Annotated in this window: 59 protein-coding genes, 1 tRNA gene and 2 pseudogenes (2 of these 62 only partly in view); 26 read left to right on the forward strand and 36 right to left on the reverse strand. The window is 34.7% G+C overall.

Annotated features, from left to right (window positions below; genetic code table 11):
• From GKR88_03470 to GKR88_03485, 4 genes are all read right to left on the reverse strand, one after another.
• Positions 1 to 741, reverse strand: partial view of a radical SAM/Cys-rich domain protein gene (locus GKR88_03470; GenBank protein QMU63422.1) — the 5' portion only. It extends 312 nt beyond the left edge of the window; only the first 741 of its 1,053 coding nucleotides appear in the window; its start codon is at positions 739 to 741; its stop codon lies off the left edge, out of view.
• A 59-nt stretch (positions 742 to 800) separates the two neighbouring features.
• Entirely contained in the window at positions 801 to 1,136 is a 336-nt protein-coding gene (locus tag GKR88_03475) for a 4-carboxymuconolactone decarboxylase (GenBank protein ID QMU63423.1), read from the reverse strand.
• Between the two features lie 97 nt (positions 1,137 to 1,233).
• Entirely contained in the window at positions 1,234 to 1,941 is a 708-nt protein-coding gene (locus tag GKR88_03480) for a DUF547 domain-containing protein (protein ID QMU63424.1), read from the reverse strand.
• Between the two features lie 399 nt (positions 1,942 to 2,340).
• Positions 2,341 to 3,030: a queuosine precursor transporter gene (locus GKR88_03485; protein QMU63425.1), complete on the reverse strand. Its 690-nt coding sequence runs from the start codon at positions 3,028 to 3,030 to the stop codon at positions 2,341 to 2,343.
• Positions 3,031 to 3,131: 101 nt separating this feature from the next.
• Here GKR88_03485 and fabD point away from each other — a divergent pair, with 101 nt between their 5' ends.
• Positions 3,132 to 4,019: an ACP S-malonyltransferase gene (gene fabD, locus GKR88_03490; GenBank protein QMU63426.1), complete on the forward strand. Its 888-nt coding sequence runs from the start codon at positions 3,132 to 3,134 to the stop codon at positions 4,017 to 4,019.
• A 113-nt stretch (positions 4,020 to 4,132) separates the two neighbouring features.
• Here the strand turns inward: fabD and GKR88_03495 are convergent, their stop codons facing one another.
• The 9 genes and pseudogenes from GKR88_03495 to GKR88_03535 form a co-directional block, all read right to left on the reverse strand.
• Positions 4,133 to 5,293: an IS4 family transposase gene (locus tag GKR88_03495; protein ID QMU63427.1), complete on the reverse strand. Its 1,161-nt coding sequence runs from the start codon at positions 5,291 to 5,293 to the stop codon at positions 4,133 to 4,135.
• A gap of 129 nt (positions 5,294 to 5,422) precedes the next feature.
• The gene (locus GKR88_03500; protein QMU63428.1) at positions 5,423 to 8,164 is read right to left on the reverse strand and encodes a TonB-dependent receptor plug domain-containing protein; all 2,742 of its coding nucleotides are present in this window, start codon (positions 8,162 to 8,164) and stop codon (positions 5,423 to 5,425) included.
• 207 nt (positions 8,165 to 8,371) lie between these two features.
• Positions 8,372 to 9,943, reverse strand: a complete 1,572-nt coding sequence (locus GKR88_03505; protein QMU63429.1) for a glucose-6-phosphate isomerase — start codon at positions 9,941 to 9,943, stop codon at positions 8,372 to 8,374.
• A 6-nt stretch (positions 9,944 to 9,949) separates the two neighbouring features.
• Positions 9,950 to 11,224 carry a peptidoglycan DD-metalloendopeptidase family protein gene (locus GKR88_03510; GenBank protein QMU63430.1) on the reverse strand — a complete coding sequence of 425 codons (1,275 nt, stop codon included), beginning with the start codon at positions 11,222 to 11,224 and terminating at the stop codon, positions 9,950 to 9,952.
• A gap of 42 nt (positions 11,225 to 11,266) precedes the next feature.
• Positions 11,267 to 12,049 carry a DUF3108 domain-containing protein gene (locus tag GKR88_03515; protein QMU63431.1) on the reverse strand — a complete coding sequence of 261 codons (783 nt, stop codon included), beginning with the start codon at positions 12,047 to 12,049 and terminating at the stop codon, positions 11,267 to 11,269.
• Between the two features lie 94 nt (positions 12,050 to 12,143).
• Positions 12,144 to 13,061, reverse strand: a complete 918-nt coding sequence (locus tag GKR88_03520; GenBank protein QMU63432.1) for a tryptophan 2,3-dioxygenase — start codon at positions 13,059 to 13,061, stop codon at positions 12,144 to 12,146.
• 115 nt (positions 13,062 to 13,176) lie between these two features.
• Positions 13,177 to 14,337 (reverse strand): 4-hydroxyphenylpyruvate dioxygenase, encoded by a 1,161-nt coding sequence (hppD, locus tag GKR88_03525; GenBank protein QMU63433.1) that lies wholly within the window; start codon positions 14,335 to 14,337, stop codon positions 13,177 to 13,179.
• A 34-nt stretch (positions 14,338 to 14,371) separates the two neighbouring features.
• A pseudogene (locus GKR88_03530) lies at positions 14,372 to 14,735 on the reverse strand (four helix bundle protein).
• A 41-nt stretch (positions 14,736 to 14,776) separates the two neighbouring features.
• A complete protein-coding gene (locus GKR88_03535; protein ID QMU63434.1) occupies positions 14,777 to 15,934 on the reverse strand; it encodes a homogentisate 1,2-dioxygenase in 1,158 nt (385 codons plus the stop codon).
• A 298-nt stretch (positions 15,935 to 16,232) separates the two neighbouring features.
• On the opposite strand from GKR88_03535, the gene GKR88_03540 reads away from it, so the two are divergent.
• Both GKR88_03540 and GKR88_03545 read left to right on the forward strand, forming a co-directional pair.
• The gene (locus tag GKR88_03540; GenBank protein QMU63435.1) at positions 16,233 to 17,327 is read left to right on the forward strand and encodes an IS4 family transposase; all 1,095 of its coding nucleotides are present in this window, start codon (positions 16,233 to 16,235) and stop codon (positions 17,325 to 17,327) included.
• A 40-nt stretch (positions 17,328 to 17,367) separates the two neighbouring features.
• Positions 17,368 to 17,505 (forward strand): hypothetical protein, encoded by a 138-nt coding sequence (locus GKR88_03545; GenBank protein ID QMU63436.1) that lies wholly within the window; start codon positions 17,368 to 17,370, stop codon positions 17,503 to 17,505.
• 648 nt (positions 17,506 to 18,153) lie between these two features.
• Here the strand turns inward: GKR88_03545 and GKR88_03550 are convergent.
• The 5 genes from GKR88_03550 to GKR88_03570 all read right to left on the reverse strand — a co-directional run bounded on the left by GKR88_03550 (position 18,154) and on the right by GKR88_03570 (position 21,417).
• Positions 18,154 to 18,483 (reverse strand): 2Fe-2S iron-sulfur cluster binding domain-containing protein, encoded by a 330-nt coding sequence (locus tag GKR88_03550; GenBank protein QMU63437.1) that lies wholly within the window; start codon positions 18,481 to 18,483, stop codon positions 18,154 to 18,156.
• A complete protein-coding gene (locus GKR88_03555) occupies positions 18,484 to 18,822 on the reverse strand; it encodes a hypothetical protein (GenBank protein ID QMU63438.1) in 339 nt (112 codons plus the stop codon).
• A 34-nt stretch (positions 18,823 to 18,856) separates the two neighbouring features.
• Positions 18,857 to 19,912, reverse strand: a complete 1,056-nt coding sequence (locus tag GKR88_03560; protein QMU63439.1) for a ferredoxin--NADP(+) reductase — start codon at positions 19,910 to 19,912, stop codon at positions 18,857 to 18,859.
• A 123-nt stretch (positions 19,913 to 20,035) separates the two neighbouring features.
• The gene (locus GKR88_03565; GenBank protein QMU63440.1) at positions 20,036 to 20,272 is read right to left on the reverse strand and encodes a NifU family protein; all 237 of its coding nucleotides are present in this window, start codon (positions 20,270 to 20,272) and stop codon (positions 20,036 to 20,038) included.
• Between the two features lie 5 nt (positions 20,273 to 20,277).
• The gene (locus GKR88_03570) at positions 20,278 to 21,417 is read right to left on the reverse strand and encodes a P-loop NTPase (GenBank protein ID QMU63441.1); all 1,140 of its coding nucleotides are present in this window, start codon (positions 21,415 to 21,417) and stop codon (positions 20,278 to 20,280) included.
• A gap of 169 nt (positions 21,418 to 21,586) precedes the next feature.
• On the opposite strand from GKR88_03570, the gene GKR88_03575 reads away from it, so the two are divergent.
• Positions 21,587 to 22,770 (forward strand): IS3 family transposase gene (locus GKR88_03575; protein ID QMU63442.1). Its coding sequence is split into 2 segments (ribosomal slippage): positions 21,587 to 21,848 and positions 21,848 to 22,770, totalling 1,185 coding nucleotides; the frame shifts between segments, so codons are not numbered across the junction.
• Between the two features lie 628 nt (positions 22,771 to 23,398).
• Here GKR88_03575 and GKR88_03580 read toward each other — a convergent pair.
• The gene (locus tag GKR88_03580) at positions 23,399 to 23,578 is read right to left on the reverse strand and encodes a hypothetical protein (protein ID QMU63443.1); all 180 of its coding nucleotides are present in this window, start codon (positions 23,576 to 23,578) and stop codon (positions 23,399 to 23,401) included.
• A 160-nt stretch (positions 23,579 to 23,738) separates the two neighbouring features.
• Between GKR88_03580 and GKR88_03585 the strand changes: the two genes are divergently transcribed.
• On the forward strand, positions 23,739 to 26,570 hold the full coding sequence (locus GKR88_03585) for a TonB-dependent receptor plug domain-containing protein (protein ID QMU63444.1): 2,832 nt from the start codon (positions 23,739 to 23,741) through the stop codon (positions 26,568 to 26,570).
• Between the two features lie 12 nt (positions 26,571 to 26,582).
• A complete protein-coding gene (locus GKR88_03590; GenBank protein QMU63445.1) occupies positions 26,583 to 28,079 on the forward strand; it encodes a G-D-S-L family lipolytic protein in 1,497 nt (498 codons plus the stop codon).
• 59 nt (positions 28,080 to 28,138) lie between these two features.
• Here GKR88_03590 and GKR88_03595 read toward each other — a convergent pair whose 3' ends face one another.
• The 3 genes from GKR88_03595 to sufS form a co-directional block, all read right to left on the reverse strand.
• Entirely contained in the window at positions 28,139 to 28,324 is a 186-nt protein-coding gene (locus GKR88_03595) for a hypothetical protein (protein ID QMU63446.1), read from the reverse strand.
• A 12-nt stretch (positions 28,325 to 28,336) separates the two neighbouring features.
• On the reverse strand, positions 28,337 to 28,555 hold the full coding sequence (locus GKR88_03600) for a hypothetical protein (protein QMU63447.1): 219 nt from the start codon (positions 28,553 to 28,555) through the stop codon (positions 28,337 to 28,339).
• Between the two features lie 134 nt (positions 28,556 to 28,689).
• The gene (gene sufS, locus GKR88_03605) at positions 28,690 to 29,901 is read right to left on the reverse strand and encodes a SufS family cysteine desulfurase (protein ID QMU63448.1); all 1,212 of its coding nucleotides are present in this window, start codon (positions 29,899 to 29,901) and stop codon (positions 28,690 to 28,692) included.
• Between the two features lie 218 nt (positions 29,902 to 30,119).
• Here sufS and GKR88_03610 point away from each other — a divergent pair, with 218 nt between their 5' ends.
• A complete protein-coding gene (locus tag GKR88_03610) occupies positions 30,120 to 30,605 on the forward strand; it encodes a hypothetical protein (protein ID QMU63449.1) in 486 nt (161 codons plus the stop codon).
• On the opposite strand, the gene GKR88_03615 is transcribed toward GKR88_03610, so the two are convergent.
• The gene (locus GKR88_03615) at positions 30,531 to 31,409 is read right to left on the reverse strand and encodes an IS982 family transposase (GenBank protein QMU63450.1); all 879 of its coding nucleotides are present in this window, start codon (positions 31,407 to 31,409) and stop codon (positions 30,531 to 30,533) included. The two genes, GKR88_03610 and GKR88_03615, sit on opposite strands and share 75 nt — an antisense overlap.
• Positions 31,410 to 31,493: 84 nt before the next feature.
• Between GKR88_03615 and GKR88_03620 the strand changes: the two genes are divergently transcribed.
• Genes GKR88_03620 through mgtE form a run of 3 tightly spaced genes read left to right on the forward strand, consistent with a single transcriptional unit; the run spans position 31,494 to position 33,968 of the window.
• Positions 31,494 to 31,823, forward strand: a complete 330-nt coding sequence (locus GKR88_03620) for a DUF4286 family protein (protein QMU63451.1) — start codon at positions 31,494 to 31,496, stop codon at positions 31,821 to 31,823.
• A gap of 2 nt (positions 31,824 to 31,825) precedes the next feature.
• Complete coding sequence (rsmA, locus tag GKR88_03625; GenBank protein QMU63452.1) at positions 31,826 to 32,629, forward strand: 16S rRNA (adenine(1518)-N(6)/adenine(1519)-N(6))-dimethyltransferase RsmA; 804 nt, start codon at positions 31,826 to 31,828, stop codon at positions 32,627 to 32,629.
• Complete coding sequence (gene mgtE, locus GKR88_03630) at positions 32,619 to 33,968, forward strand: magnesium transporter (protein ID QMU63453.1); 1,350 nt, start codon at positions 32,619 to 32,621, stop codon at positions 33,966 to 33,968. The genes rsmA and mgtE overlap by 11 nt, the downstream gene beginning before the upstream one ends.
• Positions 33,969 to 34,045: 77 nt before the next feature.
• Here the strand turns inward: mgtE and GKR88_03635 are convergent, their stop codons facing one another.
• Positions 34,046 to 34,600 (reverse strand): TrmH family RNA methyltransferase, encoded by a 555-nt coding sequence (locus tag GKR88_03635; GenBank protein QMU63454.1) that lies wholly within the window; start codon positions 34,598 to 34,600, stop codon positions 34,046 to 34,048.
• A gap of 100 nt (positions 34,601 to 34,700) precedes the next feature.
• Here GKR88_03635 and mutS point away from each other — a divergent pair, with 100 nt between their 5' ends.
• A complete protein-coding gene (gene mutS / locus GKR88_03640) occupies positions 34,701 to 37,274 on the forward strand; it encodes a DNA mismatch repair protein MutS (protein QMU66632.1) in 2,574 nt (857 codons plus the stop codon).
• Positions 37,275 to 37,606: 332 nt separating this feature from the next.
• Positions 37,607 to 37,882, forward strand: a complete 276-nt coding sequence (locus GKR88_03645) for a twin-arginine translocase TatA/TatE family subunit (GenBank protein QMU66633.1) — start codon at positions 37,607 to 37,609, stop codon at positions 37,880 to 37,882.
• Between the two features lie 423 nt (positions 37,883 to 38,305).
• Here the strand turns inward: GKR88_03645 and GKR88_03650 are convergent, their stop codons facing one another.
• From GKR88_03650 to GKR88_03660, 3 genes are all read right to left on the reverse strand, one after another.
• Entirely contained in the window at positions 38,306 to 38,947 is a 642-nt protein-coding gene (locus GKR88_03650) for a methyltransferase (GenBank protein QMU63455.1), read from the reverse strand.
• 336 nt (positions 38,948 to 39,283) lie between these two features.
• A complete protein-coding gene (locus tag GKR88_03655) occupies positions 39,284 to 39,856 on the reverse strand; it encodes a sigma-70 family RNA polymerase sigma factor (protein QMU63456.1) in 573 nt (190 codons plus the stop codon).
• Positions 39,853 to 40,356 (reverse strand): nuclear transport factor 2 family protein, encoded by a 504-nt coding sequence (locus tag GKR88_03660; protein QMU63457.1) that lies wholly within the window; start codon positions 40,354 to 40,356, stop codon positions 39,853 to 39,855. The genes GKR88_03655 and GKR88_03660 overlap by 4 nt, the downstream gene beginning before the upstream one ends.
• 227 nt (positions 40,357 to 40,583) lie before the next feature.
• Here GKR88_03660 and panB point away from each other — a divergent pair, with 227 nt between their 5' ends.
• From panB to GKR88_03685, 5 genes are all read left to right on the forward strand, one after another.
• Positions 40,584 to 41,402 carry a 3-methyl-2-oxobutanoate hydroxymethyltransferase gene (panB, locus tag GKR88_03665; protein QMU63458.1) on the forward strand — a complete coding sequence of 273 codons (819 nt, stop codon included), beginning with the start codon at positions 40,584 to 40,586 and terminating at the stop codon, positions 41,400 to 41,402.
• 49 nt (positions 41,403 to 41,451) lie between these two features.
• On the forward strand, positions 41,452 to 42,390 hold the full coding sequence (locus GKR88_03670; GenBank protein QMU63459.1) for a hydroxyacid dehydrogenase: 939 nt from the start codon (positions 41,452 to 41,454) through the stop codon (positions 42,388 to 42,390).
• Positions 42,391 to 42,710: 320 nt separating this feature from the next.
• Positions 42,711 to 43,169, forward strand: a complete 459-nt coding sequence (locus tag GKR88_03675; GenBank protein QMU63460.1) for a DUF1801 domain-containing protein — start codon at positions 42,711 to 42,713, stop codon at positions 43,167 to 43,169.
• Between the two features lie 79 nt (positions 43,170 to 43,248).
• The gene (locus GKR88_03680; GenBank protein ID QMU63461.1) at positions 43,249 to 43,632 is read left to right on the forward strand and encodes a VOC family protein; all 384 of its coding nucleotides are present in this window, start codon (positions 43,249 to 43,251) and stop codon (positions 43,630 to 43,632) included.
• A gap of 23 nt (positions 43,633 to 43,655) precedes the next feature.
• On the forward strand, positions 43,656 to 43,925 hold the full coding sequence (locus GKR88_03685; protein ID QMU63462.1) for an NINE protein: 270 nt from the start codon (positions 43,656 to 43,658) through the stop codon (positions 43,923 to 43,925).
• A gap of 87 nt (positions 43,926 to 44,012) precedes the next feature.
• On the opposite strand, the gene GKR88_03690 is transcribed toward GKR88_03685, so the two are convergent.
• The 7 genes from GKR88_03690 to GKR88_03720 form a co-directional block, all read right to left on the reverse strand.
• Positions 44,013 to 44,234: a hypothetical protein gene (locus GKR88_03690; GenBank protein ID QMU63463.1), complete on the reverse strand. Its 222-nt coding sequence runs from the start codon at positions 44,232 to 44,234 to the stop codon at positions 44,013 to 44,015.
• A gap of 41 nt (positions 44,235 to 44,275) precedes the next feature.
• Positions 44,276 to 45,451 carry a hypothetical protein gene (locus tag GKR88_03695; protein QMU63464.1) on the reverse strand — a complete coding sequence of 392 codons (1,176 nt, stop codon included), beginning with the start codon at positions 45,449 to 45,451 and terminating at the stop codon, positions 44,276 to 44,278.
• A 142-nt stretch (positions 45,452 to 45,593) separates the two neighbouring features.
• Positions 45,594 to 46,889 (reverse strand): hypothetical protein, encoded by a 1,296-nt coding sequence (locus GKR88_03700; GenBank protein QMU63465.1) that lies wholly within the window; start codon positions 46,887 to 46,889, stop codon positions 45,594 to 45,596.
• A gap of 83 nt (positions 46,890 to 46,972) precedes the next feature.
• Entirely contained in the window at positions 46,973 to 47,293 is a 321-nt protein-coding gene (locus GKR88_03705) for a hypothetical protein (GenBank protein ID QMU63466.1), read from the reverse strand.
• Positions 47,211 to 47,501, reverse strand: coding sequence for a response regulator (locus GKR88_03710; protein QMU63467.1), 291 nt, complete (start codon positions 47,499 to 47,501; stop codon positions 47,211 to 47,213). Before GKR88_03710 ends, GKR88_03705 begins: the two co-directional genes overlap by 83 nt.
• A 10-nt stretch (positions 47,502 to 47,511) precedes the next feature.
• Positions 47,512 to 47,730 (reverse strand): response regulator, encoded by a 219-nt coding sequence (locus GKR88_03715; GenBank protein ID QMU63468.1) that lies wholly within the window; start codon positions 47,728 to 47,730, stop codon positions 47,512 to 47,514.
• A 99-nt stretch (positions 47,731 to 47,829) separates the two neighbouring features.
• A complete protein-coding gene (locus GKR88_03720; protein ID QMU63469.1) occupies positions 47,830 to 50,910 on the reverse strand; it encodes a DUF2723 domain-containing protein in 3,081 nt (1,026 codons plus the stop codon).
• Between the two features lie 279 nt (positions 50,911 to 51,189).
• Between GKR88_03720 and GKR88_03725 the strand changes: the two genes are divergently transcribed.
• Positions 51,190 to 51,260 (forward strand) — tRNA-Gln (locus tag GKR88_03725).
• 270 nt (positions 51,261 to 51,530) lie between these two features.
• Here the strand turns inward: GKR88_03725 and GKR88_03730 are convergent.
• Entirely contained in the window at positions 51,531 to 51,761 is a 231-nt protein-coding gene (locus GKR88_03730; protein ID QMU63470.1) for a hypothetical protein, read from the reverse strand.
• Positions 51,762 to 51,928: 167 nt separating this feature from the next.
• Between GKR88_03730 and GKR88_03735 the strand changes: the two genes are divergently transcribed.
• The 4 genes and pseudogenes from GKR88_03735 (at position 51,929) to vsr (ending at position 54,148) form a co-directional block, all read left to right on the forward strand.
• Entirely contained in the window at positions 51,929 to 52,135 is a 207-nt protein-coding gene (locus GKR88_03735) for a helix-turn-helix domain-containing protein (GenBank protein QMU63471.1), read from the forward strand.
• Positions 52,136 to 52,212: 77 nt separating this feature from the next.
• Positions 52,213 to 53,212 (forward strand): annotated as a pseudogene (gene dcm, locus GKR88_03740) (DNA (cytosine-5-)-methyltransferase).
• A 29-nt stretch (positions 53,213 to 53,241) separates the two neighbouring features.
• Positions 53,242 to 53,535: a hypothetical protein gene (locus tag GKR88_03745; protein QMU66634.1), complete on the forward strand. Its 294-nt coding sequence runs from the start codon at positions 53,242 to 53,244 to the stop codon at positions 53,533 to 53,535.
• A gap of 199 nt (positions 53,536 to 53,734) precedes the next feature.
• The gene (gene vsr / locus GKR88_03750) at positions 53,735 to 54,148 is read left to right on the forward strand and encodes a DNA mismatch endonuclease Vsr (GenBank protein QMU63472.1); all 414 of its coding nucleotides are present in this window, start codon (positions 53,735 to 53,737) and stop codon (positions 54,146 to 54,148) included.
• A gap of 79 nt (positions 54,149 to 54,227) precedes the next feature.
• Here the strand turns inward: vsr and GKR88_03755 are convergent, their stop codons facing one another.
• Positions 54,228 to 55,055 (reverse strand): universal stress protein, encoded by an 828-nt coding sequence (locus tag GKR88_03755; GenBank protein QMU63473.1) that lies wholly within the window; start codon positions 55,053 to 55,055, stop codon positions 54,228 to 54,230.
• Positions 55,056 to 55,216: 161 nt separating this feature from the next.
• Here GKR88_03755 and rimP point away from each other — a divergent pair, with 161 nt between their 5' ends.
• The 4 genes in view from rimP to infB are tightly spaced (at most 40 nt apart) and all read left to right on the forward strand, a layout consistent with a single transcriptional unit that may run on beyond the window.
• Positions 55,217 to 55,681, forward strand: a complete 465-nt coding sequence (gene rimP / locus GKR88_03760) for a ribosome assembly cofactor RimP (protein QMU63474.1) — start codon at positions 55,217 to 55,219, stop codon at positions 55,679 to 55,681.
• Positions 55,682 to 55,694: 13 nt separating this feature from the next.
• Positions 55,695 to 56,951, forward strand: a complete 1,257-nt coding sequence (nusA, locus tag GKR88_03765; protein QMU63475.1) for a transcription termination/antitermination protein NusA — start codon at positions 55,695 to 55,697, stop codon at positions 56,949 to 56,951.
• A 34-nt stretch (positions 56,952 to 56,985) separates the two neighbouring features.
• Complete coding sequence (locus tag GKR88_03770; protein QMU63476.1) at positions 56,986 to 57,129, forward strand: hypothetical protein; 144 nt, start codon at positions 56,986 to 56,988, stop codon at positions 57,127 to 57,129.
• A gap of 40 nt (positions 57,130 to 57,169) precedes the next feature.
• A protein-coding gene (gene infB / locus GKR88_03775) for a translation initiation factor IF-2 (GenBank protein ID QMU63477.1) crosses the window boundary here: on the forward strand, positions 57,170 to 57,671 show its beginning. 2,162 nt of this gene lie beyond the right edge of the window; only the first 502 of its 2,664 coding nucleotides appear in the window; its start codon is at positions 57,170 to 57,172; the stop codon falls past the right edge of the window.

Here is a 57,671-nt window from a genome sequence, read left to right on the forward strand (position 1 = left end):
AAGATTTGTAATCGCAAATAAATGATGAAAATCGATATTAAAGTCTTCTTTTAAAGCGTTCTTAAAGTCCTTTTCCAAGGCAGCCTGGTTTCCCGGCAAAAATGCACCGGAAGGATTGTATACCAAATCCAGACGCAAACTACTATCAGGCATTCCATAACCTACGGCATTTAATTCTTGTAAAGCCTTAATTGATTTGTCAAAAACGCCATCTCCACGCTGTTTATCTGTCTTTCCTCTTGTCCAATGTGGCATTGAGGAAACTACATGGATATTGTATTTTTTGAAAAATTGAGGTAAATCATAATACTTTTTATTTGCTCTGATAATGGTTAAATTAGATCGAACAATAAAGTCTTTGATACCTGCTTTAGCTGCTGCTGCTACAAACCACCTGAAATTTGGATTCATTTCCGGAGCTCCTCCGGTCAAATCTAAAGTATGTGCGCCCGTATTTTTAATAACATCCAGACATTGTTGCATGGTTTCAACAGTCATAATTTCTTTTCTGTCCGGGCCTGCATCTACATGGCAATGTGCACATACCTGATTACACATATACCCCAGGTTGATTTGCAAAATTTCCAGCTTTTTTGGGCGTAAAGGAAATTGGTTGGTTTCTTTTATTTTTTTTGCAAATGTAGGTAACTCACCATTGGCAAAAATACCATTCGACAATATTTCTAATTGGCGTTCCGTATTCGCCAAATCATTATTTCTGGCTAAAAGCGATTTTTTCATCTAATTGCGAATTGCCCATTACGAACTATGGAATTATTATCCTAAACTCGTAATTGATTTTACATTTCAAGTTTATTCACTTTATTCATCATCTGAACTCCATGCACTAGGGTAGCACCACTTTTAATTGCTGCTCCAACATGCACTGCTTCCATCATTTCTTCTCTTGTAATACCTTTTTCTAATCCGTCTTTTGTATATGCATCTATACAATAGGGGCATTGCTCCGTATGTGCAACTGCTAAAGCTATTAAGGATTTTTCGCGAGCGGTTAAAGCACCTTCTTCAAATACTGCTCCGTAGTAGTCAAAAAATTTATTCCCCAAATCTTCACTCCATTCCGTAATGTTTCCAAATTTTTTTAAATCAGAAGTATCATAATATGTGTTCGCCATCAGGTTATTATTTTATGTTACTTTAAATGTCCGGAGAAGAATTAAAGTAAGGTTATTCATATTTTAAAGTTATCGAACCCAAACTCAAAGTCAGGAGCTATTTTCCATTTAGACTCCAGTCGTAAGGTAGGTATTTTATCCTGGCCTTTTTATTGATTTTTACTTTGGCGTATTTACTTATATAGTCAATTACAGATCCGTTAGCAGTAAAATCTCCTTTAAACCAATTAAAGATTTCGGAAATTTCTACTTTCTTTTTACCGAGTTTGTTTCTAATAGGATCGTTGATGAAATCAACCATTAGCTGTTCGAGTTGTTGATCAATATTCGCTGCTGTAAAGGCTACATTAGCTAACTTGGGGCAAGAGCCTGAAGCGCAATTTACACCCACGTGTATTCTTGGATCTTTAAATTTTTTTCGCAGAATTTCATGTTCAACAAAGTTTAACGTATATGTTTTTCCTCCGGCTTTTGCAAAAGGAATATTCCAGGCATCCTTACCGTTTTGCTTAATTTGTCTGATACTTTTTAACGGATAATTCATTAAAATTAATTTAACGGTATAAGCGTTGTATACATTAATCCAAAAAGCTTTTTCAGCATTCTCCGATTCAAATTCAGAGGTGTTTTCTTTTTCCAAAAAAGCCAGAAAATCATCTAATTTTTCTTCTTCTCCTTTAAATGCTTTGTAATCTACGTTCCCTTTTTCATCAACATGCTTTTGCAACAATTCATTAAAAATGGAAGTTTGACTAAAAGCATTTGTAAAAGTACTTACGAATAGTATAAGAATGATTTTTTTCATAATGATTGGTTTATATGGTGCTTGCTCCTTTAGACGAAGTTACGCAACAAAATTTACAATAAAAAATTGAACTCATCTTAACTTTTTGTTTTTAACCCGGATTATGTATTAGAACTTCGTAATGAAGGTTGAAATCGTGATAAAATATAGCGTTTTTTGGAATGTAGCGTAGCACTGCTACGGTTCATTTCAAAAATGCAGCGAAGCAATATTTTGAAACAATTTCAAGCTGTAATAGATTTTCTAATGCATCATTCGGATTTAACCGAAAATGAACTGAAATTTATCTGGATGAGGCACTTTTTGAAAGCTATAGCAGCACTACAGTTAAGAAAAGTAACGAAATACAGGTGAATTTCAGTCATTTTTTAGGAAATAGAAAAAGTTAAGATGAGTTCATTAAGTATAATGTAACTCTTCTCCGATTTTAAGTTTGAATTTTTTTCTAAATATGTACACAATCAAATAAATGACAGGCGTATCAATAAGCGCTACTATAACCTTGAATAAAAAGCCACCGATTAAATAGGTTGTAAAATTTTCCCATGCCAGGATATCGAACAGGCTCAATAAAAGAATTATAGTAAAGGTATCTACAAATTGGGAAGGGAAAGTGGAAAAATTATTTCTCAGCCATAAGTGTTTTCCCCTGGTAACTCTTTTCCAAAAATGAAATATTCTGATGTCAAGAAATTGCGCAAACAGGTAGGCTAACATGGATGCTAAAACGGCTATGGGAGATAAGCCAAACACTTTGGAAAATTCCGCATTACTGATCCTGGAATTATCCAAAGCCGGAGCATATTCTGCCGCCAGTATGATGAACATTGAAAAAAAGGAAGCAAAAATACCGGCAACCACAACTTGATTTGCTTTTTTCTTACCATATATTTCTGATAAAATATCTGTAATTAGAAAAGTGATAGGATAGGGCAAGATCCCTACGGAGATTTCAAAACGATACCATCCAAAAGGCTCCCAGTAGAAAAATTTCTGGAAAATTAAATTTGAAGCTACTAACGATGCAATAAAAAGTGCTGCAAGAATTAAATAGATAAATTGTGCCTGATATCTATTTTTTTCAACCATAGTTGCAAATATACTAATTATACTCCCGGCTTAAACATATGTCTTTAAGGTTGTAAAGAAAATGTTTATTTTTGCCCTCACTAAAAATAAAACCACATTTTATGAAAGTTTATATTTTCCCGGGGCAAGGGTCGCAATATGTAGGAATGGGGTTAGAACTGTATGAGAACTTTGTTTTGGCACAAGATCTATTTGAAAAAGCAAACGCTATTTTGGGATTTCGTATTACGGATGTCATGTTCGAAGGGACACTTGAAGAGTTAAAAGAGACGAAAGTTACACAACCTGCTATTTTTCTGCATTCGGTTATTTTAGCAAAAATACTGGGAGATTCTTTTCAGCCGGAAATGGTTGCAGGGCATTCTTTAGGAGAATTATCTGCATTGGTTGCCAATGAAGTATTGACTTTTGATGACGGATTAAAACTGGTTTCAAAACGCGCACTGGCTATGCAAAAAGCATGTGAAAAACAGCCTTCCACTATGGCAGCCGTACTGGGTTTGGAAGATTCGATAGTAGAACAAGTATGTAATGATATTAATGGAATTGTAGTTCCGGCAAATTATAACTGTATTGGGCAATTGGTAATTTCCGGAGCAATAGAAGCCGTAGAAGAAGCCTGTAAAGTATTGACAGAAAAAGGAGCCGGAAGAGCTTTGGTTTTACCGGTGGGTGGTGCATTCCATTCACCTATGATGGAACCTGCAAAAGAAGAATTGGCGAAGGCTATTGAAACCATGACTTTTAACAAGCCTATATGCCCTATATATCAAAATGTACCTGCTAAGGCTGTTATAGAACCAGCAGATATTAAAGAAAATTTAATTGCGCAACTAACAGCTCCTGTGCGATGGACACAATCCGTGCAAACTATGATTTCCGATGGAGCAACAGCGTTTACAGAAGTAGGACCGGGAAAAGTGCTACAGGGGTTGTTACGAAAAATTGACAGAAATGTTACTGCTAGCAGTGCTAATTACTCTTTATAATTAGAAGATATTTGCAAAATAGGGATATATTCTATATTTGAATTGATTTCACATATTTGTTCAAAAAAAAGAAGCCATCTAAAAAGACAACTTCTTTTTTTTATAAAAAATTCCTAAGTACATGACAAAAATTTAGTCAAGTTCATATTGTTTTGATTTACAGGGTTTAATAGCACAGAAGCGATATAATCTAATCCATATTTGAATATGCTTTTAGCCATTCTTCCATGCTTTTTTATTTTGATAGGCTTAATCTGATGTAAATATATACCAACTTTGTAACACCATACGAAAGCCATCATTACAAGCAGTACTAATTTTTCAATACGCTTAATATCTTGCAGGTGTGTGTTTTCAATATCAAAGCCACTGGCTTTCATTGCTTTAAAACACATCTCTATCTGCCATCGTTCTTTGTATTGTTCAAAGGCCTTATCAGGAGCGTTGAACGATACAATGATTAAGAAATCAGGCTTTCCATTTTTTGGGTACAACTTGCATCCGGAAAGGAAACAAAGCTGACCATTAACACGTACAATTTTAGGATAATACACAAACTCATTGATCTTATGTGGATTAAACAAGTGAAATACTTTGATGGTTTTGTTCTTATCAGGAAGCTCTACCTTAAAGTTGTTTCGAATGCGGATATAATATTTGATTCCATTTGTATTCAAGAAATCCAACCAATGATTACCTACAAACTCTCTATCGGCTACAATGGATTTAATAACATCTTTGCCAAAAAGTCTTATGAAACGATTCACAAGATCAATACGCTCCTGACTGTTAGAGTTCCCTGGCTTATCTAACATAGTAAATAACAATGGGAAGGCAACACCTTTATAGACAACTCCCAACACGGCACCGTCAATTAATAAGCGTGTAATAAATGGGAAGGCAACACCTTTATAGACAACTCCCAACATAAAAATGTTGATGTTGGTCTGACCAAACTTCCAATTGGTCCTATCAATACTCAAGATCAATCCCTCTTGCTTAGGAAGGAGACTAAATATAAGACGAGCGATCAAATCTCCATCCAACGAATAATCAGCAATAAATCTTTGAATACGTCTGAGTGATGACTTCGAATCTACTGAGGTCTCAAAAGCGTTGGCTACCTTTTCAAAGGTAACTGTCTGTACCTTACAGAGGGCGATAATGAAATGTGATATGAGTTTGATTCTTGCCAAATTGATCTTACCTTGGAAATGAGAACTTAAAACTGAATTTAATTCACTACTTTTAGTGGAAGCATTGGTTTTTTTCATTAGAAAAATGAGTGATGTTATTCTTCTAATATACTGAAAATCAATGCTTTATTTTAATTATTTAACATTTAATTTACTGATAATCAATTAATTATATTTTTTGTCATGTACTAAAAAAAAATTCTCTAACTAAAAACTATATCTTATACTTAGGTTCCAAGTTCTTCCAAAACCAAAGAATACCTTATTATCAGTATTGATACCATCAAAAGTGGCTGTATTACCGTTTCTTCCCGGGAAATAGTTGGTTGCAGATTCCGCTATGTATTCTGTGTTAAATACATTATTTATATTAATTCTAAAATAGATAGACTCAAATGTATCTTCATCCAAAACCCATCCGTAAGAGCCTCCTAAGTCTCCCAGAGAATAGCCAGGTAATTGTAAAGATCCGTTATGGTTTGGATCACTAAAGTCTTCCGCATTAATTCTCGCATATAGTTTCCCTACAAAACGGTGGCTATAGTCCAATTTAAAATTGTCGGTAACATCATAGTTTACTGCTAATCTGGATGTAAACTGTGCTGCATCTCCAACTTTTACATTGTCTAAAAATAAGTTTATAGTACCTAGTGCTGTTTGGTTTTGATCAAACGCTGTTCCGGAAACATTTCCGGCGTACTCCCAGTTCCCCACTGATAGCATTCCTATGAGTTGTAGTCTATCGGTAAGTTCATAGGTAGCATCTAACTCTGCTCCGGTATGTATTTGTTCTACACCTTGAATATCTGCATTCCCTTGTATTCCATTGAAACGGGATGAAACAGAGATAAATCTATCTTTCCATTGTGTCCTGTATAAATTTAAATTTACTTTCAGCTTGTTTGATCTAAAGCCATAACCTAATTCGTATCCTATTATTTTTTCATTTCTGGGGTCCGGATTCAAATCATTTCTAAAGTTTAAGAAAACAGCATCAAAGAAAGGCTGCTTGGAATAATATCCGGCATTACCGTAGATGTTATTTTGCTCGTTAATATTCCAGTTGATACCTCCTTTAATATTACCTCCAATGATATTTTTCCAATCGGTTTCTCTGGCAGGATCACTATTCAGGTAATTAAAATAGTCAATTCTTTTAAATCCTTGCTGAGATATAGCTCCCTGAATAAATGCGGAAATAACGTCGTTTTTATATTCTACCTGTCCAAATGCTCCAAACCAACGCACTAAACCATCATTGTGATAGTTAATTTTTTCTTCATTATCCGTGCTCTTGAAAACATTCCACAAAGTTCCTAAGTCAGAGCTATATTCAGTAGATAAAACATTTAAAGGGTTATTAACATCATCATTATCGCGATATCCTGCTGCCCCTAGTAAATTATCGATTCTCCTGTAATGAATTCCTCTATATGAACGCAAATCAAAACCAATATCAAAAGATAAATTTTCATTTAGATTGTTATTGTAATTAGCTAGTAACCCTACCCAATTATGAGAATTGATAGAAGCTCTTCTTATAAAACCATTTCTTCTGCTTAAACCGGCAGGAATACTTGAGGCACTTAACTCATCATCGTTAACAAGAAAAGTAGATGTTGTTGGATCTGCCGTATTTCCGTAAGAGAATCCATTGGCAAAATTGGTAAGGGTTCCGGAGTTGGAAGCAACGATTTTATCAAACTGTACAAACCCGGTTACAGGATCTCTAAATGCTTTATCACTTGCAAATCTACCTCCTAAACGGCCAATGTCTCCGGTTCCTCCACCACGTCCAAAAGATAAGTACGCCGATGCTGTTAAGGACGAGTTTTCGCTAACGTCCCAATTCCAGTTGAACGATACAATCGGTTTGTGATAAAAGTTCTTTCTCCAGTTAAATTCCTGGCCATTTAGATACCCGTGATTATAGTTGTATCTTCTACCATATTGCAGATAATCACTCAAGGATGCCATATTAAAGAAACTGGTAGTTCTCTGGTTGTGGTTTTGAGGAGCACCGGTAGCTATGAACTGGAAATCATGAACTCCTTTGTCCCAACCTAAACCAACAAAATAATTATATCCTTGAAATTTTGTTCCTTCTATATAACCTTCCCCTGTTGTTCTACTCAATAAAAAAGATGCCGCAAATCCGTTTTCATTCTTACCTGTAGAGTAGGTCGCTAATGTTTTAATATAACTATTATTACCGGATGATACTAAAAATGATCCGCCTTCTTTTTTGTCAGTTGTTTTTGTTATGATATTTATGGTTCCTCCTACTGATGATATGGCTAACTTAGAAGACCCTAAACCTCTTTGTACTTGCATTGCGGTGGTAACATCTGACAAACCAACCCAATTAGACCAAAATACTCTACCGTTTTCCATATCATTTACCGGAACTCCATTGATCAGGACAGCAATGTTTTCCTGAGAAAACCCTCGAATATTAATTCTTCCGTCTCCAAAACCACCACCCGATTTTGTAGCATACACAGAAGGAGTATTATTTAATAGTTCCGGAAATTCCTGAGAACCTAATTTGTCCTGAATTTCAGTAGCTGTAATAGTACTTACAGCAACAGGAGTCTCTCTGTCTTTTGCAATATCAATCAACCCTTTTACTACAACCTCCTCTAAAAGATTTTCGTCGTTCGTTAGTTGAATAGTTCCCATATCTCCGGCTGAAGTAAAGCTTACTTCTACACTTTTGTAACCAATATAGGATATCACCAAAGTACCGGAAGTTGTTTTTGAATCTAACATGAACTTTCCGTCAAAGTCAGTTGATGTTCCGTTTGTTGTACCTTTCACTACAACACTCGCACCAGGTAAGGGTTCGTTAGTTGAGTCTACAACCGTACCTGTAAGTTTAGTTTGTCCTAAAACCGCAACAGAAATAAATAAGAAAGCCACGAGTAATAAGTTTTTAGAATTCTTCATTGTTAAATTTTAATGTTATTAATGCTTTGTAAAAGTCCTTTTTTTTAGAACTTTCAATGTTAATTTAATGTTAAGTTTTAACAGAAAATTAAGACTTTCAAATCTATAAAATAATATGCAAATATATGGTATTCATCACATACATAGATATTAACTAACTTGTTAACAAAATCTAATAAAATCGTTAAGCGATACTAGTTCTAAAAATTAAGCGTTTGTCAATATTTTTTTTGCTAGTTCCTTTCCTAATTCTACACCAAATTGGTCATAGCTAAAAATATTCCAGATAACTCCCTGAATAAATATTTTGTGTTCGTATAACGCAATTAGTTTCCCTAAAGAATTTGGGGTTAACTTTTTAAAAATCAAAGAGTTACTAGGTTTATTTCCTGTAAATATTTTAAAAGGAATTAGTGTTGAAACTTCTTCCAATCTACCTAAAGTTTTTAACTCTAAATGTACTTCTTCCTTTGTTTTTCCAAATGCCAAAGCATCTGTTTGAGCATAAAAATTGGCCATCAATTTTTTATGATGCTCAGTTAAACCATACAAAGACTGTTGGTATCCTATGAAATCTGCCGGAATTAATTTTGTACCTTGATGCACTAATTGCATAAAAGCATGCTGCATATTAGTCCCTGTACTGCCCCATACAATAGTACCTGTCTGATATGGTATTAGGTTTCCATTTCTATCTACACTTTTTCCATTACTCTCCATAACGGCTTGTTGCAGATAAGGAGCTAGTTTTGTCAGATATTGTGTGTAGGGAAGAACAGCTTCTGTTTCTGCCTCAAAAAAATTATTATACCAAATACTTAAAAGTGCTAATATTACGGGTATGTTTTTATGAAACTCCGCGCTCCTAAAATGAATGTCCATTTCTTCGGCACCGTCTAAAAGTAATCGATAGTTATCAAACCCTATGGCTAAGCTAATAGATAAACCAACAGCAGACCATAGAGAGAAGCGCCCGCCTACCCAATCCCACATGGGAAATACATTGTTACTGTCTATTCCGAATGCCAATATCGCATCCAGATTTGTTGAAACTGCTACAAAATGCCTGGAAATATCAAATTGAGAAGCTGATGTTAAAAACCAATTTTTAATAGTATTCGCATTTGTAAGTGTCTCCTGAGTGGTAAATGTTTTGGAAACAATTACAAATAATGTAGTTTCGGGATTTAAATTTTTAATCACCTCAGAAACATGATCCCCATCTATATTAGAAATAAAATGCGTGTTTAATTTATTCTTGTAAAATCGTAAAGCTTCCACAATCATATCCGGACCCAGATCCGAACCGCCAATACCAATATTTACGATATCTGTAATGGATTTCCCGGTATACCCCTTCCATTTACCTGAAATTACCTTATCAGAAAAAGATTTGATTTTTTTTAAAGTTCTCGATATGTCCGGTCTGATATCTTTGCCATCAATTTTGATAGGTATTTTGGAAGTACCTCGTAAAGCCGTATGTAGAACAGCCCTTCCTTCCGTTTGATTTATGGTTTCTCCGGAAAAGTATTTTTCGATAGCATCTTTTAGCTCAACTTCTTTCGCTAATTGAACTAATAAATCTATGGTTTCCTGCCAAATCCTATTTTTAGAATAATCTACTGTTAAGTCATCAAAAACAATGGAAAAATGTTCCTTTCTATGTACATCTTCTATAAATGCTTTTTTGATGGAAAACGAGTTAAAATCCCGATAATGAACAGACAAATCTTTCCATGCTTTTGTTGTAGTCGGATCAATCTTCTTTAGTGACATGAGAACTTAATTTTGAACAAAGGGTTCTAAATTTTGGATATACGATTGTTTTGCTAGTGCAATAGCATCTAACTGCTCTTTTAAAGGGAGGATAAATTCTAAATATTTGGGCTGCAAACTTTTTTTAAGCGGCTTTGCCGAAGGTAATTTTTGCTTGAAAGGATCTACTTGTCTGCCATATTTCCAAAAACGATAACAAACATGGGGGCCTGCCGTATTTCCCGTCATTCCTACCCAGCCAATAATACCTCCTTGTTTTACATACTGTCCTTTACGAACTTTTCTGCTACTCATGTGTAAGTATTGCGTACTGTATATAGCATTGTGCTTTATCTTTACATAATTTCCATTGCTGCCTCTCTTTGCAGATTCTATCACCGTACCACTGGCAGTAGCCATAATAGGGGTTCCTACCTTTGCTGCAAAATCAGTCCCTTTATGAGGCCTGACTTTATATCCGTAATAGGCAATTCTTCTCTTAAGATTATATCTTGAGGATATACGATATTGGTATTTAACAGGTGATTTTAAGAATTGACTTCGCAGCATGTTGCCTTTTTCATCATAATATTCAGGGATGCTTTTTATAGAATCAGAAATAAAACGATAGGCATAAAAATTTCGTTTATTATGATTAAAAACAGCTGCTTTAATCTTTCCATAGCCAATAAATACGGAATCATCAATAAATTTTTCTTCATAGATAAGTTTGAACATATCTCCTTTTTGAAGTTTATAAAAATCCAGTGTCCATGCATATATTTCGGCTACGTCATATGTTAAGTCCGGGTTTATACGGAGACTATCCATGGATTGAGAAAAAGAGGAATAAATTTTTCCTGCAATTTCTTTTTCTACTGTTTTAACAGGTTTTTTATATGAATATGCCGTAACTGTTGAGTCTGCAAAATCTACTACCGTAGCAACCGCTTTAGAATGCTTATAAATAAAAACTTGCGCTTTTTGCGTAGAATCTCTTTTTGCAAGAATCATATAGGGCTTCCCTGCTCTTACCCTCCTTACGTCAAAAGTATCTTTAATAATTTTAGCAATCCTGTTTATTTTTGGATAAAAAACATGATGTCTGTCAAGTATAACTCCAAAACTTTCTCCTTTTTTTATCGTATCTTTAATTACCTTATAGTCGTTTAGCTTATAACCAAACTCATAAACTGTTTTTGGTACAGGAATGGAATCTTGAATTTGGAGTTCTTTTTTAGTATCATCCTTACATGAATGCAGTAATACTAAAATAAAGAATAAAAGTATTAGCTTTTTCAAAAGAGAACTATTTGTAATTTTAATCTGATGTAAAAGTACAATTTAATCGACTATAATATTAAAAGAATTTGCAAGGCCTTTGTATGCTTCCAGATCTGCTCTCAGAGAACCTACTGCCAGTGATGCTTTTAATCTTACAGGAATTTTATTGTTATCTGCAGTAACCCAAACAGTTACACTTTCATTCTCTTTAAAAACTCTTCCGGCTTGAACAACCGGTCTAAAAATATAGGTTTCGACTTTTCCAAATTTGGTTTGTAGTCTTTTCCTCCCCAAATACCTTAATTTGAAAGGGTGCGCCTTTTCATCAAAAAACATATTTATTTCAATATGATCTCCTGCTTTTAAAGTGTCTACTTTTTGATCTCTCAAATAATAAAAAGAAGAGAGTATATCTTGTACATCTTCAATTGTAATATAATTTGTTGTATCTATTTTGTAATCGGTTATGATAGCTTTTTTGTTTTCATAATCAAATTTGATATCTCTTTTTATCGTATAACCACCTTCATTTACATCTCTTTTAAAAAGATAAGGTTTTGTTTCTTCTTTATCAAAGTAAGATTCGTATACATCTCTTACTTTAAAAAACCAACTGATCACTCCTGATGTCCAGCCGGTTCCTTTGGCGTGGTATACTTTTTTGCCATCCAATTCTTTCTCTGCCACTTCCAAAACAGCAGTCCCGGCTTTTAAAAAACCACTATAACTCATTTTATAACGAAGCCATTCGCCATTTTTAAAAGCTTTCGGGGTTATTTTTTTCTGACCGGCTAAAGTAATGGAAGAAAGGACTAACAGAAATAAAACAATATTTCTTTTCATGGGAACCAAACTTATAAAAAATGAATGACAAAACATATTCCAAAAATTGAAAAAGCCAATGAAATAGTATGATTATATGTTTTTTAACGTTTTTTTAAAACGCCCCCCAATTTTTTAGTTCTTCTTCGCTCCATAAATACGGATAAAAAATTCTTCTTTGATATTTAGGGTGCAGGTATTTGCGCCAATTACTCCCTCCGGTAGCTTCCAGTTCTTTATCATCTCCGCCCAAATATTTTCCGGCTGCGCCATAATGAGCCATGACCCACTTTACATTCACCGTATAATCATAGTGCCGCATGGCTTCGACAAGTTCTTTATTTTTTTGAACATCTTCAGGGAGTTGTTTGAACTTTTTTGAAAGATTACATTCATTATAATCTTCCATAAAATCAATAAAATCTCCCATGTATTTTTTGTCAAACAATTGAATTAAAATCGATTTTTCACCCGTAGTATGATTAACACCCGCAGCCTGCCAATACAAATGATTATAAGCATTTTTAAAAGAAGAACTCCTGTCAATGGTATCCCTGAAGCGGGCATCAATCAGATTGATTAACTCGGTAGAAGCAAACTCAATTTTCCTGTATTGAGCACTCTGAAAACCGCTTGCCGGAGCTAAAGTATTTCTGAATTTCAAATATTGTTCAGGATCCATTCCATCAGCCATTACCGTAAAAGAGCTGGATAGTATGTCAAAATAGCGGCTAATGCGCATCAAATGTTTGGTAAACTTCTCTGCGGTGATTTTTTTTGATTTCGCTACTTGATCTATTTCCCAGAGAATCATTTTAAACAACAGTTCGTTTACCTGATGATACATAATAAACACCATTTCATCCGGTTGTGTGGTTCTTGGAGTTTGCAATCCAAGCAAAGCATCTGTTTGAATATAATCCCAGTAGGTAATGGGTTTACTCCACAAAAGTCCTTCCAGCATAGCATGTATCGGAACCCCCAATTTTTGGTATTTTTCTTCTATGGCCTTTAAAATGTCGTCTTTACTCATTTTTGTATTTTAAGAGCAAGGAGAAAAGAATAGAGAATATCAGCAAGACAGCACTTATCTCTATTTCTTTTATCCAATATCTATTTTCTGCTATCTAACATCTCTTTTCTATTATTTACAAAGTCCCTCTTTTCTGCTGTTCTCTTTCAATAGATTCGAACAAAGCTTTAAAATTTCCTGCGCCAAAACCTCTGGCTCCCATTCTTTGTATGATTTCAAAAAACAACGTAGGCCTGTCTTCTACCGGTTTGGTAAAAATTTGTAGCAAATAGCCTTCTTCGTCGGCATCTACCAAAATAGAAAGTTCTTGTAACCTGGAAATATCTTCTTTCATGATTTTCATATGTTCTCCCAAGCGTTCCGGAATCATATCATAATAGGCCTGCGGTGGCGGCGGTAAAAATTCAACTCCCCTTGCTTTTAGCTGGGAAACCGTTTCAATAATATCATCCGTAGCCACAGCTATATGCTGTACGCCTTCTCCTTCATAAAAATCCAAATATTCTTCTATTTGGGAACGTTTAGCTGCTTTTGCAGGTTCATTGATAGGAAATTTGATTCGCCCGTTTCCGTTGCTCATTACCTTGCTCATTAAAGCGGAATATTCTGTATGAATTTGTTTATCATCAAACGATAAAAAGTTCACAAATCCCATGACCTCTTCGTACCATTTTACCCATTTATTCATTTGTCCCCAGCCAACATTTCCCACCATATGATCAATGTATTTTAATCCTACCGGAGTAGGATTGTAGTCAGATGTCCATTTCACGAATCCAGGTAAAAATAACCCATTGTAGTTTTTACGTTCGATAAATGTATGAATGGTTTCTCCATACGTGTATATTCCGGCTCTGACAACTTCTCCGTATTCATCTTTTTCGACCATTGGTTCCATAAAAGATTTTGCACCACGTTTGGTGGTTTCTTCGTAAGCGCTTTTTGCATCATCTACCCATAAAGCAATCACTTTTACTCCGTCTCCATGGCGAACAATATGGTCATTGATCGGAGATTTGCTGTTTAAAGGTGTGGTTAAAACCAATCTGATCTTGCCTTGTTTTAGAACATAACTTACAGCATCTTTTGAGTCTGTTTCCAAACCTCTGTAGGCATGAGATTGAAATCCGAAAGCTGTTTTGTAAAAATGTGCTGATTGCTTAGCATTTCCAACATAGAACTCTACATAGTCTGTACCTAATAACGGAAGGAAATCTTCTGCTCCTTCAAATATTTTTTCTAAACCGTAGTTTACTGATTTTATTTCCTTACTCATAATATGTGAATTAGAAAATTAGTAGATTAGCGAATTATTTTTTCGAACTACTAATAATTTTATTTAATATTTTAATGATTATGCTTAATTTATCAATTAATTGATTAGGGTTAGGGTATGAATCTAAATTCTTACATAGAAATAACCAATATTCTGTTTCATCTGCTTCTTTCAAAGCTATTTTCATCTTATGAATAAAATCTGCTTTGCTTTCTTGCATTTTGGGCTTCTTTTACATTTGCCCCAACAGATGTACCAGATCCTATTATTTGCTTAGAAAGAACGTATTTTCTTTTTTCTTCTAGCGATTCAGAATATTGAATTATCTGAAGCGAAAATTCAAAAGTCTCTTTTAATATGGGGTTGTTCAGATATTTTTCACTCTTAGAAAAAATCATAATTAACTCATTTCCTAATTAACTCATTGGCTAAATTTAACCTATTCAAGCCAAGATTTGTGATAATCTTCATCCGCTATTTTCATAGCTTCTTCTGTAATCTTTAACGGTTTAAACGTGTCTACCATTACTGCCAATTCTTCTGTTTTTGTTTGGCCGATACTTCTTTCGGTAGCCCCCGGGTGTGGCCCGTGTGGAATTCCGGCAGGATGCAAAGAAATATGTCCGGCATCTATATCATTCCGACTCATAAAATCACCATCTACATAATATAAAACTTCATCAGAATCTATATTACTGTGATTGTACGGTGCAGGAATGGAATCAGGGTGATAGTCATACAAGCGAGGTACAAAACTACAAACTACAAAAGCATCGGTTTCAAAAGTTTGATGTACCGGAGGCGGTTGATGAATTCTTCCCGTAATGGGTTCGAAATCGTGAATTGAAAATGCATACGGATAATTATAGCCATCATAGCCTACTACATCAAAAGGGTGCGAAGCGTAGATCATTTCTATAATTTCATCTTGTTTTTTTACTTTCATCAAGAAATCTCCTTTTTCGTCATAGGTTTCCAGTTTTTGTGGCTGACGGATATCACGCTCACAGAAAGGAGCGTGCTCTAAAAGTTGCCCAAACCAGTTTCTATATCTCTTAGGCGTATAAATAGGCCGGTAGGATTCTACAATAAACAAACGATTGTTTTCGGAATCAAAATCGATCTGATAGATAATACCTCTTGGAATGAGTAAATAATCACCATAACTAAAATCTAAGTTTCCCATATGAGTTCTTAGCGTTCCCGAACCTTTGTGAATAAAGATCAATTCGTCTGCATCTGTATTTTTATAAAAATAATCTCTAAATGAGTTTTTAGGCGCTGCTAAAATAATATTACAATCAGCATTCGTTAAGACCGTTTTTCTACTTTCTAAATAGCCGTCAACCGGAGGAACCTGAAATCCTCTGAATCGATAGGACTGAATATGGTTAGCCTTAGCAATTTTTGGAGCAACAGCATATTGTTTTTTGATCTCCTTGACCATAGTAGGTCTGTGTTCATGATATAAATTAGATGACATCCCGTCAAAACCTATGGTTCCAAACAGTTGCTCATAATATAAGCTTCCATCTTCTTTTCTGAATTGTGTATGTCTTTTGGGTGGAATGTTCCCAAGTTTATAATAAAAAGGCATTTTTTAATGGGTTAATGTAACAATGAATTAACAACTCCTTATACATTATATAATTGTTTAAGAAATTAAGACTATACAAAAGTACATGAATTTTTTCATTTGAAAATTCACAAAAACAAATGAAAAAAATTTATGGATTAACGAAGTAGTTACTGAAGTGAAACTAAATTTTGTATTTTTTAATTTAGTACATGACAAAAAATATAATTAATTGATTATCAGTAAATTAAATGTTAAATAATTAAAATAAAGCATTGATTTTCAGTATATTAGAAGAATAACATCACTCATTTTTCTAATGAAAAAAACCAATGCTTCCACTAAAAGTAGTGAATTAAATTCAGTTTTAAGTTCTCATTTCCAAGGTAAGATCAATTTGGCAAGAATCAAACTCATATCACATTTCATTATCGCCCTCTGTAAGGTACAGACAGTTACCTTTGAAAAGGTAGCCAACGCTTTTGAGACCTCAGTAGATTCGAAGTCATCACTCAGACGTATTCAAAGATTTATTGCTGATTATTCGTTGGATGGAGATTTGATCGCTCGTCTTATATTTAGTCTCCTTCCTAAGCAAGAGGGATTGATCTTGAGTATTGATAGGACCAATTGGAAGTTTGGTCAGACCAACATCAACATTTTTAAGTTGGGAGTTGTCTATAAAGGTGTTGCCTTCCCATTGTTATTTACTATGTTAGATAAGCCAGGGAACTCTAACAGTCAGGAGCGTATTGATCTTGTGAATCGTTTCATAAGACTTTTTGGCAAAGATGTTATTAAATCCATTGTAGCCGATAGAGAGTTTGTAGGTAATCATTGGTTGGATTTCTTGAATACAAATGGAATCAAATATTATATCCGCATTCGAAACAACTTTAAGGTAGAGCTTCCTGATAAGAACAAAACCATCAAAGTATTTCACTTGTTTAATCCACATAAGATCAATGAGTTTGTGTATTATCCTAAAATTGTACGTGTTAATGGTCAGCTTTGTTTCCTTTCCGGATGCAAGTTGTACCCAAAAAATGGAAAGCCTGATTTCTTAATCATTGTATCGTTCAACGCTCCTGATAAGGCCTTTGAACAATACAAAGAACGATGGCAGATAGAGATGTGTTTTAAAGCAATGAAAGCCAGTGGCTTTGATATTGAAAACACACACCTGCAAGATATTAAGCGTATTGAAAAATTAGTACTGTTTGTAATGATGGCTTTCGTATGGTGTTACAAAGTTGGTATATATTTACATCAGATTAAGCCTATCAAAATAAAAAAGCATGGAAGAATGGCTAAAAGCATATTCAAATATGGATTAGATTATATCGCTTCTGTGCTATTAAACCCTGTAAATCAAAACAATATGAACTTGACTAAATTTTTGTCATGTACTTAGATTTTTTAATCAAAATTTAGTTTTTTACAGAAGAAATATAATGAACTCATTTAAACTTTTTGGGTTTAAGCGAAAATTAGAAGTTTTTAGGGCTGTTGAAGGATTTTTTGAGTTGCATAGCAGCACTACGGAAGGAAAAAAAGACAAAAACAGAGCGGCAAACAGAAAGTTTAAATGAGTTCAATTAAAAGTTACGAGTGATAAGAGCTGAAAATTGAAGGTATCTCTATTTTCTTTTGGTTCTCATTGCTTTTATTTTCTTGATTGAATCATCAGATACAAATTTCCTGTACTCTTCCGTTTCAACTCCATACGTTGCCATTTATATAAAAAACCTTTAATGCCATTGAGCATTTTTACTTTTTTCAATGAGTTGTTTTAGCTTTTCCAAATTTATATCAGCTAATTTGTTGATGTACAAACATCCTTTTCCTCATGTACATTTTCCCAACTCTTTAAGTAAACTTTCTTCTTTGTCAATGTCAAAATTCAAATAAATTGTCAATTTTGTTTTTCTTTGGGCAAAGCCTATATGAAACCATTCGAATGTTTCTTTATTTCCTCTGTGCTGGTATTTATATTTCCCAAAACCTATTAAAAAATCCGGTGTTTTCTCATTGCCCCAAATCTTTGGTACTTTTCCGGTAATTTCTTGAATTAACGACAGTACTTTTTTACTGCCTTCTTTTTTTCAAGTGTTTTCAATACTTTCAATAAATGCTTTTACACTTCTATTGGTCTCTTTGGTTGCAAGACCTGCCATAATCCTTAACTTAATTAATCTTTCTTCACAAATATACCTTCAACTAGATCTTTTTTATGCTCTTTAACTCTCCGGTGCCATTGTTATTTCTAATCCATTCAATTCCGGAGTAATTGGTATTTGACAAACTAAACGACTGTTGCCTTCTACATAAAATGCTTCTGCTAACATCAAATCTTCATCATCTGACATTTCGGGTAGCTTGTGGTTTGATTTAATATAACATTGACAGGAAGCACACATTGCCATTCCTCCGCAAACACCGATAGTTCCTTCCGGAGCCAACTCATAAGAGCGAATAATTTCCATCAGATTCATTGACATATCTGTTGGTGCCTTTACTTCATGTAACACTCCTTCCCTATCGGTTATCTTTAGGGTAATGTCTGTCATTTATAAGAAATAATTGATTCCTAAAAGTTGAAACAATGGCATGATAGCAACCAGTAAGATCAAAATAATGGCACAAATTTTTACTACAATAGAATTTGTATCGGATAAGGGAATATTATTTCCTGCTACGTTTCTTTCTTGCAAAAGAACATCTTTGTATGTATAAATAGGTTCTGGCTGTTTTTCTCCAACAATTGAAGTGTGTTTTTCAGAAATCTTTCTATAGTATAAAAGTAACAATACAACAATTGCTATTGAACCTATAGAAAAAATCACAAATTCATATCCTGACAGACTAAAATAGTTTCTTGAAATCGGAATTAAATTTAAGAACCTCATACGGTTATATTTTATCCTTATAAAGATAAAAAAACTATTCTATCTTTTTAATTACTGCTTTTGGGGCTTCTTTTTTAGATCCGTCAAAACCTTCAACCCCGCTAACAGTTGTGTATTTCATTACATATTTTTTATTGGGATGAATCCGTTGATAAGCACTTTGGCACATGAGAGTGGCTTCGTGGAATCCACACAAAATTAGTTTTAACTTTCCCGGGTAGGTATTGACATCCCCAATGGCATATATTCCCGGTATATTGGTTTGATAATCCAGTGCATTGTTTACTTTGATTGCATTCTTTTCTATTTCTAATCCCCAGTTGGCAATGGGCCCTAATTTTGGCGATAACCCAAATAAGGGAATAAAATGATCTACAGTTAAAGTAATTTTTCCATCACTGTTTTTGATGATGGATACTCCTGTTAGATGATCTTGTCCATGAATTTCTTTTACTTCCGCAGGAGTGATTAGATTTATTTTTCCTCTGTCTTTTAACTCCTGAATTTTTTCTACTGAGTCTAATGCTCCGCGAAATTCATTCCTTCTATGTACCAATGTAACTTCCGAAGCGACATTAACCAAAAAAATAGCCCAATCTAATGCAGAATCTCCTCCTCCGGCAATCACTACTTTTTTATTTCTATAGATTTCAGGGTCACGGATAATGTATTCTATTCCCTTATCTTCAAAATCTGTAATATTCGGAATAGGGGGTTTTCTGGGTTCAAAACTTCCCAATCCACCTGCAATGGCTACTACGGGAGCACAATGTTTTGTTCCTTTATTTGTGGTCACTATAAATGTATTATCATCATATTTTTCGATGGTTTCGGCTCGCTCACCCAGCGTAAATCCCGGGTTAAACGGCTTAATTTGCTCCATCAATTTATCCGTTAAATCACCGGCTAGAATTTCGGGATATGCCGGAATATCATAAATAGGTTTTTTAGGATAAATCTCTGAGCATTGACCCCCTGCCTGGGGCATTGCATCTATCAAATGACACTTTAATTTTAATAATCCGGCTTCAAAAACGGTAAAAAGCCCTGTAGGACCTGCTCCAATAATTAAAATATCTGTTTTTATCATTTTCTTTATGTTATTCCTACTTTTTGCAGAGATGACATTCTTTCAATTTATTTATAACAGTGACAGCAGCAAATCAGCATGAAGTACTCTCGCTTTGTAGAACTTGTATATTAGCGTAGTTCGTTATTCAATATTAATGACTTCCTTGATATGGGGGACATATCTTTTAATGGTAGCTTCCACACCGTTTTTAAGTGTTATTTGATTTACAGAACACCCGATACAATTCCCCTCTAACTGAACTTTAACAGTCGCATCTTCAATAGAAAGAAGTTTGATGTTACCACCATCACTTTCTAAAAAGGGGCGAATTTCGCCCAATGCTTTTTCAACATTTTCCAAGGTTTCTTGTGTTGTCATACTACTTACTTTTTAACGGTGCTACAACCGCTCATTGTTGTAATTCTTACAACTTCCGTTGGTGGCAAGTTAGCATTTCTTTTTAACAATTCTGAAACCATTTCTTTAGTAATTTCAGAAAATGCTTTTTCCAAAGGCGTATTTTCCTGTAATGCTACGGGATGACCAACATCACTTGCTTCACGAATACTTTGTACCAGAGGAATTTCTCCTAAGAATTGTGTTTCTATGTCTTCTGCCAGATACTTTGCTCCGTTTTTACCAAAAATATAATATCTATTGTCCGGTAATTCTTCCGGAGTGAAATAGGCCATATTTTCTACTATTCCCAATACAGGTACTTTAATACTTTCCTGTTGAAACATTGCTACTCCCTTTTTTGCATCGGCCAATGCAATATTTTGCGGTGTACTGACCACTACAGCTCCGTTAACAGGGAGCGCCTGTACTATGGATAAATGTACATCTCCTGTTCCGGGAGGTAAATCGATCAGTAAAAAATCCAACGCTCCCCAATCGCCATCAAAAATGAGTTGATTTAGTGCTTTGGAAGCCATAGGGCCACGCCAAATAACCGCCTGATTCGGGTTGGTAAAAAATCCCAGCGATAATAATTTAACTCCATAGTTTTCTATAGGTTTCATTTTAGAACGGCCATCTACATTTACGGATAATGGCCTTTCTTTCTCAACACCAAACATTAAATGCATAGACGGCCCATAAACATCTGCGTCTAAAACTCCTACTTTAAATCCCATTTTAGCTAAAGTGATAGCTATATTGGCTGTTATTGTTGATTTTCCTACACCTCCTTTTCCCGAAGCTATTGCAATGATGTTTTGAATATTCGGGATTTCTTTTCCCCGAATCAAATTCTCGTCTTTTTTTTTGGGGTTTGGTACTGATTTTATGTTGACTTTTACATCAATTTTTTGATCGATCTGCTGATGAATTACCTTCATTACTTCTCCTTCTATTTTCTTCTTGGCTTGTAATGTCGGGTTGCTAATAGTGATATCCACCACAATCTCATCTCCAAAAACCACTACATTGGTTACATTGTTATTCTCCATCAGGTTTTTTCCTTCGCCGGGAGCGGTAATAGTTTCCAAAGCTTTATATATATCTTGCTTTTTAAAAGACATCTTTCTTCTTTAAATTCATTCTAAATTGCAAAGATACATCTTAGTCCTTCAAGTTTCAAGGTTAAAGGCTGGAAAGTTTGAGGCTAAAGTGTTAATAAAGTGGAAGTGCTACATTTGACAGGACAGTAAGAAAGGAGTTTATATATTTATAAACTTTAAAAATTAAACAATGTCAAACCCACGAAATTTTTATACCAAAGAATTTAAGCATAAGGCAGTAGAGTTAAGTTATGCAAAAGGTAGTATAAAACAAACTTGTAAAGATTTGGATATTTCCATATCCTCTTTATCTCGCTGGGGTCAAGAATTAAAACAATACGGTAATAAAAATAGTTTTCCTGGTAAAGGGAATTTAAAATTAACAGATCAAGAGCGAGAAATTATAGCTTTAAAAAAAGAATTACAGGATATTCATTTAGAGAATGAGATATTAAAAAAGGCGGTAAGCATTTTCTCCAAGAGCGACAAGAGAAGTATCAATTTATAAAATATCATAAATTGAAATTTCCTGTTGAGAAAATGTGTAGTATTTTAAAAGTAAGTAGAAGTAGTTATTATAATTGGCTTAAGTGTGGTTCTTCAAAACGATGGTTAACAAATGAACGTATTATGTTTTTTATACAAAAAATATTTGAAGATAGTTATCATAGCTATGTATCTCCTAGAATAAAAAAGGAATTAGAAAAGTATGGCTATTTTGTTTCTCCAAGAAGGATCAGTAAGTTGATGAAGTTACTTGGCTTATTTGTAAGGCGGTCTTATAAATTTAGAGCGTTAACAGATTCTAATCATAAATATCCCATAGCACCAAATTTATTAAATCAAAACTTTAGTGTTGATAGAGAAAATCAAGTATGGGTGTCAGATATGACTTATATTTCTACAAAACAAGGCTGGATGTACTTAACTGTAATTATAGATTTGTTTAATAGAAAGGTAGTGGGATGGTCGTTTAGTAAAGACTTAACCACAGAAAATACCATTATCAATGCTTGGAAAATGGCTATTAACAAAATTCAGATTACAAAAGATTTAATTTTTCATTCTGACAGAGGTTCTCAATATGCTAGTCATAATTTTACAGATTTGATTAAATCTTACAACGGTTTAATAAAACAATCTATGAGTAGAAAAGGAAATTGTTGGGACAATGCCGTAGCAGAATCTTTCTTTAAATCTTTGAAGGTAGAATGGGTCTATAAATACCAATATCTAACAAAATCTCAAGCAGAATTATCTGTCTTTAAATGGATAGAAACTTGGTACAATAGAAAAAGATTACACTCAGCTTTAGGATTAAAATCTATTGAAGAATTTGAAACAGAAATGAAAAATCAAACATTAGCAGCATAATCTCTTTTCTTTTTGTCTAGTTTTTTGTTGCAAGTCCAAGAAGAATTGACACTGTACACCATTGAACAAGAAAAACAAATAGAAGCATTAAAAAAAGAAAACGAATTACTGAAGCATTTGCATCGGAGAGTCCTGAAAATTGAACAAGCGTTCATAAAGAAAGAATAAAAAAATTGTCCTGTTTCCGAATTATACCTATCAGACTTTAAATTTATTTCAAGAGACCTTTGCCGTGGTATATTCCGTATTGAAATTGATTTGACTTCAAATTTCTTACTTCTCGAAAATTTTAAATCCTCAAAACCAACAGGTTATTCCGGTTGAAAATGTTCTTCGGGTATCGAACTTTTTTGCCAAATCAATTCAAAGGCATCATATTATAAAACAATAAATGCCAATCAAGGGTTGATTTCATCAACACCTTGATTATTAAAAGATTGAAAAATTAAAAGGATTAAAAACTTCATTTTTAAAAATGTAAGTTACTGAACTTCAGCATTAAATTTTAACCCTTGATTCGCGTAATAAATATTTTAGTTTAAAGCAATAATAACCATTAAAAATAATTCATGATGGAAAAAATACTTTTTAGCTTTGTTTTTATACTGACAAGTTATGCAACCTTAAGTTAAAATCCGTTAGGCATTGGCACACCACGACATGCTTCCGCAACTTTGGGTGTTAGCTCTGCAACGAAAGGTTTGTTAACTCCACGGATGAACCAGGTAAGGAAGTTTAAAGCCTGTTTATTTAGCTCAGTATAATAGTCATTAAACCGTTTTCCTGTAAACTCATCCTGGCTTTTCATTCGGTTAAAAATAAAAACCCGGGATGAGCTTTGTTTTAAATACCCTTAAATCATTCATAAAATCAAATCTTTACATTTAATTTAAAGTGTTTTTTTGGGAGATGGTTAAAGAAAACAAAAAAAATTGTACTTTGCAGGAACTAACAAACAATTTTATATTATGATAAAAAAAGTATGGTTCTTTATTTTTGTATTGCTTAGTGGCTCGACGATGTTTGCTCAAACCACTATAACAGGAACTGTAAAAGATGCAAAAACAGGAGAAACGCTTCTTGGAGTGAATATTAAAGTTTTAGGAAAAGCTGTGGGAACAACTACGGGTTTTGATGGGAACTTTACATTAACCGTTTCAGATACTCCTCCGTTTATTATTGAAATTTCAACACTTGGATTTCAAACCGAGAAAATCGAAATTACCGGGAATAATCAAAAAATAGAAGTTAGTTTAAAGGAAAATGCAACTGCCTTAGATGAGGTAGTTATATCTGCTTCCAGAACCCCGGAACGTATTATGGAATCTCCCGTGACCGTAGAGAGAATGGATATCAGGGAAATTAAAAACACATCCTCCCCATCTTTTTACGATGGTCTGGAAAACCTGAAAGGAGTTGATGTCAACGCTAATAGTTTGACCTTTAAATCCGTAAACACGCGTGGTTTTGCCACTTTTGCAAATACAAGGTTTGTCCAATTGGTGGACGGAATGGATAATTCTTCACCAGCACTTAATTTTGCTCTGGGAAATTTATTAGGAATGTCCGAATTAGATGTTCAAACCATAGAGCTGCTTCCGGGGGCATCTTCTGCACTCTATGGAGCTAATGCATTTAATGGAATCATGTTTATGACAAGTAAAAGCCCTTTTGATGATCAAGGGGCGAGCTTTGTACATAAAGAAGGGATCACCAGTCAGGATGCGGCAGGTAATAACAGGTTTTACGATATCAGTGTTAGAGTTGCTTATGCATTTTCAGATACATTTGCAGCAAAAGCAACATTTTCTTTCTTAAAAGGAAAAGAGTGGTTTGCTACTGATTATCGGAATACTTCTTCGGCAGGAGATTATATTGCCGGAGACAGAGCAAGTGATATAAACTATAATGGGTTAAATGTATACGGAGACGAAGTCTCTACCAATATCAGAGGAGTAGCTCAAACACTGATAGGTTTGGGCGTTTTGCCTGCCGGGGCTGATGCATTGGTTCCCAGTGTTAATGTGAGCAGGAGGGGGTATGATGAAGTAGATTTAATGAACTATAATGCCAAAAGTCTTAAATTTGGAGGAGCCCTGCATTACAGACCGTTGGGCGATGATCGTTTGGAGATTATATGGAACAGTAAATTTGGTAGAGGGAATACCATCTACCAGGGAGCTAACAGATATAATATTCAGAACTTCTTTATGCAACAACACAAATTAGAAGTCCGCGGAAAAAGTTTTTTTGTCAGAGGGTATGTGACAGACGAGGATGCAGGAGACTCTTATGATACCCGATTTACTGCCATCAATATTAACAGGCGATGGAAAGACGATAATACTTGGTTTGGAGAATATGTCGGAGCTTTTGTACAAGGAACCTTAGGTGGGCTATTACCTGCTCAGGCACATGCTCTGGCAAGGCAAACAGCAGAAACAGGAAGGTTGCTGCCCGGAACAGATGAATTTATAACTGCATTCAACGCGGTAACAGGAGATCCGAACCTAACAACAGGATCTAAATTTGTAGACAACTCAAAATACTATCATGTAGATGCAAATTTGAATTTAAGAGATTACATAACATTTGCAGAACTACAAGTAGGAGGTTCATACAGATTATATTCATTAAACTCCCAAGGAACTATTTTTACAGACTATGACGGTCCTATACGGTATGACGAATATGGAATATACACACAAATGCAAAAGAAATTTTTAGAAGAAGACCGTTTAAAATTAACCGCATCTGTCAGATATGATAAAGCTCAGAATTTTAATGGAAATTTTTCTCCGAGGATATCCTTAGCCTATGCTGCCGGAGAAAACAAAAACAGTAACTTTAGAGCTTCTTTCCAAACAGGATTTAGAAACCCGACAACGCAGGATCAATACATTGGTATAGATCTCGGTGCTGCAATATTAGTCGGATCTGCTTCGGATAACTTAGACAGATATTTGTCTTCTCCTTTAACAGTAAGTGGAGCAGGACAAGCATTTACGGGAGGTGCTGCTACCGTAAGAATATCAGGTAGAAGTGCATATGACAACTCATTTTCTGCATCGGGAGTTCAAAACGGACAATTTATAAAAGCAACACCGGGATTAGTAAAACCGGAAAAAGTAACAGCTTATGAAGTAGGGTATAGAGGATTCATAAATGTTGCAGATCACAGAGTAATAATAGATTTAAGCGGTTATTACAATAATTATGATGATTTTATATCTACACAAAATGTAATAGTTCCTTATTACGGACAAACGGATTTATCAGATGTAACCAATACACCAACCGGGCCTGTACCAAATGCGGTCATAGCAGTTAGAAACGGAGATTTTAGAGCTTTTCAGGTATATACGAACTCTAGAGCAGATGTTAGTTCTTATGGGGCTTCCATAGGAGTTAACACAAAAATTTATGGGTTTGATGTGGGTGCAAATTACACCTACGCAAAATTCGATTTTAATCAAGCTACGGATCCGGATTTTGAAGGTTCTTTTAATACTCCGGAAAACAAATTAAAGGCTCAATTTGGAAAACAAAATTTATTTAAAAATTTTGGATTCAATGTAAATGTAAGATGGCAGGATGAATACCTGTGGGAATCGTCATTTCACGACACCGTTATTGAGGGCCGGACTGTGTTAGATGCCCAAATTAATTACAGAATTCCCAAATGGAAATCAATAATTAAGGTCGGCGGGGCCAACTTAACAAGAAAAGAATATTTTAGCGCACCGGGAGTTGGAGCTATAGGTTCTCAATACTACCTGTCTTTGACAATTAATAACTAAAAAGAAAGAAACATGAAAAAAATAAAACACGTATGGTTATTGGTTTTGGTTGCCGGATTGACAGCTTGTAATGTCAATAACTCCTTAGATGAAATAGCAGCGACTCCACAAACGGTAGTTCCGCTTTCGGCAGGAACAGCGGATTTTTCAAAATACGTTGCTGTTGGTGCTTCTTTTACAGCAGGGGTTTCTGATGGAACCGTATTTTTGGCATCACAATCAAGTTCTTTTCCCCATATCATGTCCACCATGATGGCGAACGCAGGAGGAGGTGCTTTTACACAGCCTTTAGTAAGTGATAATATAGGAGGGCTTTTACTCGGAGGCACACAGATTAGCAACCCAAGGTTGTTTTTCAACGGATCAGGACCAGCGGTATTAACAGGTGTTTCTACAACGGAAGTAAGTAATATTTTAACAGGGCCTTTTAACAATATGGGAGTGCCCGGAGCCAAAAGTTTTCATCTGGTAGCTCCCGGGTATGGTGGTTTGGCAAATGTTCCGTTAGGAGCAGCCAACCCATACTACGCCAGGATGGCTTCCAGCCCTACTGCTACTGTTTTGGCAGATGCCATTGCCCAAAACCCCACCTTTTTTACAGTCTCCGAAATTGGCGGGAATGACGTGCTGAGTTATGCAACCACCGGAGGAATAGGCGTTGTTCAAACAAGTGTCGACCCAACAACCTATGGGCCTAATGATATTACAGCCCCCGCTTTATTTAATACTGTTTTTACAAATGTGATAAATACATTAACGGCAGGAGGCGCCAAAGGAGTTGTTCTTACCATTCCTTCCATTGTAAATTTACCCTTTTTTACAACAGTTCCTTATAATGCAATACCCCTAGACGCTACAACAGCAACTCAGGTAAATGCAGGATATGCAACCTATAATAGCGGGCTGCAATTGGCAGTTGCTAATGGGTGGATTACTGCTGCTGAAATGGCGAAAAGAACTATTTCTTTTGCTGCCGGACAAAATGCGGTAGTGATTATAGATGAAGATTTAACAGACTTAACAGGTTTTGGTATTCCTAGTTACAGGCAGACAACAGCTAGTGATTTTTTAGTACTAACAAGTTCTTCTTTTCTGGGAACGACTGTTGGAGGAAACCCGCTATTAATAAACGGAGTTACCGTTCCGCTTGCAGACAACTGGGTATTAACACCTGAAGAACAAAACAATATTCAGATAGCTATAAATGCATACAATACTGTGATTACATCTGTTGGTAATGCCAAAGGGCTGGCTGTGGTGGATTTAAACCAGTTACTAACCGATGCGGCAGGTTCGGGAACTCAATTTGATGAATATACAATGACCGCCAATTTAGTATTTGGAGGTTTGATTAGTTTAGACGGAATTCATCTGACGAGTAGAGGCTATGCATTGATGGCAAATAAAATATTAGAAGCCATTGATACTACTTACGGATCTAATTTTAAAGCTTCCGGAAATATTGCCAAAGTGTCAAACTATCCGACAAATTATCCTCCGGGAATTTAGTTTTATAAAAAACACAACTCGTAAATAAAAAATCTGGATAAGATACCATTCGGTTTTTTTTATTTCACAAAACTTTTTATAAGCTTCACAAGTTCTTTGAGTTTATCAGGCGGATTATCATCATCAAAAGAAGCAGATTGGTAAGAGTCCTTTTCCGTTAAAAAAGTAATAGTAGCAGTAAGTGCACCATCATAAAACCTCTTATTTGAAGGTGCCTTTAATTTGGAAACCCGGGAAAGGTCCATATTTTTTAAAACCTAATATAAATTTTTTAACTTTTTAGTTTTTAATATTATTTTTTTAGTTTTTTGATTTGTTGCTTCATAGGTTAAAGAATTTGATATAATAACTATTTTTTCCATTCTTCCTCTTGTGATTGCTTCATAGGTTAATTCTTTTACTAAGGGTTTGGGAGCAGGCGGACAGCCAAAACAAATTAATAAAGTCAATACGGCATATAACAGTGATTTTTTCATGACATAAAATTTCTATAAATATAAACAAAGAAATTATACCAAAAAGAACCCCTAAATAGCTCATATTCTCTTGATATTTTAAAAGAGTTGGTATATACCTTTCAAACTTTACAACTTTCAAACATTATAAAGTATTACAGAAACATTGCAATCGCTTTTCTTAGGGAAGAAGCCAAAATATCTATTTCTTCTTTGGTATTATAAAAAGCGAAAGAAGCTCTTACAGTACCCGGAATTTTGTAAAAATCCATAATAGGCTGTGCACAGTGGTGTCCTGTTCTGACAGCAATTCCTATTTTATCTAAAACAGCACCGATATCATATGGGTGGATTCCTTTTATATTAAAAGATATCACAGACATCTTACGGGAAACTCCGTAAATCTTCAAATCTTCTATTTCTTTCAGTTTTTGGGTTCCGTATGCCAACAACTCTTGTTCGTATGTAGCAATGGATTCAAAACCCACAGATTTCATATAGTCAATTGCTACTCCAAAAGCAATTCCGCCGCAAATATTCGGAGTTCCCGCTTCAAATTTATGAGGTAGTCCTGCATATGTTGTTTTTTCGAAAGTAACTGTTTCTATCATCTCGCCCCCTCCTTGGTAGGCGGGTAGTTTTTCCAACCATTCTTTTTTTCCATACAAAAAACCAATGCCTGTCGGGCCGCAAACTTTATGTGCGGAAGCTACATAAAAATCTACTCCTAACGTCTGAAAATCTACTTTTACATGTGGAACAGCCTGTGCCCCGTCAATTAAAACCGCAGCACCGACACGATGTGCTTTTTCAATGATTTCCTCAATAGGGTTAATAGTTCCTAAAGCATTGGAAATATGATTGCAAAAAACCAATTTTGTGTTTTCCGAAAGAAGGTCGTCATATGATTCCATCAGTAAGGCTCCTTCTCCATTCATTGGAATGACTTTTAATACAGCGCCTGTTTTTTCACAGAGCATTTGCCAGGGTACAATATTTGAGTGATGCTCTAGCGCAGAAACGATGATTTCATCTCCTTGCTCAAGCAAATCTGAGAAGCCTGAAGCAACTATATTGATGCTGTGAGTAGTTCCGGAAGTAAAAATCATTTCACGGGCATATTTTGCATTAAAATGTTTCTGGAGTATCATTCGTGCCTGCTCGTATTTATCTGTGGCTTCCTGACTCAACGTGTGTACTCCTCTGTGGATATTTGCATTATAGTTAGCATAATAATCAACAATAGCATCTATCACAATTTTTGGTGTTTGCGAAGTAGCAGCATTATCAAAATATATCAAAGGTTTTCCATTTACGGTTCTCTGTAAAATAGGAAAATCTTTACGTATTTTTTCTATCGGAAACATCTTATTTATTTTGTTTTACAAAGGTACTTGAAAAATAATACAGTATAATGTTTGAAAGTTGTAAAGTTTGAAAGGTTCGTTTAACTTTCTTAACTATTGATAGGTTTACTTTGTCTCTTTCATATGTACCAATGATTCAAAAAAATTAAATTTTCCATAGGGTATTTTCATTTTCGTTTGTTTTAATTCTGTAATAACCCAATTTAAAACTAACAATTATGAAAAGCTTTAAAATCTTTTTGTGTGCAGTCATCTTTTCTACATCATTTACACTGTTCTTTTCTTGTTCAAAGACTAATGAAATAGTACCTGTAAGTGTTTTCGACGGTTCTAATTCCGATACTAGTGGCAGCAATGGTTTGCAAAGTGGCTCACAGGGAGAAATTACATTATATAGAGTAAACAATGGAACAATTACTAAAATACAAGATTATAATGTCTCCGGTATTGATTTAAATTATCAACAAGATATTGCAAAGCACCATGAAATTTGGGATTTAGTTACCAAAATTGTGCCTTCGGATCAGCTTGTAAAAATGTCTGAATTTATGATATATAATGGGGAGGTGTCCGGATCTGCAGGCTATGTATTTCCAACAAATAATAACTTAAGCAACCCGTTGTGCATTTTAAATAATGCTGATTTTAATGTTGTTGATATTTCTATTAAAGATAAATTTGTTGATGTATTGAATTACAGTTAAAGCAGATATCTTAGATATTATTCTTGTTTTAAATCCTTCAAAAGTTTTAGCATAGTTTCTTCGAATCATAAACTGGTCATATAATTGTGAGAACAAAGTTTCTATACGTTTTCTAGATTTTCTAAAAATATAAGCTTGTTTCTTATACTGATTTTGATTATTTCTCATTGGTGTATTTAATTTAATATCATAGGTTTCAAATAAATTAAGTTGAACTTCTGCGGATAAATATCCTCTATCACCAATTAAAGTAGCGCTTTTAATCTGCATTTTAACCGCTTTAAGATAATTGATATCATGTACAGATGCTGGACTAAAATCGATACTCTGAAAAACACCGCTCACAGAACAAATTGCGTGCAACTTATACCCGTAATAATTAGTACCTTGAGATGCACAATAACCTTTGTCTGGAAAGGTATGCATTGTTTCTTTGCAGATTTTAGAACGATAACTTCTTGATAATTTGCAAACTTCCAAAGGCATACTGTCAACGATAAAATAATTCTCAAATTCATTAAAGTAGGAAGCTAATTTTAATCGAATACTGTCCAAATGATCTAATAATCTACGCCTTCTTTTGTTATAAACACTTCGTTCTATTTTCTGGTAAATTGCAATTGGGAGTTTCCTAAACAAATCATTCTCGCTATCAATTCCCATAAATTCTACCGTTAAACTTAAACTGATGAGTTCTAAATCACTAAGTTTAGGTTCACGCCTTTGATAAATTAAAAGTTGTTCTTTTGATATTTTTCTTAATACTTCCAATATTCTTTCGTAATTTGCATTTAAGTTGTTCATTATAAATGATTTGTGATTAAATCAATTTACTGATTTTCAGTAAGATGAACAACCTTTTTTGTCCTAAATCATAATGCACAACGGGTGTATATATATAACGTAACCATAAATATCGATGAAACGATACATCAAGAATGGCTGGTTTGGATAGAAAACCATATCCGGGAAATGCTGGCAACAGGTCGGTTTTTATCTGCAAGGCTAATACAGGTACTGGTAGAAGAAGAGACGGGAGGAGTAACGTATTCTATACAATACACTGCTGATAGCAGAAAAAATTTAGATGATTACTACCTATTCGATGCCAGGAAACTTCGAAAAGAAGGCACGCAAAAATTTGCGGATAAAATGGTTGCTTTCAGGACGGAACTAAAAATCATTAACGAGTTTTATCCTGACTCGGTAAACAACTAAAAATGAAGGTAAGAGCAAAAAAGCATTTAGGGCAGCATTTCTTAAAAGATGAGGCTATTGCAAAAAAAATTGCAGGTATTCTTACCGAAAAAAACTACGATGTAATTGTTGAGATAGGCCCGGGAATGGGTGTGTTAACAAAATTCCTTTTACAAAAAAAATCACCTGTCAATGCAGTAGAAATTGATCCGGAATCCGTAACGTATTTACAAGAAGTTTTTCCCGGAGAACAGATTCATCTAAACACATCCAAAGAAAAACTTACCATTATTAAAGGTGATTTTTTAAAACAGAACGTAACCGCTCTTTTTCAAAAAAAACAACTCGCAATTATTGGTAATTTCCCGTATAATATTTCCTCTCAAATTCTTTTTAAAGCCATTGAAAACAGAACTTATATTGCAGAGTTTTGCGGGATGTTTCAAAAAGAAGTTGCAAAGAGAATTGTGGAAAAAGAAGGGAGTAGAACCTATGGGATTCTTTCCGTATTAACACAAGCTTTTTACGATGCAGAATATATATTTACGGTTTCTCCTTCGGTATTTGATCCGCCTCCGAAAGTAGATTCCGGGGTGATTCGCCTTATCCGAAAAAAAGATTTTTCATTGCCCGTCAACGAACAATTGTTTTTTAGGGTTGTAAAGACAGCGTTTAACCAGCGAAGAAAAATGTTGCGAAGAAGTTTAAAATCATTTAATCTCTCGGAAACTTTGAGAGAAGACCTTATATTTGCCAAAAGACCGGAACATTTGTCTGTAAATGAATTTATTTCATTAACAAGGAAAATAGCAAGTCATGGCGTTTGAAATTACCAAAGAACTTTTAGAAAATGTAAATCACTATGTATCATCTTCAAATAACAAAGCTTTAGAGCAGTTGTTTGGAGAAATGCACCATGCAGACATAGCGGAAATCCTGGATGCCATTTCTTTTGACCATGCGGTATATATCATTAAACTTTTAGACAGTGAAACGACGTCGGAAGTTTTAATGGACGTAGATGACGATGTTCGGGAAAAAATCTTAAAAAGCCTTTCCGCTAAAGAAATTGCCGAAGAAGTAGAAGAATTGGATTCTGACGATGCCGCAGATATCATTGCCGAACTTTCGGAAGAAAGGCAAGAAGCAGTTATGTCTGCAATTGAAGATGAGGATCATGTAAAAGAAATTGAAGAACTGCTTACCTATGATGAAGATTCCGCCGGAGGATTAATGGCAAAAGAGCTGGTAAAAGTAAATGAGAATTGGTCTGTTTTAAAGTGCGTCAAAGAAATGAGAATTCAGGCAGGTGAAGTTACGAGAGTACATTCCATTTATGTTGTTGACGACGCAGGAAAATTGAAAGGAAGACTTTCTTTAAAAGATTTATTAATTACTTCTACAAAAACGCCTATTTCCGAAGTATACATTCCAAAAGTAGATTTTGTAACGGTACATGTGCCTTCGGAAGAGGTGGCAAATATCATGCGTAAATATGACTTGGAAGCAATTCCTGTCATAGATGATATGGGGCTTTTGGTAGGTAGAATTACGATTGATGATATTGTAGATGTTATTAAAGAAGATGCAGACAAAGATTATCAACTGGCTGCCGGTTTGGTTGAAGATGTTGAAGCGGATGATTCTATTTTAGCACTTACCAAAGCGAGATTACCCTGGTTGATACTGGGTTTATTCGGAGGACTGGGAAGTGTATTAATTATGGAAGGGTACGAAGGTGCTATGGAAAATTATAAGGAATTATTCTTTTTTACTCCTTTAATTGCCGCTATGGCAGGAAATGTAGGTGTACAATCTGCTGCAATTATTGTACAAGGCCTGGCAAATGATAATGTGAAAGGAAGTTTATGGAAGCGGCTATTAAAAGAAATCGAGTTAAGTTTGATTAACGGACTCGTTTTAGGGTTATTGGTAATTGCTGTTGCCCCTCTTTTGAAATTAAGTTTGCAATTTAGCTTTACGGTTTCTTTATCTATGCTTTGCGTTATCATTGTTGCTTCTCTTATCGGAACCTTTGTTCCTATTATTTTAGATAAAAGAGGTATAGATCCTGCTATTGCCACAGGTCCGTTTATTACGACCAGCAATGATATTTTTGGAATTTTCCTGTTTTTTATAATTGCAAAATCTTTATTGCCCTTTTAGAGAGTTTATTTACAAATAACTAAGACCTCACAGGTTTTTAAAAACCTGTGAGGTCCGAAAGTATTTTTTTGAAGCTTTCAAACCGGAAACTTTTGAGTTTTATTTGGATTCATTTTCTGAAACAAATCCCATAAAACAATTCCGGAACTTACGGAGATATTTAAAGAATGTTTGGTTCCTAATTGTGGAATCTCAACACAGTAGTCCGAAGCATTTACTACTTCCTGCTGTACTCCTTTTGCTTCGTTTCCCATCACAATAGCATATTTTTCAGTAGCTTTTATAGCAAAACCATTTAGCTTTATACTGTTTTCTGCCTGCTCTATGGCAACCACTTTTACCCCTTCTTTTTGAAGCCTGCCAATAAGTGTTAACGCATCTTTTGCATATTCCCAGTCTACAGATTCCGTAGCTCCTAAAGCTGTTTTGTGGATTTCTTTATTGGGCGGTATTGCCGTAATTCCGCAGAGATATATTTTTTCTATTAAAAAGGCATCACTTGTTCTAAAAACAGATCCGATATTATGTAAGCTTCTGACATTGTCCAGCACCACTATCAGCGGTGTTTTTTGGGTTTTCTTAAACGCTTCAACAGAGATTCTTTCCAGTTCGTTATGCTTCAATTTTCTCATAAAAAGTGCTTATCTTTAAACGCGAGTATATGACTCCGTAAAACTAACTGAAAAATTCCAATACCCTGACAAAGCAACCATGAAAAAGGTAACTCCCTTAATGAAGCAGTACAATACCATCAAGGCAAAATATCCCGATGCGATGCTGCTGTTCAGAGTAGGCGATTTTTACGAAACTTTTGGAGAGGACGCCAAAAAAGCAGCTACTGTTCTGGGAATCATTCTAACCAAGCGGGGGTCAGGAAGTGAAAGCGAAACCGCCCTTGCCGGTTTTCCACATCATTCCTTAAATACATATTTGCCAAAACTGGTAAAAGCAGGAATGCGTGTGGCCATTTGCGATCAGTTAGAAAACCCTAAAATGACTAAAAAAATTGTGAAAAGAGGGGTTACGGAATTAGTAACTCCGGGTGTTTCTTTGAACGATGAGGTTTTGCAGTCTAAAACCAATAATTTTTTGGCGGCTATTCACTATGGAAAAAAAATATTGGGCGCTTCTTTTTTAGAGGTCTCTACAGGTGAATTTTTAGTTGCTCAGGGAGCTACCGAATACATAGATAAATTACTGCAAAACTTTAATCCAAGTGAGGTATTAGTTCAAAAACAATATAAGCAAGCCTATTTGGAATTCTTTCAAGATCGCTATCACTCTTTTTACTTAGATGATTGGGTTTTTCAAAAAGATTTTGGCTATGAACATGTAACGACTCATTTTAAGGTAAAAACCCTCAAAGGTTTTGGTGTTGACGACCTGGAAGAAGGAATCATTGCTGCCGGAGCTGCGCTGCATTATTTATCGGAGACACAACATAACAGAGTAGCACACATTCAAACCATTTCAAGAATTGCGGAAGACCGTTATGTTTGGTTGGATCGTTTTACTGTGAAGAATTTGGAATTATACCATCCGAATGCTGAAAATGCAGTTACCTTATTAGCCATTATAGACCAAACCATTTCTCCTATGGGAGGCAGGTTGCTAAAAAGATGGTTGGCATTGCCTTTGAAAAATGTAAAACAAATACAACACCGTCATGAATCAGTACAACATTTTATAGCAGATGACAAGGCCCGGGAAGTGATTTCTTATCAGTTAAAACAGATGAGCGATCTCGAACGTCTGGTCTCTAAAACTGCTACGGGGAAAGTGTCCCCCAGAGAGGTCATCTTACTCAAAGATTCTTTAAAAGCCATACTGCCCATAAAAGCGGCTCTTGAAAACAGTAAACATCCCGTTATAAAAAAAATAGAAAAGCAACTGCATAGCTGTCATGCTTTGATCACTAAAATAAACACCACTCTATTTGATGACGCTCCGGTGAATATTCTTAAAGGAAAAGCAATTGCTACGGGTGTTTCCGAAGAATTGGATGAATTAAGGGCGATATCTCTATCATCCAAAGAACACTTAGATGACATGTTGGCAAAGGAATCTGAAAAGACCGGTATTCCCAGTTTAAAGATTGCTTTTAACAATGTTTTCGGTTATTATATTGAAGTTAGAAACACACATAAAAACAAGGTTCCTGCTACGTGGACTCGTAAGCAAACCCTGGTAAATGCGGAACGTTATATCACTGAAGAACTCAAGGAATATGAAACGAAAATACTGGGAGCAGAAGATAAAATTCAAATTTTAGAGCAAGAACTGTTTTCCAAACTCATTCAATACATTATTCCTTTTATCAGGGAAGTGCAACAAAATGCACAGACGATTGCAAAAGCGGATTGCCTGTTATCCTTTGCTTCTTTGGCAGTTAGCAACAGTTATGTCCGGCCGATTATTGATGAAAGTACGGATATTGAAATTAAAAACGGGCGTCATCCGGTGATTGAAAAACAACTGCCTGTTGGAGAGGAGTATATTGCTAATGATATTGTTCTGAACAGAAATCAGCAACAGATTATCATGATCACCGGGCCTAACATGTCCGGTAAATCTGCTATTCTGCGGCAAACGGCACTGATCGTATTATTGGCACAAATGGGAAGTTATGTCCCTGCCCGGAATGCACGTATCGGGATTGTAGATAAAATTTTTACACGTGTAGGCGCAAGTGATAATATCTCTTTAGGAGAGTCTACTTTTATGGTAGAAATGAATGAAACAGCCGCTATTTTGAATAATATTTCCGAAAGAAGTTTAATCCTGTTAGATGAAATCGGGCGTGGTACTGCTACTTATGACGGGATCTCCATCGCCTGGGCCATTACAGAGTACTTGCATGAACACCCCTCCGGAGCAAAAACGTTGTTTGCGACGCATTACCATGAATTAAACGAAATGACAGCCACTTTTGAACGCATAAAAAATTACAATGTCTCCGTTAAAGAACTAAAGGACACCATTGTTTTCCTGCGCAAATTGGTACGAGGCGGCAGCGATCATAGTTTTGGTATTCATGTGGCAAAACTGGCAGGAATGCCTCAAAGAGTCATACATCGGGCTTCAAAAATTTTAAAACAACTTGAAAAAAATCACACAAAAAATGAAACCAAAGAAGAGCTAAAAGAAATACAACATAATGATATGCAATTGAGCTTTTTTCAATTAGATGATCCTATACTGGAACGCCTCAGGGAAGATATATTAACAACCAATATAGATACGCTTACACCCATTGAAGCGTTGATGAAATTGAATGAAATTAAACGGATGCTTGTAAAAAAATAATAGCTGTTGAGGTGCCTGAGGCGAATCATTAGTGCACTTGTAACTTGTACCTACATTTTAATCAGGGCAAACGCATTAAACTTTTATGAATATATCAGTAAAACTAATTTTTCATTAAAGAATTGACATTTAATAATGGATTTTATTCGTAATTTTTTAAACTTACCTTTAATGATTATTCATTTTTTTGAAAATAATTACAGGTTAACTTGGATCAAAAAATCATAAAGTATTGATTAAAAACATGTTAACTTTAATGCGTTTACCCTGACATTTTAATCTTTTAATCTTTTTCTTTCACACAACTTTTTTATCTTTGCTGAACTATGGGTATATTTTTCTTATTTATCAGTGGTCAGGAAATCATCGTTATTGCGGTACTCCTGATTATGCTGTTTGGTGCTAAAAGAATTCCTGAGATTGCAAGAGGTTTGGGACAAGGGATGCGTCAGGTAAAAGATGCTACAAACGATATCAAAAGAGAAATCAATGAAAGTGTAAAAAAAGAAGGTGTAGATACAAATATAGCCAAAGAGATTCGTGAAGAAATCAATGAAGTGAAAAAAGACATTAACGAGGTTACAGGGGCTGTTAAGAGAGATTTATAACCCTATTTTTTGCTTTTTTATCGATGTTTTAAATACATTTCTGACTTAAATTCACTCATTAAAAATAGCTGCCTTTTGTTTGAGTGTTCATAAGGGTTTTTAGTTTTCTGAATTTCCCTCGAATATTTTAAATCCTCAAAACCATCAGGTTATTCTGGTTCAAAATTTTCTTCGGGCGTTGAACTTTTTTGCCAAATCAATTCTGCAAAGGCCTCACTGCATAAAAACTCTTATAACCCGTTGTGCATTTTGATAAAATTCGTCAATTCGAGTAAATTTTTCGATTGAAAATGAGAAAAATTTGTATCGAGAATAGAATTTTTGCTCTAAATATGTTCTCGATACGATTTTTCGTAGCTCAAAATCACTCGAACTGACGTTTAAATTTACTTTTTAGTTCAAAATGCACAACGGGTTCTTATATTATTTTACCCTGCTGATGGTCAGGCCGTCTCTTATGGGTAAAATGACGGTCTCCAACCTAGGATCTTCACTTAGTAATTTGTTATAGTAATGTAGTGCTTCCGTATCTTTGTCTTTTGGGTGTATAGGCGCCACCACTTTTCCGCTCCATAAAACGTTATCAGATAAGATGATACCTCTACTGTTCATTTTATTGATAATTAAATTAAAATAATGCGGGTAATTCGACTTATCAGCATCAATAAAAACCAAGTCGAATTTTTCATCTATGACAGGAATAATGTCAATTGCATCTCCTATGTATTGTTGTATTTGATCACAGAATTTTGATTTGGAAAAATACTTTTGCTGTAAGGGTTCCAACTCTTCATTTTTGTCAATAGTATGTAATGTTCCTCCCTTTTGAAGGCCTTCTGCCAGGCATAGCGCGGAATAGCCTGTAAAAGTGCCAATTTCCAAAACCTGTTTCGGATGTACCAATTTAGAGATTATAGATAAAACTCTTCCTTGATAACCTCCGTTTAACATTCTGGGATTCAGCACCTTTTGCCAGGTTTCTTTAGACAACGCTCTTAAAATTTCCGGTTCCTGTTCGGAGTGTTCTACAATATAATCATCAATTTTCTGCGGTAAGAAATTCATCTTGTTATTAAAAATAAAAACGGAATCTATAAAATAAATTCCGCTTCTATTGTCTTCACTTTAAAATTTAATCAATTAAATCTTCCAATTCTTTTTTCAAACACTTTTTCTCTTGTAAACTCATGCAATAACAGCAACCTTTGATCGTTTTTGTTTTTTTATTTAATGCTTTTGTAAGTAACCTGTTTTGCTTTGTATATCGAAAACAAATTTTACATGTTAATATATGAATCCTCAATTTAAGTTTGTTTAAAAATGAAGTTTCTCCATATTGGTTTCTGTCACAAGCTCTGGAAGCTTGTTCACATGATACTATTAACCTTTTATACAACTCTCTTACTTTTTAAACCAGTTATTTTCAATACAGTCTCTTAGCTGTGTTCTTGCTCTGTGAATAATAACCCACAGGTTAGACGGTGTAATATCTAACTCTTTACAAATTTCTTCGGTTTCAAATTCCTGAATAGTTTTTAACTTAAAAACCATAGCGTATTTTTCCGGCAATTTGCTTATGCAATAGTCTATTACTTTCTGTAATTCTTCCGATTCAATTGATTTTTCAGCATCATTTCCCCACGATTGTGGAACCCTTTCTTCAATCCAATTTCCTTCATTTTCTCCGTTATCATAAAAACTTCCTTTAATTTCTGTTTGGCCTTTTTTAGAATTTATCTTTCTATAGTAATCTATTATTTTTCTTTTCAAAATAGAGATAAGCCAAGTACGCTCAGTAGATTTTCCCTGAAAGTTTTTTGCTGATTTTAAGCCTGCAAAAAAAGTATCCTGTACCAAATCTTTTGCCAAATCAGGGTTATTAATACGCACTGTAGCATAATTAAAAAGGTAATCGGCATAATTATCTACCCATTTATCGGGAGATAAGATAGTTTTTGCTAACTCTTGAGTCATTGAAAAATAAAACCCAAATATAGTTTATTTTTTAAAGCATCACATCTTTGTCTTTTCCTCATGTCCACTAAATAAATAATTTCCCATTTCCCATTATTATCAAATAGTTGGAAAGAGTTTGCCCCGCAATGAGAGAATTTTCCGTTTAAATAAAATTCATAGGGAGTCCAGACAGAGGCTAAATTCCCGTCAATTTTAATAGTATAAGACAGCAATTTCTCCAAATAAGTATCTTCCGGGTTTTTATTAGCAACAGTCATTAAAAACTGTTGTTTGCCCTCGGTTTTTAGCCTTTTTTCGCTCTTTCTGTTTGTTGCCGTTGTTTGGATTTTTATAGTAGCATGCATCGTAGACTTTATCAGGCTGGAATCGCCTTTGTGTAGCCCTTCAAAAAAAGTGGCTATGACCTTTTTTATTGCCAGCTTTTCCCGGTTTTGGTGCTGAGCATTTATAGCTATCGTAAACATTGATAGAAATAACAAGAGTTTTGTTTTTTTCATTTTTATGAGTTTGATTGTGTTGAATTTATTTAAACGGGTTCATTGAAAAACACATTTTTAATTAACAAAACAGCAAAGAGATAATATCTGTTCATATTTAGTATTTTTACTCTGTAAATATATTAATAGCGTTTAAAGTTTTAAGCTAAAAGTTCGCTCAACCTTTTTAATATACTGAAAAAAAGCATTTCTTTTTTTGAGAAAAACAAAAGTTAAAATAATATAAAATGTCTGTAGCAAAAAAGCAATACAAAAGGATTACGGTAAAATCTTTAATAGAAATGAAAGCCAATAAGGAAAAAATTGCTATGCTGACGGCATACGATTTTACCATGGCCAGAATTATAGATCAGGCAGGTATTGATGTTGTTTTAGTTGGAGATTCTGCCTCCAACGTAATGGCAGGTCATGAAACTACTTTGCCTATTACCTTAAATGAAATGATCTATCATGCCAGCTCTGTTGTCAGAGCAGTAGAAAGGAGTTTGGTGGTGGTAGACCTTCCTTTTGGAACGTATCAGGGAAACTCAAAAAACGCATTGGAATCTGCTATTAGAATTATGAAAGAATCCGGTGCGCATGCTGTAAAATTAGAAGGGGGAAGTGAGATTTCCGATTCTGTTTCCAGGATTTTAACTGCAGGAATCCCCTTAATGGGGCACTTGGGTTTAACCCCTCAGTCTATCTATAAGTTTGGAGCGTATACTGTAAGAGCTAAAAAAGAAAAAGAAGCAAAAAAGCTATTGGAAGATGCAAAATTGCTGGAAAAATTAGGTTGTTTCGCACTGGTATTGGAAAAGGTCCCATACAAATTAGCAACTCAGGTAGCACAAATCATTTCTATTCCTGTTATTGGCATTGGTGCCGGAAGAGGTGTTGACGGCCAGATATTGGTAACCCACGATATGTTGGGTATGACACATGAATTTAACCCCCGGTTTCTAAGGCGCTATTTAGATTTATATACGGATATGACTACTGCTTTTCAACAATATGTTACCGATGTAAAAAGTAAAGATTTTCCTAATGATAAAGAGCAATATTAATTCTGTTTCAAAAAGTCAGTTATACACATTTACTTTATAAAAGCAGGTTTTGAAAATTCTTCATTTAGATAGCAACCACCCGTTATTAATTCATCAATTATCCGAATTGGGTTTTACAAACGATGAAGATTATACCTCTTCAAAAGAGGACATAGAAAAAAAAGCTCACCTGTATGAAGGAATTATTATCAGGAGCCGGTTTCTTATTGATGCTCATTTTTTAGACCGTGCAACTCGCCTTATGTTTATCGGGAGGGTGGGTGCCGGATTGGAAAATATCGATTTTACATATGCAAAAGCCAAAGGAATACATATCATGGCAGCTCCTGAAGGAAATAGAAACGCTGTTGGAGAACACACTCTGGCAATGTTACTTTCTTTGTTCAATAAAATAGCGGTTGCAGATAAAGAAGTTCGTAGCGGATTTTGGCTGAGAGAGAAAAACAGAGGAACAGAATTAGACGGGAAAACCATTGGTTTAATAGGTTATGGTAATATGGGAAAGTCTTTTGCTAAAAAACTGAGAGGTTTTGATGTTGATGTTATTTGTTACGATATTAAAAACGATGCAGGAGATGAAAATTGCAGGCAGGTTTCTTTACCGGAACTCCGGGAAAATACAGATATATTAAGTATACATACGCCCCAAACATCATTCACTACTCATATGATCAATAGTGCATTTATCAATGGTTTTAAAAAGCCCTTTTGGCTGATAAACACTGCCAGAGGAAAAACGGTTGTTACAAAAGATCTGGTAAATGGTTTACAGTCCGGGAAAATTTTAGGTGCCGGTTTAGATGTTTTAGAATATGAAAAAGCATCTTTCGAACAGTTGTTTTCAAATCATCCAATGCCAGATGATTTTAAATTTCTCATCGCTGCTGACAATGTATTATTAACACCCCATATTGCAGGTTGGAGTTTTGAAAGCAAAGAAAAATTAGCTCAAACCATTGTAGACAAAATAAAAGAAAAATTTTGTTAATTATAGAATGTCTTTTACTACGGAATTTTTTGTATCTTTCGTTTTAGCATTGATCCTATGGCACAACTAGTTTTAAAAATGATATCTTGAATCTGAAAATTAATTTCACAAAAATTAAATGAAATCAGTTGATATTGAGAAAATAAAAAAATCGTAATTATTAAATGCCTGTTTAAATCTCTAATAAGAATATGTTAACTCATTTTGAAGGTTTTTTCAGTTTTTAATCTTTTAATATCATTGATTACCAAAACAGAAACTCTTTACTATTCAGTTAAAAAAAGATAATGGAATGTCATAGCAGATAACCGATTTAATATATGAGATACGAAGCAACATCACCGGAAGCCTATATAAATCAACTCCCGGAAGATCGGGTTGAACCGATTAAAAAATTACGTCAAACCATTTTGAAAAACCTTCCCAAAGGAATGGAAGAGCAGATGAGTTATGGCATGTTGGGATTTGTTATTCCACATAGTGTATATCCTGAAGGGTATCACTGCGATCCTAAAACACCTTTGCCATTTATGAATCTGGCCTCTCAAAAGAATTTTATTGCGGTCTATCATATGGGAATATACGCAAAAAAAGAACTGTTAGACTGGTTTACGACAGCATATAAAAAACACTGCAAGTATAAACTGGACATGGGAAAAAGCTGTATCCGATTCAAAAAAATGAACGATATTCCTTATGATTTAATCGGGGAGCTAACAGCAAAAATGAGTACGGAAGAGTGGATACAAATTTATGAAGATCAAATCAAAAGAGTTTGAAAGTTGAAAAGTTAAAAGTTTGAAAGTTCGCTCCGGGCATTACTTAAAAAAATAGAAGTTATTACAAAATGTTAAACAGATGAAACGAGTTACGGGAATTGGAGGGTTATTTTTTAAAACAGACAACCCTGAAAAAACAAAAGATTGGTACCGGAAACATTTGGGTTTTCATACCGATGACTGGGGCTGTACCTTTCAGTGGAAAGATACCGAAGGAAACTCATGCACTACCCAATGGAGCCCTTTTGCAAAAGACACTACTTATTTTGAGCCTTCCAAAAAGGATTTTATGTTCAATTATCGGGTTGAAAATTTGGTTGAACTGCTGGATCAACTCAAAAAAGAAGGTGTTACCATTGTAGGCGACATAGAAGAGTACGAGTACGGCAAATTTGGTTGGATATTGGACGGCGATGGAAACAAAATTGAGTTGTGGGAGCCAAAAGATGCTCTTTTTTTATAGATTTATATATTAATTTAATTCATATGGATATAGTGGATGACAAAGGAAATAAAATTCCACCGCAAGCAAGCAAAAAAATCGTAGCAGGAGTGTTGGGGATATTTCTGGGAGAACTGGGGATTCACAAATTTATATTGGGATACACTAAAGAAGGTCTGATTCAAATAGCTCTGACCATTGTTACTTGTGGAATAGGAGGCCTGGTTGGTTTTATAGAAGGGATTATCTACCTGACAAAATCCGATGAAGAGTTTATACAACAATATCAGGTTAATAAAAGAGGTTGGTTCTAATACTATCTTAAGTTTGTAATTCGGAGACCTCTGCGAAATCAATGCTGCAAAGATTTCATCTGGTTAATTTTGTTAGAAAATTTGGTATTATTTTTCGGGATAGAACAATAAGGGAAGAGTAATTTTTACAATGACGCCCGAAGCACTTTCAACGGTTTTACGGTTGATGACTTCAAAAGTATAGATTTTGGAACGGCTTTTTGATAGCAGATCCAATCGTTGTTTTATAAGGCGTGTACTAACAGAAGTATGCCCTTTTTTGATGGTCCGGGATTTTTCTTTGATGCCTACACCATTGTCAGTAATCATTACCTGATATGCCGAATCATGTAGTTTTTGGCAAGAAATAGTTATATGACCTCCTTTTCTTTGGGGAGAAGGCCATGAATAATAGCATTTTCTACAAAAGGTTGTAAGATCATAGTAGGGATATATGTTTTTTCGGAGGTTAATTCAGAGGCTACTTCAATAGTATAGTTTAGTTTTTCTTCAAAGCGGAGTTTTTCAATAGAAAGGTAGAGCTCCAAACGTTTTAGTTCTTCATTCAGTCGAACTTCACTTTTTTTCGTAGCTTCCAAGTTAGCGCGAATCAAACGAGAAAATTTAACCAAATATTCATTGGCTTCTACTGTATTGTTTCTGTTTATAAAGTCTTGAATGGAACTTAGGGCATTGAATACAAAATGGGGGTTCATGGAAGCACTCAACGCCTGCTGCTCTAAGCGGGCAAATTGCACCAGCCGCCGGGCGCGTTTTCGGGTATTTTTAACAATGTATGATACGATTATGATTATAAGTAGTGATAAGGCAGATATAGCTAAAACCCGAAACCAAATCGTTTCGGTAATATGGGGTTTGATACTAAAATGATATTCGGAAGATGCCTGGTTCCATACTCCGTGCTCATTAGCAGCTATGATCTGAAATGTGTAGTCTCCGGAAGGCAAAGAAGTATATTGTACGCTTCGGTTACGGGTAAGAATCCAGTGATCATCATAACCGATTAAATGGTATCTGTAGCGGGTTTTTACTCGGCACGGAATACAAATCCCTTCAAATTCAAATCGGATATTGTTTTGATTGTATGGTAATGATGCCTGATTTTCAATGAGTTTTGATACACTACCTTCGACACTGACTTTTGTGATGTAAGTAGGCGGAGCACCTGTGTTTTTGACAAAAGCATCCGCTGTAAAATAGGACAACCCATTATCAGTTGTTAACCAAATCTGATTATCAAAACCAATAATATCGTTGATCATATTGGAGGGTAATCCTTTATCTGTGTCGTAGTTTATAATTTTTAACTTTTCAACAGGATCGGCGATGTTTTCAATTCTACTAAGTCCTTTATTGGTGCCTACCCATACACTGTGACCATCATGGACGTATAAACTTTCTACCATATTCCCTGCCAATCCGTTTTTGGTTGTAAGTTGACGGATGCTGTCCTCTTTTACAATGATCAGACCTTCTCCTTTAGTACCCAACAGAAGGTTTCCTTCTTTAGATTGCGAAATTGCCAATATTCGCTTTTGTAATAAGGGGTGTTTGCGGTATGCATGTAGTGAACCCCCTTGAAATTGAAATAACCCGTCTGTAGTTCCTGTCCATATTCTTGCCAGCTTATCTTTAAAAAATGTATCAAACCAGAGTGCAGCACGGTGTTTATTTTTCTGATTTATTCCTTTTACTATTTTTTTGATCTTTATCGGAAAAATCTGAGTTTATAGTAAAACCACCGGCCCCTGTTCCTACTAATACTGTATTGCTATCTATCTCCAGCATTGTTTTCATGGAAGCAAGAGTATACCTGGGTTTGCTTATGATATGTGTATTTTGATTATAAATGTAAGGGTATTTTCCTATGTAAAAATTACGGGAAGCAGTATCGAAATGAAAATCTTCAGACTCAAAGATACCATGATATTTTAATATTTCTTTGTTCAACTGAGGGAGTAATTGATAGTTGGGCCCTATCATATATACCTGCCCCGAAATGTCTGCGGCGTAAAGTATATCGTTAAAGGTTTTAAGAGAGGTAAATTTGTTTTCCCTGGCTATTTTTCCGGGGCGTATGGTACGGATAGGAAAGGAGGGCATTAACCATATGCCATTGTCACGGGTGGCGAGCCAGTAATTGCCATCCGTATCTTGAATTATCGAACAGATAAATTCGTTTGGGAAATAATGTCCGGTTATTTTTGCCTTGTAAGGGTCAAAAGTATAAAGACCATTATTGGTAGCCATCCATAAAATGTCACTATTGTCCTTGTATACCGTTAATATATTTACAGGTTTGTCTTTGATGTCCAATGAACCCTGATAATAGATAGAATCGTTTACTGTAAGAAGCAGGTTACGATTATTATGTAAGAATATTCGGTTTTGACTTATCTTAAGTGCTGAACGGTAATGAATATCACTATTAATCCATATACCTTGTTTGGTATGATTTATACGTTTTTGACCAGAGATACTTTTTTCCGTAGTTATATATATAAAAAAGACATTATTTTTTTCTAACAGATAGTGATTTCCCAAAATATCGGTAGTATGGGCGACTGGATTATCTTCTTCAAAAGTATCGGGGAATCTAGCCAAATATGTTTTGTTTTTTGTTACGTTTCGCATTACTAGTGTATCGTTTAGCAGTTTTATTTCTCCGCCAATATATTCTCTGGCGTTGTATTCGTCAGGAGAAAATGGTTGAAAATGCTGCCCGTCATAATAGGTAAGCGGTGCATTCAGGCAAAACAACCACAAATGACCTTTACTATCTTCATGAATGCTGAGTATTGTATTATTCGTAAGGCCGTCTTTTTCGGTAAATATTTTAAAATCATATCCGTTATAACGTACGAGACCATGATCTGTACAAAACCACAAATATCCTTTCCGATCTTCATGGACATAATATACCTCTAAAGTAGGCAACCCGTCTTTCGTTGAGAATTTCTTCACAGGATACTCCCATTGTTGCGCTGTGGAGTAGGATATGGTCAAAAAGAAGATGACGATGTAATGAAATGACTTAATGATCAATATTATATTATTTTATGCATTTTGGCAATACACTCATTAAGATATGCTGCTTTTCTTCTGGAAACTGCCAATTTTTGCCCTCCTGACATACATACATAACTCCCGCTTCCTTTTATAAAGCTCTCTATTTTAGTGAGATTTACGATATAAGAATGATGAATTCTTATAAAATGTTTATGGCTCAGCTGATCTTCAAAGTATTTGAGAGGTTTGGAGAACATGAGCCTTTTCCCTTCTTCTCTATAGATATATATAACTACTTTCCGAATGTAAATAGATAATATTATCAAGATTTTCAATGATATAACTATTGTTGATGGCAAAAACTATTTTTTTTTGATTTTCATCCTTTTGTACCTCCTCATTTTTTTTCAAATGAATCGCTTTATTCAATTTTGTTTCAACCTGCTTTAATTCCTTGATGGATATGGGTTTTAACAGATAATCAAAAGCATTGGCCTTGATAGCTTTAATAGCAAATTGGTCATAAGCGGTTACAAATACTGTAATCACAGGCATATCTTCCAGCATGTTTAGTAATTCAAAACCGTTTAGACGAGGCTTGTATGTCTAAAAATAATACCGCCGGCTGCAGCTTTTTAATCTGCTCTATGGCAGCTAACGGCTTTTGTGAAGTCCCTATAATAATTATGGTAGAGCAATATTGTCGAATGAGGTTCTCCAGGTTGCTCAAACTCTTTTTTTCGTCATCGACTAAAAATGCTGTAATGGCAGACTGAGTCACAGTTTTTGCTTTCAAATAGTAGTTCCAATAAAGTTTAGAATTTGTCTATAGTGTTGTATACCTTACAAAACCACTGCAACTACTCGTATGGATTGATATTACTTTTTTTAAAAATCATTCATCATCCGGCACCAAATGGTCAAATAATTTAAAGATATTTGTGTATTCTTCCAACAGTTGATCTTTATAATTTTCGTCCGTATCATATACATCAACTTGTCTTACTATTTCTCTAAACATATATAAATTTGTATCTATATCATCAAATACGGCTTCATTGACTTCTCTTTTGTCAAAACCACTCAACCATAGTAAGTTTTCTTTAATTAATTTCACTAAGAGCTCGGCATTTTCCCTTGCTTTTGAAACTTCGTTCACTTTATAGTACAACTCCGGATACCCTAAAGAGATGCTGTAATGGCCAAATAATTCTATAGGCATTTTTTCCAGGGAAAGATCCAATACCTCTCTTGCTTTTAAAGTATCTCCTTCTTTAGCAAAAGCTTCGGCTAAACGCATCATATTATTTCGAAGACTGATGGAGTTTCTTTTGCTTTGCTCATCCAGATAAATGTTACCGTCATTAATATTACCCCAATCCAACTTATTGATATTGTGATACATTTTTTCCGGATCTATACGACCCATATCAAATATGGATTGATCTTTGTTTGAAGTTAAAATAGGCACCAGCTTATAAGCCATTCCGTCTAACTGTAAATAATCTTTCAACCATATATATTCGGCATCGTCATTAGAACCTCCTGTAAAATAAATAGGTTGCTTCCAGTTATTATTTGCCAGTATATCCAACATTAAAATGTGGTTTTTTGTTAAGCCCCGGTCACTAATGGTAATGTCTATATGATCCACAATTTTATCTGCATCTTTTGGGGCGACAATTCCATTCTCTAATACGGTTTTTTTATCAACGGGAATCCTGATTTTATTTGTCGGATAAATTTTTTCTTTTACTCCGTTTTCCGTTTCAACATAAGTTCTGGGATTTTTACTCTGGATCAATTTCATAAAAAGACGTATATCAATAATAGTGTCTTTAAACTGAGGCAGAGGGTAGTAGTATGCAACATCTAATGTCCCATAGGTATATTCTTCATGTTTTAATTGAGAAGGTATTGGAGGTGCTTCATAGGTTTTTCTTTTCATTTGGTCAATATACCAATCTGTTGCAAAAAGGCTTGTATTTATGAGTTTGATATCTGTCCTGACCCCCTCTACTTCCTGCATATACCACAGAGGAAACGTATCATTATCTCCAATGGTAAACATAATGGCATTCGGATCGCAAGACTCCAGATAAGCCTGTGCATTTAAACGAGCCGTATACCTGTTAGACCGATCATGGTCATCCCAGTTTTGTGAAGCCATTAAAATGGGGACAGCAACTAGTGAAATAACAGTTACCACTGTTGCTACTATCTTTTTATTGGCATATGATTTTAGATATTCATACAAAGCCAATACTCCGAACCCTATCCATATGGCAAAAATGTAAAAACTCCCTACAACTGCATAATCTCTTTCTCTGGGCTCAAAAGGTTTCGGGTTGGTATAAAAAATAATGGCAAAACCCGTAAATAAAAAGAAAATGAGGAGTGTAAAAAAATTATTTTGATCCCATTTTACCTGATATAACAGGCCAATGATTCCCAATATGAGAGGTAAGAAATAATAGGTATTCCTGCCTTTATTGTTTAACGCTTCGGGAGGAAGGTTTTTTTGAGAGCCTAACCTAAATTCGTCAATAGGTGTAATTCCACTCAGCCAATTCCCATTTTGATCGTACTGCCACTGGATATCATTCTGCCGCCCTACAAAATTCCACATAAAATAACGGCCATACATATATCCAAACTGGTAGATAACCATAAATTTCAGGTTTTCTGCAAAAGTCGGCCGCCTTTTGCTATTTTGCGGAATCCCTGCTATCACCTTATACATTTTTTCCGATGCAGGGTCTGTCATTCTGGGAATAAATCCCTTGTGCTTACCTGAATAGTTTGGTATGACATTTTTGTAGTTATTTACAATTTCATATCTGCCATTTCTTTTTTCGTATTTGGGCTTATCATCCTTGTACGGATTTTTCGGATCTCTGGAATCATTATACTTGTTAGAGTAATATGTATCATAAAAAACGTTTGCATCTCCATATTGCTCCCGATTGTAATACGCTAGTAATTCTCTGGCACTGGATGGGTCATTTTCATTAATCGTCGTATTTGCATTGGCTCTTATGGGGAGCATTATCCAGGAAGAAAACCCGATCATAATAAAGAGTACAGATAAAATGAGTGTATTGGCAGTTGCATTTCCTTCTTTACGAGTATACTTTAATCCAAGGTAAAATAAAATAACCAAAACAATTCCGGCAATAATGGTTCCGGAGTTATAAGGCATTCCAAATGAATTCACAAAAAACAACTCGGAAACACTAAAGAATTTTAAGGTGAAAGGAAATAAAAATTTAAATACAAAAGCCAGTACCAAAATAGAAATTACGGTGGCAAATGCAGTTGTTTTAAGCGTGATGTTTTTATATGTTTTAAAGAAGTACAACAGTACAATTGACGGAATAACTAACAATGATAATATATGAACCCCAAAAGACAAGCCGACTACAAAACTGATTAAAACCAACCACTTATTACCTCCGGGAGTAGTGAGTTCGCTTTCCCACCTAAGGCCCAACCAAAACAAAACGGCCATTAAAAATGAGGACATGGCATACACTTCTCCCTCAACGGCACTAAACCAGAAACTATCTGAAAAAGTATAGGCCAAAGCACCTACGATAGCACTTCCTAAAATGGCAATGATTTTATTTTCGGATAGTTGTTCACCGGATTTTAAGGCTAGTTTCTTTGCCAAATTTGTAATGGTCCAAAACATAAACAGTATAGTAAATGCGCTGGCTAAGGCAGACATAAAATTCACCATCTTAGCAATCTGGGTAACATCATTGGTAAACATGGCAAAAAATGCGCCTAACATCTGAAATAGCGGAGCTCCCGGCGGATGGCCAATTTCCAACTTTACCGAAGTCGAGATATATTCACCGCAGTCCCAGGAACTCACAGTAGGTTCTAAGGTTAATGTGTATGTGATTAAAGCAATTAGGAAAACAACCCACCCTAGAATGATATTCCATTTGTTATAGTTAAGAGATGTCATAAATCATATAGATAATTAGGGCGAATTTACTAATTTTTCTAACATAAAAAATGTATAGAGGCCTTTGCAAAATTGATTTGATAAAAAAGTTCGACGCCCGAAGAAAATTTGAAGTCAAATCAATTTCAATACAAAATATATCTCTATTTTGGCAAAGGTCTCGTATAATAAAATTATTGCAGTGAACAAGAGCTATTAAAAGTTTGTTAAAATCAAAAAAACGGTTAAAATATTTGTAAGATAAAAAGTTTGACCTAAATTTGCACCCGCAGTTAATATTGGCCTATGGTGTAATGGTAACACACCGGTTTTTGGTACCGTTATTCAAGGTTCGAGTCCTTGTAGGCCAACATAACAAGACTTCTTCTATTTCTTGGTTGAAGCCCTTTCTTTTTACTCCTGTGATCGCAAAAGCTAAAAAAACACACCTTTTCGGGCACTCATTTTTCTAACTATTTGGGATCAAGCAAAAAAGTTGTGGGGAAGACTTGAATAAAAATTTTATCATTTCAGATTTTTTTTTAAATGAATATCCATTAAATAACTGTTTATTAAGTTTTTAAACTCTATTGAATGATGCTTTTGCGATTGACTCAACTTAAATGTTTTCAATAATATCTTTAAAATCCCACAAGTTTTCGGATTGATCCACTATTTGCTCTGCCTTTTTTGAGTGATGGGTATATTTTCTGCTTGATATCTGAAATCTCATCTTTAAACTTTTTATTGGCTTTTTCCAACAATTCATTTTGGTGTTTCATGATGCTCAACAAATTGTTTATTGCATTAAGATTTTCCAATTGTGTGTAAACGATCTTTTCAAGATCTGCTTTTGTGTATCTGATACTCATAATTATGTTTTTAATTTCTAATAAAAAAACTTTAAAAATTTATTTATCCCTTTTTAAAGCATTTCAAAGTTATATAAAGATTTTTTAATCTCCTATTAAAACATATAATAATATTTTTCTTATTTATTTTTCTTGGTTATTTTTGTTAATAAATCATAGCAATTACTATGGATAAGCCAATTTATAATAGGATTAAAGCAGTTTTAGCTGAAAAGGGAAAAACGAATAACTGGTTAGCCGATGAAATAGATATGAATAAGAATACTATTTCAAAATGGTGTAGGAATGATATGCAACCAAGAATTGAAAACCTATTCCAAGTGGCAAGGATTTTGGATGTAGATGTGAGAGAACTTCTTATTTCAACAAAATAATTTAATTGGGAAATTTTAAAAACATACTAACCCAAACCCCTCTAAAGGCAGTTGACTTTTTCTGTGGAGGCGGTGGTATGAGTTATGGTATGCAAGAGGCAGGTGTAAAAGTGCTTGCAGGTATCGATAATGACTCAAACTGTAAAGAAACGTATGAAGCAAATATAAATGAAGCTTGCTTTATTGAGGAAGATGTATTCAAGTTAAAAGAAAAAGATTTACAAAAAAGGCTGGGGTTAAAAAAACGTGATAAAAATTTAATTCTGATTGGTTGTAGCCCTTGTCAATTTTGGAGTATTATAAATACGGATAAAACCAAATCTGAAAAATCTAAAAATCTTCTTGTGGAGTTTAGAAGGTTTGTAGAGTATTTCCGTCCGGGATATGTGATAGTTGAAAATGTTCCCGGAGTATTGAGAAAAAAGAAAGAGAGCGGGTTAGCCGATTTTATCGATTGGCTAGAAAGTAATAAGTATCAAGTTCACTTTGACGTTCATAACACTAGCGATTATGGTGTTCCTCAAAATAGAAAACGTTTTACACTTTTAGCTAATCGAGTATCAAAAAATAAAATATTCCCCAAAAAAGATGTTTTTAAGTTATCTGTAAAAGATGTTTTGGGAGAGCAAAATGGTTTTCCAAAAATTAATGCAGGTACTAAGGATGAAACAGCTTTTTTGCATACATCATCTAATTTGAAAGGTATAACATTGGAACGCCTTCAAAATGTTAAAAAAGATGGTGGGGATAGAATGGGGTTTGCTAATATGGAGCATCTTCAATTGGATTGTTTTATAGGTAAAGATGATTCTTTTAAAGACACTTTTGGCAGGATGTGGTGGAATAGACCTGCTCCGACAATCACTACAAAATTTTTGAGTGGTTCCAAATGGAAGATTTGCACACCCTGAAGAAGACAGAGGAATTTCATTGAGAGAGGGCGCAGTACTCCAATCTTTTCCTAAAGACTATATTTTTAAGGGAATAAGTATGGCATCAATAGCACGTATTATTGGAAATGCCGTACCTCCTGAATATGCAAAAAGAATTGGTAAAACAATGATTAATAATAGATAGTGAAAGGAAATCAAACAGATAAGTTATTAATGAAATTTGACCCAAGAACAATCGAACACTTGGGGATTCAAATGTATTCAACTCTTCCACCTGTTATAGCAGAACTTGTGAGTAATTCTTATGATGCTGAAGCGGAAGAAGTAACTATTCATTTGTTTGATGAAAAGGAAAAGGAAATTATTGTAGAGGATAATGGTCACGGAATGAGTTTTTCCGAAATTAATGATAAATTTCTTCTCATAGGGCGTAATCGTAGAGAAACGGAAAGCTCTCAAAAAAGTGAGAATAATAAAAGATATGTTATAGGTAAAAATAGGAAGTGATAAGTATAGTCCGAATAAAATCATAGCATATATTGTAGGTGGAGAAGTTGATTATAACGACAGAAAAACGCGAGATGAAATTGAGTCAATGTCAACAACTGATAAAGTATATGCCAAAACTTTTAATGAACTCCTCACTAATGCTCAGAATTATCATCACGAATTCATTGAAAAATATGAGCAGATGATTAATTAGGAAATGGATATTTATTCATCTGACAAAAGAAAGGATATAATGTCTAAAATCTCGGGTAAGGAAATCAAACCTGAAATAGTCGTTCGAAAATTTCTTTTTTCACAAGGATTTCGATATAGAAAAAATGTCAAATATCTTCCCGGCAAACCCGATATTGTCCTTAAAAAGCATAAAGTAATTATTTTTGTAAATGGCTGTTTTTGGCATGGTCATAACTGTAAAGCAGGTAAGCTCCCATCTACCAGAAAAGAGTTTTGGGAAAATAAAATAGGAAACACTGGAAAAAGAGATTTTAAAAATCAGGCAGAACTTGCCGGGTTAGGTTGGAAAGTAATTGTTATATGGCAATGTGAATTAAAAAACAAAGAACTAAAATCCGAAAGATTACAAAAATTAGTTGAAGAAATCAGAAGTTGAATGTTGATTCGATCTTGGTTCGGAATTCGTAGCAGTAAAAAAACTCCATCGTATGAAATGGAGCTTTTTTTATCACCCATTAGATTTTAAAAGTGATCAAAGGTCTTAAACTGTTTTTAGAAAGGTTTTTAGCAATGCTTCCGTTAAATAAATGAGAAAGCCCGCTTCTTCCGTGGGTACTCAGAGCAATTAAGTCAGCATTTACCTCTTTAGAAAAGCTCATAACCCCTTTTACTACAGAAAAATCATTGTATATATTAATAGTGGTTTTACCGGCTTTGAATCCCTCTAAAAAGCTTCGAATCTTTTCTTTTGAAACAGCAGAACTTTCAAATTTACCCACTGTATTTACCTTTAATAAATGTATTTTGCTTTTAAACTCGTTGGAAAACGCAACTAGCTTATGAAAAGGTTCTTTGTTTTCACTCTTAAAATTGGACGCAAAAACAATGTTTTTCACCTTAAAACCCGTTGGGTCTTTTTTAACAACAATTACCGGGATTTTAGAAGTTCTCACTACTTTTTCCGTGTTAGATCCGATTAAAATTTCTTCGAAATCGGAAACCCCTTTTGAGCCCATTACTATAAAACTCGCATTCACTTTATTTGCATATTCAATAATTCCTTCATAAGGGTTTTGAAAACGGATAGCATGTTTTAGAGGAAAATCTTCGGTAAAAAAAATCTGTCCGAGTTGGGCTATTTTTTCTTTCACTTTTTTAAGATACATCATACTTTCCGGAATACTAAAATTACTGCCGGCTCCCATATCTACAATTCCGGTTGGTAATTCTACCATATGCAAAAGGTGCACTTCATAATTAGACTTCTTTGCAATATGTGATGCCAGCTTTACGGCATATTCGGATTTTTTTGAAAAATCTACAGGAACAACTATTGTTTTCATAAGACGGTGTTTTTATAAGGATTAGAATACAGACATAAATTTACTAAAAATTAATTGATTTATCTTATTTGGTTATTAGTAAACAAGTTCCTATATTTGCAGCGAAATTACAGTAAAAAGAAAATGTAGGGGACAATTGTCCCCTCTTTTTATACATTAAGATGAATCGGGAAAAAATAAGGGGCCTTGTTCAGGAAGCACTAGCAGCAAATACATCATTATTTCTGATAAATTTGGAGTTTTTGGCAAATGATACGATTCGATTAACTGTAGACGGAGACACCGGGGTTTCATTGAAGGAAATTGTTCGGATTAGCAGGCATATAGAACACCATTCGAATCGGGAAGAAGAAGAATACTTTACATTAGAAGTCACCTCGCCCGATATCAAAGAACCTCTGACGGAGCGAAGGCAATATTTAAAGAACATAGGCAGGGTTCTGAAAGTAAAAACGGATGACTGTGAATATGAAGGAATACTGATAAGTGCAGATGATGTGAAAATCGTTTTGAAATGGAAAACAAGAGAACCCAAACCGGTTGGTAAAGGGAAGGTTATCGTAGAAAAAATGGCAACTATTATATATAAAGATATTAAAGAAGCAAAAGTGAAGATCGTATTTTAAGCAGGTAAATGTAATGGAAAATATAGCATTGATAGAATCATTTTCGGAGTTTAAAGACAGTAAAAGTATAGACAGAGTAACCTTAATGTCTATTCTGGAAGAAGTATTTAGAGCAGCTTTGAAAAGAAAATTTGGCTCGGATGATAATTTTGATATTATTATCAATCCGGATAAAGGAGATTTGGAAATCTGGAGAAACAGAGTTGTTGTTGCCGACGGTGAAGTAGAAGATGATAATGAAGAAATAGAGCTGACGGAAGCACGAAAAATAGAACCGGATTTTGAAATTGGTGAAGATGTTTCGGAAGAGGTAAAGTTAATAGATCTGGGAAGAAGATCCATCCTGGCATTGCGGCAAAATTTAATTTCCAAAATTCATGAGCACGACAGTACAAACGTCTTTAAACAATTCAAAGACCTGGAAGGAGAGATATACAATGCGGAAGTACATCACATTCGTCATAATGCAATTATTTTATTAGATGATGACGGAAATGAAATTGTGTTGCCGAAAAGCGAGCAAATCAGGTCGGATTTCTTTAGAAAAGGCGATTCGGTCAGGGGAGTTATAAAATCCGTAGAATTAAGAGGGAATAAACCTGCCATTATATTATCAAGAACATCTTCTGAGTTTTTAGTAAAACTATTTGAACAAGAAATCCCCGAAGTTTTTGATGGTTTGATCACCGTAGAAGAGGTAGCCAGAATTCCTGGAGAAAAAGCCAAAGTTGCCGTAGATTCATATGATGACAGGATAGATCCGGTTGGAGCTTGTGTGGGAATGAAAGGTTCCAGAATCCATGGAATTGTCAGAGAATTGGGAAATGAAAATATTGATGTGGTTAATTACACCAAAAATGAACAGCTATTTATAGCAAGAGCACTAAGCCCTGCTAAAATTGCTTCTATGGAAATTTATCCTTTTGAAACGCAGAAAAATGGTAAAAAAGGAAGAGTACATGTTTTTTTAAAACCCGAAGAAGTGTCTAAAGCTATTGGAAAAGGAGGAGTAAATATCCGATTGGCCAGCGAATTAACGAAATACGAAATTGATGTACAAAGAGAAGGACTGGAGGAAGAAGATGTGGAATTAACCGAATTTACAGACGAAATTGAAGACTGGGTAATTGCAGAGTTTAAAAATATTGGTTTGGATACGGCAAAAAGTGTATTAGATACAAGTGTTAAAGAACTTTTAAAAAGAACTGATCTGGAGGAAGAAACCATTTTAGAAGTGCAGAAAATATTAAAAGAAGAGTTTGAAGATTAATTAAATAAAAGCGTAAAAGGAGATAAATATTACAATGAACTCATTTAAACTTTTTGGATTTAAGCGAACATTAGAAGTTTTTAGGACTGTTGAAGGATTTTTTGAGTTGCATAGCAGCGCTACGGAAGGGAAAAAAGACAAAAACAGAGCGAAAAACAGTAATTTTTTAGCAAATTGAAAAAGTTTAAATGAGTTCAAATATTAAGGAAATATAATTTATGGCTGAAAGCAAAACAATGAGGCTTAACAAAGTGCTGAGGGAACTCAATATCTCTTTGGATAGAGCAGTAGAATACCTGGCTAAAAACGGACACGAAATAGAAGCCAGGCCTACTACTAAAATATCCGAAGAAACATATCAGGTCTTACTTGATGGCTTTGAAACAGACGCCAGTAAAAGAGCCGAATCTAAAGAAGTTGGTGAAGAAAAGAGGAAAGAAAAAGAAGCTATTAGGTTAGAATTAGAAGCCAAATTAGAACAAAAAAAAGCAGCTGAAGCTAAAAAAGAAGAAGTTTTTAAAGTTAAAACCGAAAAGTTAGCGTTTAAAAAGGTAGGTAAAATAGATTTAGAGCCTTCAAAAAAAACCAAAGAAACTCAGAAAAAAGAAAAAAAAACAACAACGGAAAAACCCGAACCTCCGAAAGAAAAACCTATTGCTAAAAAAACGGAACCGAGAAAAGAAACCAAAGACCCGGCAGTAGAGGAGAAAGCCGAACCGG

The organism is Flavobacteriaceae bacterium (assembly GCA_014075215.1).
In the GTDB taxonomy this organism is placed as follows: Bacteria; Bacteroidota; Bacteroidia; order Flavobacteriales; family Flavobacteriaceae; genus Polaribacter.

Bases quoted from the DNA above. Each gene is read 5' to 3' on its own strand.
- GKR88_03635 (QMU63454.1), bottom strand. From the start codon at position 34,600: ATGAGAAAATTGAAGCATAACGAACTGGAAAGAATCTCTGTTGAAGCG.
- GKR88_03520 (QMU63432.1), bottom strand. From the start codon at position 13,061: ATGAGTAAAGACGACATTTTAAAGGCCATAGAAGAAAAATACCAAAAA.
- GKR88_03675 (QMU63460.1), top strand. From the start codon at position 42,711: ATGAGATACGAAGCAACATCACCGGAAGCCTATATAAATCAACTCCCG.
- GKR88_03650 (QMU63455.1), bottom strand. From the start codon at position 38,947: ATGAATTTCTTACCGCAGAAAATTGATGATTATATTGTAGAACACTCC.
- GKR88_03720 (QMU63469.1), bottom strand. From the start codon at position 50,910: ATGACATCTCTTAACTATAACAAATGGAATATCATTCTAGGGTGGGTT.
- GKR88_03495 (QMU63427.1), bottom strand. From the start codon at position 5,293: ATGAAAAAAACCAATGCTTCCACTAAAAGTAGTGAATTAAATTCAGTT.
- GKR88_03685 (QMU63462.1), top strand. From the start codon at position 43,656: ATGGATATAGTGGATGACAAAGGAAATAAAATTCCACCGCAAGCAAGC.
- GKR88_03560 (QMU63439.1), bottom strand. From the start codon at position 19,912: ATGATAAAAACAGATATTTTAATTATTGGAGCAGGTCCTACAGGGCTT.
- GKR88_03600 (QMU63447.1), bottom strand. From the start codon at position 28,555: ATGAAAAAATCACTGTTATATGCCGTATTGACTTTATTAATTTGTTTT.
- GKR88_03485 (QMU63425.1), bottom strand. From the start codon at position 3,030: ATGGTTGAAAAAAATAGATATCAGGCACAATTTATCTATTTAATTCTT.
- GKR88_03555 (QMU63438.1), bottom strand. From the start codon at position 18,822: ATGAGGTTCTTAAATTTAATTCCGATTTCAAGAAACTATTTTAGTCTG.
- GKR88_03505 (QMU63429.1), bottom strand. From the start codon at position 9,943: ATGTCACTAAAGAAGATTGATCCGACTACAACAAAAGCATGGAAAGAT.
- panB (QMU63458.1), top strand. From the start codon at position 40,584: ATGTCTGTAGCAAAAAAGCAATACAAAAGGATTACGGTAAAATCTTTA.
- GKR88_03755 (QMU63473.1), bottom strand. From the start codon at position 55,055: ATGAAAACAATAGTTGTTCCTGTAGATTTTTCAAAAAAATCCGAATAT.
- mgtE (QMU63453.1), top strand. From the start codon at position 32,619: ATGGCGTTTGAAATTACCAAAGAACTTTTAGAAAATGTAAATCACTAT.
- GKR88_03680 (QMU63461.1), top strand. From the start codon at position 43,249: ATGAAACGAGTTACGGGAATTGGAGGGTTATTTTTTAAAACAGACAAC.
- GKR88_03500 (QMU63428.1), bottom strand. From the start codon at position 8,164: ATGAAGAATTCTAAAAACTTATTACTCGTGGCTTTCTTATTTATTTCT.
- sufS (QMU63448.1), bottom strand. From the start codon at position 29,901: ATGTTTCCGATAGAAAAAATACGTAAAGATTTTCCTATTTTACAGAGA.
- rsmA (QMU63452.1), top strand. From the start codon at position 31,826: ATGAAGGTAAGAGCAAAAAAGCATTTAGGGCAGCATTTCTTAAAAGAT.
- GKR88_03550 (QMU63437.1), bottom strand. From the start codon at position 18,483: ATGACAGACATTACCCTAAAGATAACCGATAGGGAAGGAGTGTTACAT.
- GKR88_03610 (QMU63449.1), top strand. From the start codon at position 30,120: ATGAAAAGCTTTAAAATCTTTTTGTGTGCAGTCATCTTTTCTACATCA.
- GKR88_03480 (QMU63424.1), bottom strand. From the start codon at position 1,941: ATGAAAAAAATCATTCTTATACTATTCGTAAGTACTTTTACAAATGCT.
- GKR88_03580 (QMU63443.1), bottom strand. From the start codon at position 23,578: ATGAAAAGCCAGGATGAGTTTACAGGAAAACGGTTTAATGACTATTAT.
- hppD (QMU63433.1), bottom strand. From the start codon at position 14,337: ATGAGTAAGGAAATAAAATCAGTAAACTACGGTTTAGAAAAAATATTT.
- fabD (QMU63426.1), top strand. From the start codon at position 3,132: ATGAAAGTTTATATTTTCCCGGGGCAAGGGTCGCAATATGTAGGAATG.
- GKR88_03475 (QMU63423.1), bottom strand. From the start codon at position 1,136: ATGGCGAACACATATTATGATACTTCTGATTTAAAAAAATTTGGAAAC.
- vsr (QMU63472.1), top strand. From the start codon at position 53,735: ATGGATATTTATTCATCTGACAAAAGAAAGGATATAATGTCTAAAATC.
- GKR88_03710 (QMU63467.1), bottom strand. From the start codon at position 47,501: ATGCTGGAAGATATGCCTGTGATTACAGTATTTGTAACCGCTTATGAC.
- GKR88_03590 (QMU63445.1), top strand. From the start codon at position 26,583: ATGAAAAAAATAAAACACGTATGGTTATTGGTTTTGGTTGCCGGATTG.
- GKR88_03745 (QMU66634.1), top strand. From the start codon at position 53,242: ATGAAATTTGACCCAAGAACAATCGAACACTTGGGGATTCAAATGTAT.
- GKR88_03540 (QMU63435.1), top strand. From the start codon at position 16,233: ATGAAAAAAACCAATGCTTCCACTAAAAGTAGTGAATTAAATTCAGTT.
- GKR88_03660 (QMU63457.1), bottom strand. From the start codon at position 40,356: ATGAAAAAAACAAAACTCTTGTTATTTCTATCAATGTTTACGATAGCT.
- GKR88_03655 (QMU63456.1), bottom strand. From the start codon at position 39,856: ATGACTCAAGAGTTAGCAAAAACTATCTTATCTCCCGATAAATGGGTA.
- GKR88_03535 (QMU63434.1), bottom strand. From the start codon at position 15,934: ATGCCTTTTTATTATAAACTTGGGAACATTCCACCCAAAAGACATACA.
- GKR88_03730 (QMU63470.1), bottom strand. From the start codon at position 51,761: ATGAGTATCAGATACACAAAAGCAGATCTTGAAAAGATCGTTTACACA.
- GKR88_03570 (QMU63441.1), bottom strand. From the start codon at position 21,417: ATGTCTTTTAAAAAGCAAGATATATATAAAGCTTTGGAAACTATTACC.
- GKR88_03585 (QMU63444.1), top strand. From the start codon at position 23,739: ATGATAAAAAAAGTATGGTTCTTTATTTTTGTATTGCTTAGTGGCTCG.
- GKR88_03690 (QMU63463.1), bottom strand. From the start codon at position 44,234: ATGATTACTGACAATGGTGTAGGCATCAAAGAAAAATCCCGGACCATC.
- GKR88_03515 (QMU63431.1), bottom strand. From the start codon at position 12,049: ATGAAAAGAAATATTGTTTTATTTCTGTTAGTCCTTTCTTCCATTACT.
- GKR88_03595 (QMU63446.1), bottom strand. From the start codon at position 28,324: ATGGACCTTTCCCGGGTTTCCAAATTAAAGGCACCTTCAAATAAGAGG.
- GKR88_03545 (QMU63436.1), top strand. From the start codon at position 17,368: ATGAACTCATTTAAACTTTTTGGGTTTAAGCGAAAATTAGAAGTTTTT.
- rimP (QMU63474.1), top strand. From the start codon at position 55,217: ATGAATCGGGAAAAAATAAGGGGCCTTGTTCAGGAAGCACTAGCAGCA.
- GKR88_03735 (QMU63471.1), top strand. From the start codon at position 51,929: ATGGATAAGCCAATTTATAATAGGATTAAAGCAGTTTTAGCTGAAAAG.
- GKR88_03615 (QMU63450.1), bottom strand. From the start codon at position 31,409: ATGAACAACTTAAATGCAAATTACGAAAGAATATTGGAAGTATTAAGA.
- GKR88_03770 (QMU63476.1), top strand. From the start codon at position 56,986: ATGAACTCATTTAAACTTTTTGGATTTAAGCGAACATTAGAAGTTTTT.
- GKR88_03565 (QMU63440.1), bottom strand. From the start codon at position 20,272: ATGACAACACAAGAAACCTTGGAAAATGTTGAAAAAGCATTGGGCGAA.
- nusA (QMU63475.1), top strand. From the start codon at position 55,695: ATGGAAAATATAGCATTGATAGAATCATTTTCGGAGTTTAAAGACAGT.
- mutS (QMU66632.1), top strand. From the start codon at position 34,701: ATGAAGCAGTACAATACCATCAAGGCAAAATATCCCGATGCGATGCTG.